Below are 57671 nucleotides of genomic sequence, written 5' to 3' on the forward strand. Positions count from 1 at the left end.
ATGTCACTCACACAATCAAGTGTGCTTGGACTTTGTCTTATTGAATCAATAACGACAAAGYTTCTATTTGAGTCCGGCAAAAACAAAACCTTAGTTGTTTTCATGCAAGACCTTTTGGGGTTGTATGGTTAAGTGACTAAGCGTAGACGGTGGATGCCTTGGCAGTCAGAGGCGATGAAGGACGTATTAACTTGCGAAAAGCCCAGATAAGGCAGTAAAAGCCATTTGAATCTGGGATATCCGAATGGGGAAACCCACCTGCATAAGCAGGTATCTTAGCGTGAAYACATAGCGCTAAGAGGCGAACTCGGGGAACTGAAACATCTAAGTACCCGAAGGAAAAGAAATCAATTGAGATTCCGGCAGTAGCGGCGAGCGACCCCGGATTAGCCCTTAAGCAGACTTGGCGTTAGGTGAACAGGTTGGAAAACCTGGCAATAAAGGGTGATAGCCCCGTAACCGACGGCGCCATATTTGTGAAAACGAGTARGACGGGACACGTGATATCTTGTCTGAACATGGGGGGACCATCCTCCAAGGCTAAATACTCCTGACTGACCGATAGTGAACCAGTACCGTGAGGGAAAGGCGAAAAGAACCCCTGTGAGGGGAGTGAAATAGAACCTGAAACCGTCTACGTACAAGCAGTGGGAGCCTCCTTTGTGGGGTGACCGCGTACCTTTTGTATAATGGGTCAGCGACTTAATGTTAGTAGCAAGGTTAACCGCATAGGGGAGCCGTAGGGAAACCGAGTCTTAACTGGGCGYGTAGTTGCTAGCATTAGACCCGAAACCGAGTGATCTAGCCATGGGCAGGTTGAAGGTTGAGTAACATCAACTGGAGGACCGAACTCACTAACGTTGAAAAGTTAGGAGATGACCTGTGGCTAGGGGTGAAAGGCCAATCAAACTCGGAGATAGCTGGTTCTCCCCGAAAGCTATTTAGGTAGCGCCTCGGACGAACACTACTGGGGGTAGAGCACTGTTAAGGCTAGGGGGTCATCCCGACTTACCAACCCTTTGCAAACTCCGAATACCAGTAAGTGCTATCCGGGAGACACACGGCGGGTGCTAACGTCCGTCGTGGAGAGGGAAACAACCCAGACCGCCAGCTAAGGTCCCAAAGTTATCGCTAAGTGGGAAACGATGTGGGAAGGCTCAGACAGCCAGGATGTTGGCTTAGAAGCAGCCATCATTTAAAGAAAGCGTAATAGCTCACTGGTCGAGTCGGCCTGCGCGGAAGATGTAACGGGGCTAAGCGATACACCGAAGCTGCGGCAATGCGATTTATCGTATTGGGTAGGGGAGCGTTGTGTAAGCCGTTGAAGGTGTGCTGAGAGGCATGCTGGAGGTATCACAAGTGCGAATGCTGACATGAGTAACGATAAWGGGGGTGAAAAACCTCCWCGCCGGAAGACCAAGGGTTCCTGTCCAACGTTAATCGGGGCAGGGTAAGTCGGCCCCTAAGGCGAGGCCGAAAGGCGTAGTCGATGGGAAACGGGTTAATATTCCCGTACTGCTRCTTACTGCGATGGGGGGACGGAGAAGGCTAGGTGGGCCTGGCGAYGGTTGTCCAGGTTCAAGGGTGTAGGCTGTAATCTTAGGCAAATCCGGGATTACGYACGGTCGAGACCCGATGTCGAGCCACCAAGGTGGTGAAGTCATTGATGCCATGCTTCCGGGAAAAGCCTCTAAGCTTCAGGTAAGTAGGAACCGTACTCCAAACCGACACAGGTGGTCGGGTAGAGAATACCAAGGCGCTTGAGAGAACTCGGGTGAAGGAACTAGGCAAAATGGTACCGTAACTTCGGGAGAAGGTACGCTGCCCAMGGTGAAGTCCCTYGCGGATGGAGCTATGGGCAGTCGCAGATACCAGGTGGCTGCAACTGTTTATTAAAAACACAGCACTGTGCAAAATCGAAAGATGACGTATACGGTGTGACGCCTGCCCGGTGCCGGAAGGTTAATTGATGTGGTTATCGCAAGAGAAGCCATTGATCGAAGCCCCGGTAAACGGCGGCCGTAACTATAACGGTCCTAAGGTAGCGAAATTCCTTGTCGGGTAAGTTCCGACCTGCACGAATGGCGTAATGATGGCCACGCTGTCTCCACCCGAGACTCAGTGAAATTGAAATCGCAGTGAAGATGCTGTGTACCCGCGGCTAGACGGAAAGACCCCGTGAACCTTTACTACAGCTTGGCACTGAACATTGAGCCTACATGTGTAGGATAGGTGGGAGGCTTTGAAACGGCGACGCCAGTTGTCGTGGAGCCATCCTTGAAATACCACCCTTGTATGTTTGATGTTCTAACTTAGCCCCCTAATCGGGGGTGAGGACAGTGCCTGGTGGGTAGTTTGACTGGGGCGGTCTCCTCCCAAAGCGTAACGGAGGAGCACGAAGGTGGGCTAATCACGGTCGGACATCGTGAGGTTAGTGCAATGGCATAAGCCCGCTTAACTGCGAGAGTGACGGCTCGAGCAGGTACGAAAGTAGGTCATAGTGATCCGGTGGTTCTGAATGGAAGGGCCATCGCTCAACGGATAAAAGGTACTCCGGGGATAACAGGCTGATACCGCCCAAGAGTTCATATCGACGGCGGTGTTTGGCACCTCGATGTCGGCTCATCACATCCTGGGGCTGAAGTCGGTCCCAAGGGTATGGCTGTTCGCCATTTAAAGTGGTACGCGAGCTGGGTTTAGAACGTCGTGAGACAGTTCGGTCCCTATCTGCCGTGGGCGTTGGATGATTGAGGGGAGCTGCTCCTAGTACGAGAGGACCGGAGTGGACGAACCGCTGGTGTTCGGGTTGTGTCGCCAGACGCATTGCCCGGTAGCTAAGTTCGGCACAGATAAGCGCTGAAAGCATCTAAGCGCGAAGCTGGCCCCGAGATGAGTCATCCCTAGAGCTTCGAGCTCTCTAAAGGGTTGTCGTAGACTACGACGTTGATAGGCAGGGTGTGTAAGCGCTGTGAGGCGTTGAGCTAACCTGTACTAATTGCCCGTGCGGCTTAACCATACAACACCCAAGAGGTTTTGGGTTGGACTCGAAATAAGCCAGTTGATTGTGGCGAGAACGAAGAAGCAGCGCCGATGGTAGTGTGGGGTCTCCCCATGTGAGAGTAGGACATCGCCAGGCTCTCATTATCTAATTAGCGCTTAGTATTAGGCTTTAGTTAGAAAAAATTTAAGCATCAAAGCAATTAAGTGTAAGACTTTGATGACAAAACACCGAGTAAAACGTTGATAACGATTTTGCTGATATAGCTCAGTTGGTAGAGCGCACCCTTGGTAAGGGTGAGGTCGGCAGTTCAAATCTGCCTATCAGCACCAGAATTTTCTTGGCGGCCATAGCGTAACGGCACCACCTGAACCCATGCCGAACTCAGAAGTGAAACGTTGCTGCGCCGATGGTAGTGTGGGGTCTCCCCATGTGAGAGTAGGTCACTGCCAAGAGCTTATTTTAAGCCCTCCGCATTCGCGGAGGGCTTTTTCGTTTATAGTGTTTTTTAAAATACCTCATTCCTTTCTTATATCCCCGACTGCCCCATTGTTATCTCACCTTTTTGTTTGGTGTTGTTACCCTTTCACTATTCTTACTTATTCGGGTATCTCTGGGCGTTGATTATTGCTTGAGCTTCATGGGTCACTGGGGTATGTTATTAGATATCTGGACGTCTAAACATCTTAAATCTCAGGAGGCAGTGATGCCGATAAAAATTCCGGATCAGCTCCCCGCCACCAATATTTTGCGTCGAGAAAACATTTTCGTTATGTCGCAGACGCGTGCGGTGAGCCAAAACATTCGCCCATTGAAGGTGTTGTTACTCAACTTAATGCCCAAAAAAATTGAGACCGAGACGCAATTTATGCGCTTGCTCTCTAATAGCCCTTTACAGGTTGATGTCGAGCTTTTACGTATTGATAACCGACCCAGTAAAAACACGCCAACGGAACACTTAGACACCTTCTATCGCCAGTTTGAAGCCGTGCGTGAACGCAACTTTGATGGTCTTATCGTCACCGGGGCACCATTGGGCTTGGTGCAGTTTGAAGATGTGATTTACTGGGAGCATTTGCAAGATGTGATGAATTGGGCGCATCAGCATGTTACATCTACCCTTTACGTTTGCTGGGCGGCTCAAGCGGGTTTAAAGCTTCTTTACGATTTACCCAAAAAAACGCGCAAAGAGAAGTTATCTGGCGTCTATCAGCACCAGGTAAATGAAGCACTGGCTACGCATCCTTTATTGCGGGGGTTTGATGATAGCTTTCTCGCCCCTCACTCGCGGTACGCTGACTTTTCGCCAAGCTTTCTGGACGAACACACGGATCTCGATATTCTCGCCACCTCAGCACAAGCGGGCACTTACTTGGCGGCGACCAAGGATAAACGTAATGTGTTTGTGACAGGTCATCCCGAATATGACTCACATACGCTGCATCATGAATACCATCGCGATCTTGAAGAAGGGATGGAGCCTGTCGTCCCGATTAATTATTATCCTAATGATGATCCGTCTCAACCCCCCTATGTGAGTTGGCGGAGTCATGGGCACTTACTCTTTGCCAATTGGTTGAACTATTGTGTCTATCAGCTGACGCCGTTTAATCTGGCTGAATTTTCACAATCTAACTTTACGCTCGACGAATAGCAAAAAGGCGCCTATTGGCGCCTTGTTGAGAAAGAGTGTTTATACACGGGGATTGTCGATTTTCTCTTGAGCGGCATTGGCTTTATCAACCATTCCTGTCATGGTCGATCCTTGTACGAGAATAGAGAAAACCACCACCGCATAAGTCATGATTAAAATCAGTTCACGGACGTCGATATTCTTCTCAGGGACGACCATCACACCAGCCGGCACTGCCATGGCCATGGCAAGGGCTAAGCCACCTCTTAGGCCTCCCCAACTCAAAATACGAACGGCCCAAGGGTTGTATTGACGAAATCGATTGAAGCCGAAATAGCAGGCTTTCACACTGAGATAACGAGCGAACAGCACAACGGGTACAACTGCGGCCATAATGATCCAGTCTTCCTTATGGAAGCTAATCTGTAATAGGCTGACCCCGATCAACAAGAACAGTAAACTATTCAAAAACTCATCGATCAATTCCCAAAAATGGTCAAGATGATCCTCACTCTCTTTGGAGAAGCCAATAAAGCGAGTCCAGTTACCGATCATAATGCCAGATACCACCATCGCCAGTGGCCCGGAAACATGCAACATATCGGCGAGCACATACCCCGCGCTAGGAATAGCCAATGTCAGTAGCAGTTCCATGGAATGGTCATTGGTCGCGCAGATCAAACGGTGAAACAGGTAACCCAATATCAGACCGTATAAAATCCCACCGATAGCTTCTTGTAAGAACAATGCGATCGTACCACCGAGTGTCGGCTCGCTGTCGCCAAACGCCAAGGTAAAAAGCGTCACGAAAATAACAATCCCGACCCCGTCGTTAAACAGTGACTCTCCCTCGATTTGGGTGGTGATCCGCCTAGGTGCCTGTAGCCGCTTAACAATGGCTAACACCGCGATAGGATCGGTTGGAGAAATCAGCGCCCCAAACAATAAACAATAGATAAAATCAAAAGGAATGCCGATCAGTTGGAAGACGCCCCAAATACCGGCACCAACCAGCGAGACAGAGACCAACAGGCCGCCGAGAACGAGGGTGGTGATTTCCCATTTTTGATCAGAGAAATGGGGAAGCTTGACACCAATACCGCCCGCAAATAAAAGGAAACCGAGTACGCCTTTGAGTAAAAAGGCATCAAAGTGGATATCGGTCAATATTTGCTCTGCCATCGCCTTTAACGGAATGGCTTGGTATTGACCGGCGATCACGATCAAAAGAGAAAGGAGTAGAGAGCTTGCAGTGATCGCGATAGTCGTTTGTACTCGGCTGATTTTACTATTAATAAAGGCGATGAAGATGGCAGCAGCAGCCATGAAACTGAGGATTGCGTAGGTAGACATGCAGCTTCCTAGTACGACGAGGAATGAAAGAGTTACAAAATATTAATAGAAATTACGCTCAAAACGAACAGCTGAATTGAAATAGATCAAAATTAATCGATATTTATAGACGTCTAGATTTCCAAAATGGCTGTGGTAGGATAAAACTATCGCAATCAGGATGGTGATATCACGGGGTAAGAATGGATCGATTAACACAGCGTCTCTCTAAGTGTATTTTGGTGATCGATGGCGGTATGGGCACCATGATCCAAGGCTTAGGACTCGGCGAAGCCGATTACCGCGGCGCACGCTTTAAAGACTGGCATTGTGATGTGAAAGGTAACAATGACCTTTTGGTACTGACGCAGCCTGAAAAAATAGCAGCGTTACACAGCGACTATCTGGCCGCGGGCGCGGACATCATAGAAACCAATACGTTCAACGCGACCCAGATAGCCATGGCCGATTACGACATGCAGGCCATCAGTGCGGAGATAAATTTAGCTGCTGCGCGTCTTGCTCGCGACGTGGCTGACCACTGGACGGCGAAAACCCCAGAAAAACCACGCTTTGTTGCTGGGGTTCTCGGACCCACGAATCGCACTTGCTCTCTCTCTCCAGATGTGAACGATCCTGGCTTTCGCAATGTCACCTTTGATCAATTGGTTGAGGGGTATGCGGAGTCCACTGAGGCGTTGATGGATGGTGGTGTTGATCTCATCATGTTGGAAACCATCTTTGATACCTTGAACGCGAAAGCCTGTGCCTTTGCTGTTGAAAAAGTCTTTGATGCCCGAGGTGTGCGCTTACCCATTATGATCTCTGGCACCATCACCGATGCGTCTGGTCGTACGCTCTCTGGGCAAACCACCGCGGCGTTTTATCACTCTTTACGCCACGTCGAACCGCTTTCTTTTGGTTTGAACTGTGCGCTGGGGCCAGCCGAATTGCGTCAGTACGTCAAAGAGCTCAGTGAGATCTGCGAAGGATTTGTTTCGGTTCATCCCAATGCCGGTTTACCCAATGCGTTTGGCGAATACGATCTCTCGTCTGAAGACATGGCAAAACATATCGACGAATGGGCCGCTTCTGGCTTTATTAACTTGGTGGGTGGGTGCTGTGGTACCACGCCCGAGCATATTCAAGCGATCAGCGAAGTGGTGGCGAAACATGCCCCCCGTGCGCGCCCCTCTCAGTCTGTGGCATGTCGACTATCAGGGCTAGAACCGCTGACTATTAATGCTGAAAGCCTGTTCGTGAACGTGGGGGAGCGCACCAATGTCACTGGGTCGGCGCGTTTTAAGCGTTTAATCGTCGAAGAACAATACGACGAAGCGCTTGAGGTGGCGTTACAGCAAGTGGAAAACGGGGCGCAAATCATCGATATCAATATGGATGAGGGCATGTTGGATGCACAGCAAGCCATGGTACGTTTTCTCAATCTGTGTGCGGCTGAGCCCGATATTGCTCGGGTACCGGTGATGATTGACTCCTCAAAGTGGGAGATCATTGAAGCCGGACTGAAGTGTATCCAAGGTAAAGGGATTGTGAACTCAATTTCTCTTAAAGAGGGGGAAGCCGCGTTTATTCAACAAGCCCACTTAGTCCGTCGATACGGTGCCGCTGTGATTGTGATGGCGTTTGATGAGCAAGGCCAGGCTGATACACGTGAACGTAAAGTCGAGATTTGCACGCGCGCGTATCATCTGCTGGTTGATCAAGTCGGCTTCCCGCCGGAAGACATTATCTTTGATCCTAATATATTTGCGGTGGCCACCGGCATTGATGAGCATAATAACTACGCGGTCGACTTCATCAACGCGGTCGCAGATATCAAACAAACCCTGCCGCATGCCATGATTTCAGGTGGCGTGTCTAACGTGTCTTTTTCGTTTCGCGGAAACAACCCAGTGCGTGAGGCGATCCATGCGGTGTTTCTCTACCATTGCATTAAAAACGGTATGGACATGGGCATCGTCAATGCCGGCCAGTTAGCCATTTATGATGATTTGCCTGAATCGCTGCGTCTGGCGGTGGAAGATGTGGTGCTTAACAAAGACGATGGTGCCACGGAACGTTTACTGGCGTTGGCGGACAGCTACCGCGACCGCGGTGAAAACGAAGTGGCAGAAACCGCGGAGTGGCGCAGTTGGCCAGTGGATAAACGGCTTGAACATGCACTGGTTAAAGGCATTACCGAATTTATTGTTGAAGATACTGAGCTAGCTCGAGCGGCGGCGAGTAAACCCTTGGAAGTGATAGAAGGCCCACTGATGGCGGGCATGAATGTGGTGGGAGACTTATTTGGTGAAGGTAAGATGTTCCTGCCGCAAGTGGTAAAGTCGGCGCGGGTGATGAAACAAGCCGTGGCCTATCTTGAACCTTACATCAACGCTGAAAAGCAACAAGGGCAGACCAATGGCAAGATCTTACTTGCCACGGTAAAAGGCGACGTGCATGACATTGGCAAAAACATTGTCGGCGTAGTGCTGCAATGCAATAACTTCGAGATTATTGATCTCGGTGTGATGGTGCCGACCGATAAAATCCTGTCAGTGGCGCGCGAGGAGCAAGTCGACATTATTGGTTTGTCAGGCCTTATCACGCCGTCGTTGGATGAAATGGTGAATGTCGCCAAAGAAATGGAAAGACAAGGGTTTGATATTCCGCTATTGATTGGGGGGGCGACCACATCCAAAGCGCATACCGCGGTGAAAATAGAGCAGCACTACCAGGCTCCTGTGGTGTATGTGTCGAATGCGTCACGTGCCGTTGGCGTTTGTGCATCGCTATTATCGCCGGCTCAATATCCGGACTTTGTGGCGCGCTTACAAAAAGAGTATCTGTCAGTACGAGAGCAGCACCAACGCAAGACACCCCGCACTCCGCCTGTCACCCTGGACGCGGCAAGGGCAAACAAATGGCAAACCGATTGGGCCAATTACACGCCGCCCCAGCCGGCGAGGCCGGGCGTCCATGTTTACGATGATGTCTCGATAGCGACATTACGTCAGTATATCGATTGGACCCCTTTCTTTATGACCTGGTCCCTGAGCGGCAAATTCCCAGCGATTTTAGACCACGAGCTGGTGGGTGAAGAAGCACGCCGTTTGTATGAAGACGCTAATGCTTGGCTCGACCGGTTTGAGCACGAAGGATTGATCGCCGCAAAAGGGGTGTGTGGTGTCTTTCCTGCCAACAGCCTAGAGGACGATATCGAGGTGTATACTGACGCATCACGGCAAACGGTAGGCACGGTACTAAACCATTTACGTCAGCAAACCCAAAAGCCACGCGGCGCCAATTATTGCTTGTCGGACTTTATCGCGCCGAAAACCAGTGGTCAGCCTGATTGGATTGGTGCGTTTGCGGTGACAGGCGGCATTGGCGAGTATGCCTTGGCGGAAGGTTATAAAGTTGTAGGGGATGATTACAACGCGATCATGATCCAAGCGGTCGCCGATCGATTAGCAGAAGCCTTTGCAGAATACCTGCACCAGCAAATTCGGATCTCATTGTGGGGCTATGCGCCCAATGAGACGCTCGATAACGACGCCTTGATCCGGGAGCAATACCAAGGGATCCGGCCGGCTCCGGGTTATGCTGCCTGCCCTGAGCACAGCGAGAAAGGCAAAATTTGGCAGTTGCTCTCGGTAGAAGCGCATACGGGCATGACGCTCACCGAAAGCTATGCCATGTGGCCAGGCGCATCTGTGTCGGGGTGGTACTTCTCACATCCTGAATCACGCTACTTTGCGGTGGCGAAGATTCAAAATGATCAACGTGACAGTTATGCGGCGCGCAAAGGGTGGAGCAGCAAAGACGCGGAAAAATGGCTCGGGCCAAACTTAAACGCCTAATGAAAAAAGACCAGCACATCACATGTGCTGGCCTTTTTTTACTCAAATAAGTCAGCGTGTAATCGCTGTACGACATGGGTCGCGTCATGATCGTCGACCACCACACAGACATTGTGATTGCTGGCACCATAGCAAATCATGCGCAGTTTATATTGGGCTAGCGCACTAAATACCGGCGCTGTCGCGCCCGGTGTGTGATTCATCTCGTTACCGATCAGCGCAACAACCGCTAGATTCGCACAGATCTCTACCTGACATAACTGCGTGAGCGCGGCGATGGCAGCCTCCGGCAGCTGCGGTGCGTCACCCTGGGTATGGGTTTGATCCAGCGTCAGAGAGACACTGACCTCCGAGGTCGTGATTAAATCGACTGAGATTTCAAAGCGCGCCAAGATCTCAAACACCTTGGCCAAAAAACCACAAGCATGAAACATGTTTAAGCTGGTCAGTGTCACCATGGTCTGGTTGCGCCTGAGGGCTACGGCACGAAACAGCGGCGCTGAGTGTGCTTGCTCACGGATCCAGGTACCGCCTTGTTCGGGGGCTCTCGCCGCGCCGACAAATACCGGGATATGCTGGCGTACCGCGGGCACTAACGTCGATGGATGGAGGATCTTGGCACCAAAGGTAGCCATTTCCGAGGCTTCGCTAAAGCTAATTTCACTGATAGGACGAGCACGATCAGTCACCCGTGGATCGGTGGTATAAATCCCGGGGACATCGGTCCAGATGGCCAAGCTTTCTGCTCCGATCGCCTCGGCGAATAGCGCGGCACTGTAGTCACTGCCGCCGCGGCCTAAGGTAGTGGTGTGCCCGTTCGCATCAGCACCGATAAACCCTTGCGTGACCACTAAATGCGTTGCTAAGCGGGGGAGTAATTGGTTCTGGCACTGAATCTTGGTTTGTTGTCGATCCGGTTGGGCACAGCCGAAGTGACTATCGGTGCGCAATAACGCTCGCGCATCGGCCCTCACCGTGGCCATGCCTCGGCTATTGAGCAAGTGAGTAAAAATATAGGTTGAGATGAGCTCACCACAAGCGACTAACGCATCCGTTAACGCTGTACTGGGAGCAGATGCTGCGGTATTTGCATAGTCGGCAATCGTTTGGTGCCAGTCATCGACTGCTGTTTGCGTGTCCTGGCAAGCGGGAAGCGCGTTTAATATCGCTTGATGGATAGCGGTGATGGCAACCAGTTTGTCTTGACGTACTTGCGGGTCGTTGATCCCTTGTGCCAGTGCAACCAAGTGATTGGTGACGCCTGCGCACGCACTGATCACCACAAAGCGGGTATGTGGGTTTTGCTCGATCACATCAGCGCTTTGTTGCATGGCATCGATAGTGCCAACGCTCGTCCCGCCAAACTTAGCGACCGAAATCGGTGGTAATGGGTTCACGTCCTTTTCCCCTCTCATCATACAAATGGGTCTTAATCAATTCATTATGGGGAACATCAGAAGTCACATCGTGACCGCGGTAGGGACCGCAAAAAAGAAGGAAGAGCAAACGGCAGGCATGGACTGCCAGAAGCGCTCCACCTGTCTTCCTGTAGGGATGACAAGTGACAGCCTGAAGGATTCAGCCTCCTAGGCCGGCAGCGTTTCGCCCCCAAGCTTACGCCACCTCGGCATTGTCTCCCCTGATTATCATACCTTGGAGTGGGGCTCCGCATGATAACTGCCTGAGAAATGCACCTCTTCTGCATGTTCAGTCCCGGGTTGGTTACCCCATGAACAGCATTTACATTACGGGCGAGATGACAGGGTGTCAACTGCCTTTTGGTCACGATCAGTGCCTTGGCAAAATTGTCCAGCGATCACACAGTTCACGTGCCAGCCAATAGGGATATGGCGAAAAAATATGCTATAACGGTCATCTGTGTGTACCAACAACAAGGAAAGGTTATGGCACGTTCAATTTCCGAGATTCAATCTTTTCAGCCCGTGGCTCGCACGTTAATGGGCCCGGGCCCCTCTGATATTTATCCTGCAGTGCTACAGGCACTCAGCCGTCCGACTGTCGGACATCTTGACCCTTTGTTTATCGCGATGATGGATGAAGTCAAACAACTGCTTCAATATGCGTTTCAAACCGACAACCCTTTTACCCTGGCGATTTCGGCACCAGGCAGTGCCGGGATGGAAGCTTGCTTTGTCAACTTAGTTGAACCGGGTGAAAAAGTGATTGTCTGTCGCAATGGTGTGTTTGGCGATCGTATGCGGGAAAATGTCGAGCGTTGCGGCGCGACAGCAGTGATGGTCGACGATGCCTGGGGTGCGCCTGTTAGTCCAGAAAAAGTTGAGGCTGCGTTAAAAGCCCATCCGGATGCCAGCACGCTTGCGTTTGTCCATGCTGAAACCTCAACCGGCGCTTGTTCTGATGCGCAAACACTGGCGAGATTGGCGCGGGAGCACGGTTGCTTAACCATTGTCGACGCCGTGACTTCACTCGGTGGCGTGCCATTGAAAGTCGATGAGTGGCAGCTCGATGCCGTGTATTCCGGTAGCCAAAAATGTTTGTCATGTGTCCCTGGCTTATCGCCTGTCACCTTCTCACCGCGTGCTGTGGCTAAAATGCAATCGCGAACCCACAAGGTACAAAGTTGGTTTCTCGATCAAAGCCTGGTGCTTGGTTATTGGAGCGGAGAAGGGAAACGCAGCTATCACCATACCGCGCCGGTCAATAGTTTGTATGCCTTGCATGAGTCGTTATTGCGGCTCTATCAAGAAGGGCTTGAGCACGCATGGCAACGTCATCAAGACATGCATCAACACCTCAAAGCAGGGCTGGATGAGCTCGGTATCACTTTTGTGGTTGATCAGCCTTACCGTTTGCCGCAGCTTAACGCGGTCACTATTCCGGATGGCGTGGACGATGCGGCAGTACGTCAGCACCTGCTCACGACCTATAACCTCGAAATTGGTGCCGGCTTAGGCGATCTCGCCGGTAAAGCGTGGCGCATTGGCTTAATGGGCTACGGGGCACGGCATGAGAATGTGGCGCTGTGTCTGAAAGCGTTAGAAAACGCGTTACGTTAAGGCGTTAAGGTATCGGGCAAGGTATGGCGAGTGGTCCATACTTTGCTTGCTTGCGGGTATAAATAGCGCGCTTCTTGTTGAATATCGCGTGCGCGTTGGTGATCACCAATTTGTAACGCAACCTGATACGCATGCTGATAGCCCGAAAAGCGTGGGCGTTGCGCGACTTGACGTAGTAAATCATCCAAATGCTGGTGGCGTGCTACGTCAGATAAGTGCGCCAAATTCGCTTGAAAGTGACGGTCTTGTTGCGCGCGGTGCAGTTGTTGCTGCCACCATGGGTGTTGCTGATACAAGGTAAAACGCTGCGAACTTAATAAGGAATCACGCAGATAGCGATTGGCGAGGTAAACGGATGACAAGCTCAGTAAGGTGACGAGCACCAGCGCCATGATCACACTGCGGCTCGCGACACGCTGACTATAACGGTGTGAAAACACGGGATAACGACGATATCGACTGGTTAAGTTGTCTAACCAATACAACCAAATCAATAACAATACCCCGTTAAACCACTGTGTGCCACTGGCTGGATAAATCATCAGGCCGGTCAGTGGTGGCAATACTAAGGCGATCAATATTCTACGTGTCCCTGACGGTGCACGTAGAATACGAAGTGTTAGCGCGGCCAACACCACAAGATAGCCGCAGGCGACAACGAGCCCCCCTTCAAGGAGCCACAGGATTAAAGCACTGGGTAACGTCACCGGGCCGGAATGATTCGGTTGTGAGGCAGACAGTAATAGCAACGTTGACTGACCATTGCCCATGCCCACTCCAAAAAATGGCGTCATTTGCCATTGCTGCCACGCCAGCATCAGTGCGCGCTGATCGTCGGCGGTGAGCCAGTGCCAGTTGTCTTGACCACTGAGACCAAATACCGCCAAAAATGCCCCTGCCGAGATAGCGATCATCCACATACGATGCTGGCGTCGCGAGGCAAACCGGGCTAAATACACTTGTTGTAAGCCAATCGCACACAGGGCGAATAGCAACAGTAAGGGTTGCTCTTGCATCGCCAATATCGGAATCAACACAAGCGGTGTTAACGCGAGTAAGCCTTGGCTAACCGGGTGGCGATATCGACCACTGGGCTCTCTGGCCAAAATGTAGGCGGCGAGCGTGACTCCGGTTAACAATAAGGTGTGAGTCACGGCTGGAGGGAGGTGAGGGACCCATTGATCAAACATAAAGGGTGCCATGCCCGGCGGAGGCTGGTTCCCTAATACCGACAATACCGCTAACCAGGAGGCCAACAATAAGACGGCCAGTAGTTTTTGTCGTTGGGCGTGATTAAAAATAAACTGCTGTAGGGCTGAGAAAAAGCCAAAGCTTAGCGCTAAAACGATGAGCGCATAGCCACTATTGTGGCCCAGTGCCTGCGGATAAAAATAGGGCATCATCGCCAAGCCGGTCGCAAGTGCCAATGTGCCGGTCAGCCGAGTGGCTCGCCATGTGTGTTGACGGATAACCTCCAAACTGGCGAACCCAAGCGCAAATGCCAAGGTGAGTAATGATAGCGCCGCCGCCGGGTGACGTATGCCTACCAGCGGCAGAGCAACCGAGTAAAGAGGCAGACAAATCAGCCACAATACCGTTAAGGTCACCAAAAAGTGCACCGTCAACGGCTTGCGTATGACACGACTAGGCGGCAGCACTAACGTCATTATCGCTCCAACATTGGCTTGAGGAAGTGGGCCGTGTGGCTGCCGATCACATCGACAATCGATTCCGGTGTGCCTTGGGCGATAATTTCACCCCCGCCATTGCCGCCCTCAGGCCCCAGATCGATGATCCAGTCGGCCGTCTTGATCACATCTAAATTATGTTCAATAACCACAATAGTATTCCCTTGCTCACGTAGGCGGTGGAGAACATTGAGCAGTTGTTGAATATCATGAAAGTGTAACCCTGTGGTTGGCTCATCAAGAATATATAAGGTTTTACCGGTATCGCGTTTGGACAGCTCTCGGGCTAACTTCACCCGTTGCGCTTCACCACCAGACAAGGTCGTCGCCGCTTGGCCTAGGCGCACATAGCTCAAGCCAACATCCATCAAGGTTTGCAGCTTACGCTTAATGGCTGGCACTGCATCAAAGAATTCACGCGCGTCTTCCACTGTCATTGCCAGGACTTCATCGATGGTTTTGCCTTTATAGCGTACTTCAAGTGTCTCGCGGTTGTAGCGTTTGCCCTTACACACATCACAAGGGACATACACATCCGGCAAAAAGTGCATTTCTACTTTGATGACCCCATCGCCTTGACAGGCCTCACAGCGGCCACCGCGTACGTTAAAACTAAAGCGACCCACCTTGTAGCCTCGTGCCCGTGCTTCTTGTGTGCCGGCAAACAGTTCACGAATCGGGGTAAAGATCCCAGTGTAAGTGGCGGGATTTGAGCGCGGCGTACGGCCAATGGGGCTTTGATCGATGTCGATAACCTTATCAAAGTGTCCTAGGCCATCAATCTCGGCATACGGCGCAGGATCCGCGGTCGTGGCACCGTTTAATTGCTGGTGGGCGACTTTAAAGAAGGTATCGTTGATGAGGGTTGATTTTCCAGATCCCGACACGCCCGTGACACAAGTGAGTAAGCCGACAGGTAAGTGCAGGTCCACATTTTTGAGGTTGTTTCCGGTTGCACCTTTGAGCGTCAACATCTTGTTGGGATCGCGCGGTATCCGTTGTGCTGGCACCGCAATCGCTTGTTTGCCAGAAAGATACTGCCCGGTAAGTGAATGCTCACTGGCAAGAATATCGTCAAGGCTGCCTTCTGCCACGATCTCGCCCCCGTGCGCGCCCGCGCCTGGGCCTATATCGATAATGTAATCCGCGGCACGAATAGCGTCTTCATCATGTTCAACCACCATCACGGTATTGCCCAGATCGCGCAAGTGCTCCAAGGTATCCAGTAAGCGCGCGTTATCTCGTTGATGCAAGCCAATCGATGGTTCATCCAATACGTACATCACACCGACAAGGCCAGCACCAATTTGACTGGCGAGTCGAATGCGTTGGGCTTCTCCCCCGGATAAGGTATCGGCGCTACGTGACAAGTTAAGGTAATTGAGCCCGACATTGACCAAAAAGCGTAACCTGTCATGGATTTCTTTCATCACCTTTTCGGCGATTTTTGCACGTTGGCCGCTAAGCGACAGTTGTTCAAAGAAATCGAGCGCCTGCTGAATGCTGAGCTCACAAATTTCTGGCAGGTTACGGTTATCGATAAAAACATGTCGAGCTTCTTGACGTAAACGCGAGCCACCGCAGCTGGCGCAGGGCTTAGTGGCAATATATTTGGCGAGTTCGTCGCGCACCGCATTAGACTCGGTATCGCGATAACGGCGCTCCATGTTATTGAGGATCCCCTCAAACGGATGCTTACGTACGCGAATATCGCCACGATCGTTGACGTATTTAAACTCGATCTCTTTCGGCCCCGACCCATATAAAAGTATATCTTGCATGGTGCCGGAGAGATCTTGCCAGGGCGTTTCCAGATCAAAACCGTAATGCTCAGACAGTGAACGCAGCATTTGGAAGTAATAAAAGTTACGACGATCCCAGCCTCGGATCGCACCACCTGCGAGACTGACCGCAGGGTTTTGAATCACGCGTTTGCGATCAAAGTACTGCTGAACGCCTAACCCGTCACAGGTGCCACACGCACCGGCGGGATTATTAAATGAGAACAAGCGAGGCTCTAGCTCTTGCATGCTGTAACCACAATGGGGGCAGGCAAAGTTAGCAGAAAAAATGATTTCTTCACCGTCGCCGTCCATCCAGCTGATGACCGCACTGCCACCCGTGAGTTCGAGCGCGGTTTCAAAGGATTCAGCTAAACGTTGTTGTTGATCGTCGCGTACTTTAAATCGGTCAACCACCACTTCGATGGTGTGTTTTTTTTGCAGCTCCAGCGTGGGTGGATCGGACAGATCACACACCTCGCCATTGATCCGCGCACGAATAAACCCTTGAGCAGCGAGGTTTTCAAGTGTTTTTACATGCTCACCTTTTCGGTTTTTGATAATCGGTGCCAGCAGCATTAACTTACTGCCTTCAGGCAGGGCCAACACTTTATCCACCATTTGGCTAATGGTTTGTGCCGCTAGGGTGACATCATGGGTGGGGCAGCGTGGCTCTCCCACTCGGGCGTACAGCAAACGCAGATAGTCATAGACTTCAGTGATGGTGCCAACGGTGGAGCGGGGGTTATGTGATGTCGACTTTTGCTCAATCGAGATGGCGGGTGACAGCCCTTCGATATGGTCAACATCGGGTTTTTCCATCAAGGATAAAAATTGACGCGCATACGATGATAAAGACTCAACATAGCGACGTTGACCTTCGGCATACAAGGTATCGAAAGCGAGTGATGACTTCCCTGAGCCAGACAGGCCGGTGATGACAATTAACTTATCACGGGGGATGGTCACGTTAATATTTTTGAGGTTGTGCGTACGCGCGCCTCTGACGTCGATATTGTCCATTATTATCCTACTACTCAATCAGCTCACTGGTTGGTCGTTGAGTATCGCACAGACACGACCATGACCAAACAAAAAGGCTGTATATTTACACAGCCTTTGCTCGTATCGAAAAAACCACTCGCGCCAGTGCACCTGAGGCGACTACGGATTTTTGACGGTTGCCTCATCTTTGTTACTGCTACCGAGGTAGTGATGCTGATAGCAGTGATTTGTGGCCTCAATAAAGCCCTCAACACTGCCACAATCAAAGCGCTCGCCTTTAAATTTATAGGCAAGCACACAGCCTGACTGCGCTTGTTTTAGCAAGGCATCGGTGATCTGCACCTCACCATTTTTACCTGGTGGGGTGTTTTCTAACAGATCAAAGATATCGGGCGTGAGAATATAACGGCCAATAATCGCAAGATTGCTCGGTGCATTACCGGGATCGGGTTTTTCTACCATATTGTCTACGCGGAAAAGGTCATCTTTGATCTCTTGGCCCGCAATCACCCCATATTTATGGGTTTCATCTTCTGGCACTTCTTCGACGGCGACAATGGAGCAGCGGAACTGATTGTAGAGCGCGACCATCTGGTTAAGCACGCCGTTGCCTGGATGAATGCAAAGATCATCAGCAAGGACGACCGCAAAGGCCTCATCGCCAACTAAATCGCGTCCTGTCAGGATCGCGTGTCCTAACCCGCGCATYTCATGTTGGCGAATGTAAGTGAAKGAGGCTTTTTCTATYGTATTACGAATATCGTCCAGCAGTGCTTCTTTATTGGTGCCACTGATTTGATGYTCGAGCTCATAGTTTTTATCAAAATGGTCCATRATGGCATGTTTGCCGCGCCCTGTGACGATACACATACCATTGATGCCCGCTTCCAACGCTTCATCTACGCCATATTCAATCAGGGGTTTATTGACCACCGGCATCATTTCTTTCGGCATCGATTTGGTCGCCGGTAAAAAGCGGGTGCCATAGCCAGCCGCTGGGAACAGACATTTTTTAATCATCGTGGATCCTTTGTTTTATCGAGTCGCCATCAGCACGTTAGGCTGTATGTACGCCACTTACCGGCTTGCGAATAAGTGGCCACTCAGCRTATATCTTATGAGGCAAAACGTTTTTTATAGAGCAACAGTTTGTTATGGAGCAACAGTTTGTTATAAAGCAATAGTTTGTTATCGAGCAATAGTTTGCTGGGTTACAGGCAGCGACGCAAGTCGTAAGCATWCTCAGGGCGTGATAGCGTGACGGCTTCGGTATTGCTGATCCCGCTATGGCGAAAAATGTGCCATAAACGCGGCGGTAAATGCCGATAAGGCGGTGGCAGGCAAGGCATTGATGCCCGCCGCGGCAGCCCGACCGCCACCGGTAGCAAATTGCTCTGCTAACTGTACCGCGCCAGAGGGACGATTTAACGGCGCGCGGATACTGACCATCCAATCACCGCTCGGCATCGGCGTCAGTACAGCATGCGCACTGTCGGGCGCYTGATTTGCCAGCTGATTGCCTAACATACCACTGATGCGACGCGCCCAAGCAGCATCCGGTAACAGATAAATTTTACCCCCATCTCCAGTGGTTTCAGGCGCTAGCGCTTTCGCGTTATCACGGTCGCTTTGGTAGGCCTCTGCCAAGGTCGTTACAATGTCCGGATAAGCGCGCATAAAGGCATCGGGGGTATCAAAGCCACACAGATGCCGATRTAAGATGGCAGGAGGCATGATGAGATCATCYAGGCTGGCGCCATAGCTATTGTAATTAAGATAGTGGCCAAGCTGTTCAAGCCGATCACGTTGGCTGGCTGCTATTTGTGACTGGTGGGCGAGGGCGTTAGCGGTACGATGGAGATTATCGCCATAGGCACCAACCAGCGCCCATTCTCGATATTGACCGTGCAAAAGTTTATCAATAATTAAGGCGGTGCAGGTGTTCGCGCTGGTATGAATGTGGGCGTGAAGCAAAGGCGATTGAGGCACGGTGCCGCTTTGGTGGTGATCGGCATAAAAAACCTGGGTGCCGGAGGCGAGCAAAGCGTCTAGAGCGGCTTGATTTTTGGCCATGGAGAGATCCATCACTGTGACCTGCTCAGTGGCCAGGGGAACCTGCTTTAACAGTGCAATATCACGTTTTACCCCGGTGATCAGCGTATTGGCTTCAGGGTAGGCAAGACGCCATTGCACCAAAGCCGCTAGGCCGTCTGCATCGCCATTAAATACATCGAAAGCCATCCTACAACGTCCTTTTTGGCTAAGAATTACACCATGGTAACGCGGGGACAGCTGGGGTCCAAGTTATCCATTGACCTCGTCATTATCGACTGGACCTTCTTGTCCGGTAAAGCCAATTAATGAGGCGTTATTTTTCGCCCAGAACACCGCTTGTACACGGTTTTTGACGTTGATTTTCTTAAACACGTTATACAGGTGCGATTTGACTGTGTGCTCACTCACCGCTAAGGCATTGGCGATATCTTGATTTGAGGCACCTGTGACCAAATGATGCAAAATCTGCTGTTCACGGTTAGTCAACACAACCGCCTGTTCGTCAATGGTTTGCTGGTGATGCTGTTGGTAATAATGGATTAAGGCAGCCATTTTATGGCGGGGCAACCAATACTCACCGGAAAACATCTTTTCAACGCCGTGACAAAGGTGATGCACTTCATCCTCTTTTTTAAATACCCCTTTGATAAAAGGCCAGCTCGCCAGCTCTTTGGCACTCAAATCATGAGCATTGAGTAAGGCGAATACGTGTTGCTCGGCAAAGGGTGCTAACGTTTGTTTGAGTTGGTCGGTAGCGGTGTCATCAAAGGCATTGAGATCAATGAGCACCAGTCCAGATCGCGCAGTCAGTTTGGCTGCAATCTCGTGGGGAGGTACGAGTTCAACGGCACAATGTGTTTCTTTTTCTAAACACGTCATTAACGCCGAAACAGACATGCTAGGCTGGGAAATAAGAAGAAGGGTGTAATGGTCTGAAGTGGTTTCTGCTTGGTTCATAAGCATCCTACTGATGATCACTTAACAGGCGTCGCTGCGTGAGAGCTGGGCACTGTCCGTTCACAAACGCCAAGGCGAGGCAAGATTTGTATCAGTTTAAACTATTTTCATTGCTTAGGTATATCCACTTTGTGGTAACGCATTGTTACGCCATTGCAAGCGCAGAATCTGGAACCTGATCGCGTTGAAAAGCTTCGAACCTCGAGGGGGCTCGTGCTAGACTTCATGCTTATTTATCCAGTGAGCGAAATCATTTCGCGCGTAACAGCAACAATGGGAGTCACCTATGGCCAGCCGTGGCATAAATAAAGTCATCTTGATTGGTAATTTGGGCAATGATCCGGAAATCCGTTACCTTCCCAACGGCGGTGCGGTGGCGAACCTAAGCCTCGCGACCTCGGAGTCATGGCGTGATAAAAACACCGGTGAGATGCGAGAGAAAACAGAATGGCATCGTGTTGTGTTATTTGGTAAAACCGCAGAAGTCGCCGGTGAGTATTTGCGTAAAGGCTCGCAAGTGTATATTGAAGGCCAACTACAAACGCGTAAATGGCAAGACCAAAGCGGTCAAGATCGCTACACCACGGAAGTGGCGGTACAGCCGTTTAGCGGTAGCATGCAAATGCTGGGTGGTCGCGGCGGCCAAAACCAAGGCCAGCCAATGCAGCAGCCATCGCAGCAGCAAGGTGGATGGGGTCAACCTCAGCAGCCTCAGCAAAACATGAATCAACAACCACCTCAGCAGCAAGCGGCCCCGCAGCCACAATCTCAGCCTCAGCAGCAGTATAATGATCTGCCTGACTTTGACGACGATATTCCGTTCTAGGCTAGCGTTTTTAACCAACGGCTATCTGAGCGCCATATCGTTATCGACAAAGCTTGATCGACAAAGCGCCCCGTGATTGGGGCGCTTTGTTTTTATGATGTCGTATTGATTCACGGCATGAGATTAGGCAACGCCAGGTCCAGCTTTTAAAAAGTAAGGCAGTTGGGTTGGCGTGGGGCATTTTAATTGGCCCATCACCTGAGTCATTTGTTGAGTGAGCATTTCAATGGCATGCTCACCACCGTGTTGACCCACGGCGCCACAAGCATAAACAAAGGTTCGGCCCAGCAAGGTAAAGTCAGCACCCATTGCCATGGCCTGCGCTACGTTGCCACCGCTTTGTACGCCGCTGTCCATTAACAGTTTAATTTTATCGCCGTATTGATGCTTAATGGTTTGAATCGTGTCTAACGGGGATTCGCCCACATCTAACTGGCGGCCGCCATGATTGGATAGCACCACACCATCTGCGCCCAGCGCAACTGCTTGTGCGACATCCTCAGGGTTTACCAGCCCTTTAAGCACTAATGGCCCATCCCAGTTATCCCGGATCACTTTTAGGCTCTCAAAGTCGACCGCGCCCATCACGGTATTATTCATAAAGTTAGCCAGCTCGCTGGTGGGCATATTCTTGGGCATGTAAGGTTTCAAGGTCTGCATTTCAGGAACACCGGCAAGGAGTGTATGCCAGCTCCAGCTCGGACATTGCATCATTTGCGCGATATTACGAAGGTTCATTTTGGGCGGCATGGCCAAGCCATTTTTGATATCGCGAGGACGATAACCAAAGGTGGGGACATCCACCGTCACCACCAGCACTTTATACCCTGCTCGTTTGATGCGTCCCATCAGATCGTCACGGATCTTGGCATCTGTCGGATTATACAGCTGGTACCACGCCGTGCCCTCAGAGATCTCGGCAATGGTTTCAAGACTCGCTGAGGATACGGTGCTGAGTACATAAGGAAGGTTCGATTTGTAAGCCGCTTTCGCGAGAATTTCTGGCGCTTTTGGCCACATCAGCCCTTGTAATCCGACGGGCGCGACACCGAATGGGGCGGCGTAGTGTTTGCCAAAGAGTTCGACCGATAAGTCAATGTCAGGGGTCGGGGCGAGTAAATCAGATTGCAGCTTTACTTGAGTGAAGGAGCTTGCATTGTGCGCCACCCCAATTTCGTCGTGACAACCGCCACAAAGATAATCAAACGCGAAGGCAGGAATACGCTTTTTAGCTGCTTTTTTAAGCGCAGGCGTATCAGGGTATTGAGGATGATAGTAAGACATAAATATCGTATCGCTGTGAGGTGAGTGTTTAGCCCTACCCTAGCGCAGCAATTGTTAGTGATATATAGACAAAAAATAAAATACTTTTTCCAAAATCGCCTAACCCCTGATAGAACCTAGTCTCCCATAAAAGGGTGGCGCGTGCTAAATGTACAACTGTTTAACTTTTTGTTTAATAAAATCGATAAATAGCTTGGTCTTCGTGTGGTTGTATTCCAACTTGGGGTAATACGCATAAGCCGATGAGCGTGGCTGCTTGAGTGCAGGCAATACGGGAACCAATAAGCCCTGATCAATTTCTTTTTGCACGGTGCCAGCCCCTCCTAAAATAATGCCCATGCCAATGACCGCGGCGCTCACTAAGGCTTCAGGGTTAGGCGAGACAAAGTTCCCCGATAACTGCAAACGTGTGCCATCTTCGAAGACCCGCTCTTGAGGCTGATGGGAGTGACCATAGAGCAAAATATTATGTTGGCTTAGTTGGTCAGGGTGGGTTATCGGCGCGTGCCGAGCAAGATAGGTGGGTGAGGCAAAAAAGCCAGGCTGAAAATCAAACAGCTTTGCCGCAATATAGCTGGCAGAGTTGAAGTACTCGAGCTCGCGGCTGATCACCACATCAAGATTAAGATCAGGGAGCTGTCCTGGGGTCAAGGTGGTGAGCTCAACCTTGATTTTCGGATAAATCTCAAGAAACTCAGCAATAAAGTTGACCAGAAAACGGTTCCCTGTCACCAATGGCGCACCAATACGTAATATGCCGCTGACTTCCCCAAAGGTAGACGTGGTTTCACTGACTAATTGTTGCCAATCGTCGACCCAGGTTTTTGCTCGGTGATAAAAAAGATCACCGGCATCGGTCATCGACAAGCTTCGGGTGGTGCGTTTTAACAGTTGCACGCCAAGCTGGCGCTCAAGCCAACTCAGGCGTTTGGATAAGGCTGAGCTTGAGGTATGTAGTTGCGTGGCAGCTTGTGCTAACGAGCCCTGATCGACCACACAAATAAAGCTTTTGGTACAGGTAATCCAGTCCATGAGTCCTCTTGGGGAAGAAAAGGTAGCCACGGATGGTGGCTAGGCATTCACATTATGATCACTAAGCCTGATAATAGCGGCTACGAGCCCCAAAAGGCGACCTCAGTCAGCAGAGAATCATGGATAGAACAGCTAATGCGATTAAAGTCAGCGGAATGAAGCTGACCAACCGACTCGTTGCATTTGTCACCTTAATCGTGGTGTGCGCCATTTTCGTCTTATTTATTGGTGGCGCTATCAGTTTTCGCCAGCTGGGGATCGACTTTATCTCGCATTACGTCGATGGCATGGTCGAGGTGATTGATCAAGAGATGGCGAGCGAGCAACGAGACAATCAGTATTTTTCACGCTGGTTGCCCAAAATGCTCAAAGCCAGTGACGTGACCTCTTTGACCATCTATTCAGAAACCGGGATCTTGTATCAATACGAACAAATCCAATATCAAACGATCGCCACACAACAAGTTATCACGCGAGATATTCCGCTCGACAGTCATCCTGGTTATGCCGTGAAACTCACATTTGTCCCGCCTTATGCCGAGTTTGCGTATTCGATTGGCCCCCTCTTTTCGTTGTCGGCGGCGATTTTGGTGATTGTCCTTGGTTTAGCGTGGGGGATCGGATGGTTGCGGCGGCAACTGTATGGCAGTGAAGTCTTGGAGCAGCGTGGCCGATTAGTTTTGGCGGGCCGCCTGGATGAGGCACAGCAAGGCGACCCTCGAGAATGGCCTATTCCCGCGAGTGCTGCGTTGAGTCAGCTCATTGAGGAGCTTAAAGAGGCTCGGCAGGAGCGGAGTCGTTTTGACACCTTTATCCGCACAAATACCTTTCTCGATCAGCTAACGGGAGCCGCGAACCGCGTGATGTTTGATAACCGGCTGCATACACTGGCGACCGATGATGCGAGTCAAGGCAGTGTTATTTTAGTCCGTGTTGCCGACTGGGATGAGTTGGTCGCGCAACATGGTCAAGAGGCCGCGGATCACTTGATTCAAGCTATCGGTAACGTGCTCTCTAATGCGACTCAGCGTTTTCCCGATGCCGTGCTTGCGCGTTACTTTGCGTCTGATTTTGCCATCCTATTGGTCAACCAGGCAGGGGATGAAGTGCATCCTTTCTTGGCGCAAATCACCAACGCTTTAGATAAACTGACGCCGTCAGAGGCGTTGGATAAAGATAACTGGTTTCATTTGGGCATGACTTCTTTTGGCGCGGGGGAGCGGCGTGGCCGATTAATGGATGAAGCTGAGCGAGCGCTAAAAGCGGCGGAGCTAACAGGACAAAATGGCTGGTCACAGTTTGATAAACAACTCAGCCGTTTGGATAAACGCGGCAGTGTACGTTGGCGAACCTTACTCGAGTCGGTAATGGCGGGTGAAGGCCCCATGCTCTACCGCCAACCCGTGTTTGCACGAGATGGCAAAACCCGTCTCCATTATGAACTTTTGGGCCGAATTAAAGACGAAAAAGGTAAAGTGTTAAAAGCATCGCGCTTTTGGCCCGGGGTCGAGTGGGTCGGCATGGATGTTACTTTCGACAAGGCTACCGTAGGACGTGCGTTATGGTGGCTAAAAACGCGTGATTATATTGATAACTATGCGGTGAATGTTAGTGCATACTCACTATGTCAGCGCGAATTTGTGATTTGGCTGCGTGATGCCTTGCTACAAACTCCACGCAGTACATTAAATCGACTGCTGGTGGAAGTCTCGGAGGGCGCTTTAGTCTCGCACTTTGATGCCGCGCGACCTTGCTTACGAATGATTGCCGCGTTAGGGTGCCGACTTGTCGTTGACCAAGCAGGCAGAACGATAGTGAGCACTCACTACGTAAAAGATATTCAACCGGCTTATATCAAGCTGCATCGTAGCCTGGTCCGCAATATTCACCAACGCCCTGAAAACCAGCTGTATTTGCGCAGTGTGTTGGGCGCTTGTGAAGCAACCAGCACGGAAGTGCTGGCCGTCGGTGTGGAAACGAATGAGGAGTGGTCCGTGGTGAAAGATCTTGGTGTGGCAGGTGGGCAAGGGCGTTTGCTGGGTGCCGAAATGTCACCGCATCCTGCCCAGAAAAAGCGACGCCGCTGGGGGAAACGATGACGCTTAGGGAAAAAAAAGCACTTCAACAGGGACGTGGATGGTTAGAAGCCGTATTATTAGTCAGTATTTTGTCAGTTCTTGTCGTCATTGCGGTACCTAAGTTCTATGATTATGAAGCCGATGCGAATGTGTCAGCGTTGAAAGGGTTAAAAAGTGGTATTGATAGTGCCTCGACACGGACGTATGCCTTGGCGAAAGCCGAGAAAATCACCGATCAGCCTGCTCAATCACTGACCGTCGACGGTATCGACATAGGCGTAACATATGGCTATCCCCAAATCAGTGCGCTGCCTAAGTTAGTGAGCGCGCTGCAGGACACCACACGTTGGCAGATACGACGATACCCTGAACAAAACCGCGTTGACTTTATTTGGTTGTTCCATGAGCAGCCAGCGCCCGCGTGTTATTTGATGTATCAGGAGGCAACGGCTTCACAACAAGCGTCCACGACGTTGGTGATCGGTGAATCATGCCAGTCACCCGCGGCAGAAAAACAAAGGGAATGATGCGTTTTTGATGGAAAAATCATCAAAATGACAGCGCATTGAAAAAAAACACAGATCTCATTCAGGTTTAAAGCACCGTATCTTGCTGCTTACCGTGCGCGTTGATACATTTAGCTCAATTTGTCTGATTTCACAGCTTGCAGGATTAACTGACCATCATGTTTAAGAAACTTCGCGGGATGTTTTCCAACGATCTATCGATTGATTTGGGAACCGCCAATACACTGATTTATGTAAAAGAACAGGGCATTGTTCTGGATGAGCCGTCTGTTGTCGCTATTCGTCAAGACCGCGCGGGTTCTGCTAAGAGTGTGGCTGCTGTGGGTCATGATGCGAAGCAAATGCTGGGTAGAACGCCAGGTAATATTGCCGCGATCCGCCCGATGAAAGACGGCGTCATTGCTGACTTTTATGTCACCGAAAAARTGTTACAACACTTTATTAAGTCTGTGCATGATCATAGCTACATGCGTCCGAGCCCACGAGTGCTAGTGGCGGTGCCTTGTGGTTCTACCCAAGTTGAACGCCGTGCCATTCGCGAATCAGCCGTGGGCGCGGGTGCGCGTGAAGTTTATCTGATTGACGAACCGATGGCCGCGGCGATTGGCGCTGGCCTGCCGGTTTCCGAGGCGACCGGTTCGATGGTGATTGATATCGGTGGTGGTACCACCGAAGTGGCGGTCATCTCGCTTAATGGTGTGGTTTATTCCTCATCAGTGCGTATTGGTGGTGACCGTTTTGACGAGTCCATTATCAATTATGTTCGCCGTAACTATGGCAGCTTGATTGGTGAAGCGACGGCAGAGCGCATTAAGCACGAGATTGGTTCAGCCTATCCGGGCGATGAAGTGCGCGAAATTGAAGTTCGCGGTCGTAACCTTGCTGAAGGTGTGCCACGTAGCTTTACGCTAAACTCCAACGAAATCTTGGAAGCGCTACAAGAGCCGCTGAGCGGTATCGTTTCGGCAGTGATGGTGGCGTTAGAGCAGTGCCCACCAGAGCTTGCGTCCGATATCTCCGAGCGCGGCATGGTGATTACCGGCGGCGGCGCTCTTCTGCGCGATCTCGATCGTTTACTGACCGAAGAAACGGGGATTCCGGTGGTTGTGGCGGAAGATCCACTGACCTGTGTTGCACGGGGTGGGGGTAAAGCGCTTGAGATGATCGATATGCATGGCGGCGATCTTTTTAGCGAAGATTAACGTGACGTTGCCAACAAACAGGTTGTTTTCATTATGAAACCTATGTTTGGCAGAGGACCGTCTCTGCAATTACGCCTGTTTTTCGCGCTTCTACTATCAGTCAGCCTTATGCTGGCTGATAGTCGTCTTGATGCTTTTGCTGGGGTCCGCTATTTCCTCAACACCTTGGTTGCACCGCTTCAGTATGCATCGAATGTGCCTCGTGACACCCTTGATGAATTAGTGATGCAGTTTCGCGCTCATCAACGTGTAGTGGCTGAAAATCGCGCTTTACGCAAACAAGTGTTGCAGCTCGAAAGTGATCAGCTTCTATTGGCACAGACAGAGCGCGAAAATCAACGCTTACGTGAGCTACTCGGATCGTCGTTTATTCGTGATGAACGAAAAATGGTCGCTGAAGTGATGGCGGTCGATTCTGATCCCTATAAACACCAAGTGATGCTCGATAAAGGACGCACCAATGGCGTGTATGAAGGGCAGCCAGTGATCAATGAACACGGGGTCGTCGGACAGGTTGCTTATGTCGGTGCGCATAATAGCCGTGTCTTGTTACTCACTGATCCTACTCATGCGGTGCCAGTTCAAGTGATGCGCAATGATATTCGCGTGATAGCGTCTGGCCGTGGGACCACCGCCTATATCGGTTTGGATAATATTCCGAGTAGCACGGATATTAAAGTGGGTGATAAATTAGTGACATCCGGGCTTGGCGGCGTCTTTCCTGAAGGCTATCCGGTGGGCACGGTGACAGAATTCTCGTTTGATAATAAACGTCCCTTTGCGCAAGTCACCGCGACAACCGCAGTAAAATTCGATCGGTTACGTTATCTTCTTTTAGTCTGGCCAACCCCAGAAAAAGCCGATAATGCGCCCTCCGATCGGCCTATGAGTCAATCGTCATCTGAGCAAGAAAACCCGTCATCTGACTCTACGCCGTCGTCAGGTAGCGAGGGAGAATCACCATAATGGCAAATGTGACATTTCGTGGCCAATTGGTTATTTGGCTCTCCTTCATGGTTGCGTTGATTTTGCAGGCCGCTCCTTGGCCCGGTGAACTGGCGCCTTTTCGTCCTTCTTGGGTCTTGCTCGTCGCATTTTACTGGGTTCTGGCGTTACCACATCGAGTGAATGTGGGGACAGCGTTAGTAGTCGGGCTGTTATGGGATCTGATGTTGGGCTCCACCTTGGGCGTTCGGGGGATGACCATGGCCATTTTGATATATATTGTCGCGCTTAATTTTCAATTACTGCGCAATATGTCCTATTGGCACCAAGCGCTTTTACTGTCTTTACTGACCTTGGCTGGAAAATTGATCGAGTTCTGGGCGGAGTATTTAGTCTCTAACGTACAGTTTAATCCTGAACAGCTTTGGGCGGGTGTGCTTAACTTTATACTGTGGCCCTGGGTGTTCTTACTATTGCGCCGGTTACGCCGTCGGTTTGCCATTCGTTAGCGAGGGACTATGCATTGTGATTTATACCTGGCCTCGGGATCGCCTCGACGCCATGAACTGCTCACCGAAATGGGCGTCAACTTTTCCCGTGTCGTCATCGATGTAGAGGAAAAACAAAACGCGAGCGAATCGCCCTATGCCTATGTCTCACGCTTGTCGCAAGATAAAGCGCGAGCCGGCGTGATACAAACGGGTGGGCACATCCCGGTACTTGGCGCGGATACCATTGTGGTTGATGGTGACCAAGTACTGGAAAAGCCGATAGATCAAGCCGATGCAACCCGGATGCTTAAACAGCTGTCTGGGCGAGAGCATCAAGTGATGACGGCCGTGACAGTGGCAAATGCCATCAAGCAAGTCACCACCGTTGTCACCACCAAAGTCTGGTTTTGTTCACTGACGGATAAGATGATTGATGCTTATTGGCAGTCGGGGGAGCCCGCGGATAAAGCCGGTGCATACGCGATTCAAGGATTGGGCGGTAAGTTTGTGACCCGTATCGATGGAAGCTACCACGCCGTCGTTGGTTTGCCACTGTATGAAACCGAGCAACTGCTCAAACAATTTTCGGTCTGAGCGCACCAACGAGTGGCGCTAGGCCCCACTTTTGAGACATCGGGGAAACCATGAGTGCGGAACTGTTAATAAACGTCACACCCAGTGAAACGAGGGTGGCGATGGTAGAGGGGGGCAACCTCCAAGAAATTCACATAGAACGTGAAGCGAAACGCGGAATTGTAGGCAATATCTACAAAGGTAAGGTCAGTCGTGTTTTGCCTGGAATGCAGGCAGCCTTTGTCGATATTGGCTTAGAGAAGGCCGCGTTTTTACACGCCTCTGATATTGTTCCTCATACCGAATGCGTATCAGAAAACGAGAAACAGCAATTTCAAGTTCGCGATATCTCCGAACTTGTCCGTCAAGGGCAAGATATTGTGGTGCAGGTGGTGAAAGATCCGCTAGGCACAAAAGGCGCGCGTTTAACCACTGACATTACCTTGCCCTCGCGCTATCTGGTTTTCATGCCTGGCGCTGCCCATGTGGGCGTATCGCAACGGATCGAGAGCGAATATGAGCGCAAACGCCTAAAAAGCATCGTCAGTGAGTATTGTGACGAGCTGGGTGGCTTTATTATTCGCACGGCCGCTGAGGGCGCAACAGATAATGAAATGGCGCAAGATGCCGCCTTTTTAAAGCGATTATGGAACAAGGTATTAGAGCGACGCGCCCGATATAAAACCAAGTCCATGCTGTATGGCGAGCTTGCGTTGGCGCAGCGCATTGTCCGTGACTTTGTCGGCACTGAGTTAGACTTGATTCGGGTCGATTCCAAACAGGCCTATGAAAAGCTACAAGAGTTTACCTCCGAATTTGTGCCTGAATTAGCCGATAAGTTGGCGTATTACGACGGACAAGCGCCCATCTTTGATATGTATGACACGGAAAACGAAATTCAACGATCGTTAGAGCGTAAAGTACAGCTAAAATCGGGCGGCTACCTGATCATCGACCAGACGGAAGCGATGACCACCATCGACATTAATACCGGCGCCTTTGTTGGACGCCGCAACCTCGATGAAACCATTTTTAATACCAACATTGAAGCCACTCGCGCTATTGCACGTCAGCTTCGGATGAGAAATCTGGGCGGGATCATCATTATCGACTTTATCGATATGAGCACGGATGAGCATCGCCGTCGTGTGCTGCACTCGCTTGAGCAGGCATTGAGCCAAGACAGAGTAAAAACCAACATTAATGGCTTTACCCAGTTAGGCTTGGTCGAAATGACCCGTAAGCGGACACGAGAAAGCATCGAACACGTGCTGTGTGGCGGGTGTCCGACGTGTGACGGGCGTGGCTCGGTCAAAACCGTGGAAACCGTCTGTTATGAGGTGCTGCGAGAAATTACTCGGGTCAATCGTACCTATGATGCGGATAAGTTTGTTGTCTATGCCGCGCCGGCAGTCATTGAAGCCCTTGCCGGCGAAGACTCTCACCTTGTGGCTGAATTGGAAATATTTATTAGTAAGCAAGTCAAAGTGAAGTCAGAGCCTTTGTATACACAAGAACAGTTTGACGTAGTAATGATGTAAGCCATGGCTTGGGTGAGAAAAAGTGTCAGCTGGTTAATAACCAGCGTGATCAGCATGATAGTCATCACCGCCTTATTGATAGGCGGTTTGCGCTTTCTATTGCCCAATGTTGAGCTTTTGCAAGCGCCGTTACGGCAATGGGTGTCTGAGCAGACGGGGTTCAGTGCGCAACTTGAGGGCATTGCCGGGCAGTGGCGTAATTTGACCCCTTCACTGACATTAAAAAATGTCTCTCTAGCGACGAGCGATAATGGATCGGCGCTTTTGATGGCTCAGCATATTGATTTACAGCTTGATGTCTCCGCGACACTGATGCGTTGGCAACCGGTTTTTTCTCATGTAACACTCGATGGCCTGGTGCTGGATACCGGTCAATTGCCAGAAAAAGACACGGGTACCAATGTGCGTGCCCGGCTTGAAGATCTCTTCCTTGCCCGTTTGGGCCAATTCTCGATACCGAACGCCAAAGTCATCCTGGTGACCCCATCGCTTGAAACAGAAGTATTAACTATCAAGGATCTCTTTTGGCGTAATCAAGCAGGACAACATCAGGTACAAGCGCGAATTGGGGTGAAAGGAACCCAGTTAGAAGCCGTACGTGTTAAAGCCGCTTTCACTGAAACCCACGGCGTCGACACCCTGACTGGCGATTTTTATCTTGCCAGTGAAGCGATGGATCTCGCGCCGTGGCTCACGCAAACATTGACGCCCTCAGTGACCATTGATGCGGCGCGTTTAGATGCCCAAGCCTGGGTGCGCGTGGAACGCGGCCAACTCCGTGATGCGTTGTTATCGATTGATGATCTCGCGCTTAAATGGCATGACAGTGCGGAAGAGGCAAAAACCTGGGCGGTGAAAGATAGCCAGGTCCAACTGACCGCAGAAGGCAAACGCGCGTGGCGCGTGGATACGGACGGCATATGGGTGAAGCAAAATGCCACCACAGCCCCTGCGATTTCTCGGCTGTCATGGCAAGGAACGAACGAGCGTTGGCGTCTCAATGCGGCCGACTTGGATATTGCCTTATTACAGCCTTTACTCGGCTTGGTCAGTCAGTCGGAACAACAGCACCGTATAGCGGCGACGCTGGCACCGGCGGGCCAGGTTAAATCCCTCGCATTGAGCAAACAACCGACAATGCCGCTACGCTATCAAGCGACACTGACCGAGGTGTCGGCCGAACGCTGGGGGTATTTTCCGGCGTTTCATGGCTTAAATGCTACCCTATCTGGCGAGGAAGGACGTGGTCAGGCACAGCTTGAACTTGGCGCGCAGTCGCTGCCATACGGCGACTTTTTTCAAGCACCTTTGCCACTTGAACAAGGTCAGCTCACCCTCAATTGGCAACAGACGAACCAAGGCGTATCGATTTGGAGCGAAAAGGCAGCGGTCACCAGTGCAGATGTTCACGGAACCGGCGCCTTTCGTCTCGATATTCCCAAGCAGGGAGCGCCATTTCTTGCGCTTTACGCCCATGCCGATGTGACCGATGCCGGACAAACGTGGCGTTATTTGCCAACGCGCGCCCTGCCTGAATCACTGACCGGATATTTATCACGTGCCATTCAAGGAGGCCAAGCCGAGGGCAGTGAAATCCTTTGGTTTGGTGCCCTAGATAGTTTTCCATACCGTGAGCATGATGGTATTTTTCAAGCCAAAGTGCCGCTGCGCAATGGGGCATTTAGCTTTGATACCGCCTGGCCGACGCTGACAGAGCTTGATGCGACACTCTTATTCGACAACGCAGGCCTGACGATTGAGGGTGATCATGTTCGCTTAAACGATGCCGTCAGTCGTCAGGTTCAGGCAAACATTGTGGACATGACCGAGGCAGACAGTCGCCTTGAACTCAAGGCCTCGCTCTCGGCGACAGGAGACGCGGTGCACCGCTATATGCTGGCCACCCCATTAGTGGATACGGTCGGTGCCGCCTTAACTCATATCAACGTCGACGGATTAGTCAATGCGCAGTTAGGTTTATCGATCCCGCTTGATGGTGAGCAACCTCATGCAACCGGCAAAGTGGACTTTGCGGGCAACCAAGTCAGGATTCAAACGCCTGCTATGGCCTTGGACAATGTCTCGGGGGCACTGGCGTTTGACGACGATGGCATCACGGCCCAATCGATGAGTGCTCAGTGGCTGGGGCAAGCTATCAACTTAGATCTTACGGGCGAAGCTGCCTCTGCCGGCTATCAGTTGGATGTAGGTATCGAGGCGGATTGGGACATAGTGCCATTGCTGAACCAGTTATCGCTGCCGCTCAAGCCTTACCTTTCTGGTGGCGCACGTTGGCAGGCTGGGCTCGATCTTACCCTTCATGATACGGGGTTTGACTACCAGCTCGGCATTGATGTCGATACGACACCACTGCAATCAACGCTGCCTGCGCCGCTTCACAAACCGCGCTGGCAAAAAGGGCAGGCGCATATAGAAGCAAGCGGTAACCGTGAAGGGTTAACGGGGCGCGTACAGTTGCCAAATGTGAATTATCAAGCACGAATTAATACCCAAGGTGCGACCCCAGAATTTGTGTCCAGTCAGTGGCAAGTTGGCGATAAACAACCCACACTCCTCGCCACTCGCGGTCACCGCTTTGATCTGGCACTTGCACGCTTGGATGTAGACGCATGGCACGCAGTGTGGAAACACGTGCGGCAAGCATGGCCGGATCGGCAACATCAATACCCTGGCTTACCGATACCGCAACGTGTGAATGTCAAAGTCGATCAACTTTCGGCCGGGAAGCTCGCTTTTCATGACTTATCAGTGGCCGCGCGTCAAAAAGCGAAGGGATGGCATGTGCTGGTCGGCAGTCAGGAGCTAAGCGGACAAGCAAACTGGCCAATAGAAGGTCGTTTAGCTGTCGATATTGATCACTGGCATATCAATCGACAGCCGTCCGACCAGACCCAACCTACCGACGCACCACTCTTTCAGCCTGTGGATCCCCAAGCCACGGCTGTAGACAAAGCCTTACTGGCCGCCATTCCACCATCACGCCTTACGATTGATGATCTTTGGTTAGAAGGGTATCGACTGGGACGTGTCGAGGCCGTTGTCAATAAACACGATCAGCAGCTAACACTGTCGTCACTGACGGTAAAAAGCGGCAATAATCATGCAGCGGCCAATGGGCATTGGCGGATAGATAAACAAGGGCGTCATCAAACCGCATTGACGTTAGCACTGGGTGGCGAAAGTACCTCGGATCTCATGGGACGATTTGGCGTCAGTGGTGGGATCCAAGATGCAAGCTTTACCACCCAAGCCGCACTGAATTATGCCGGTTTACCTTGGCAAGCTGATATATCCAGCCTCAATGGCGAGGTAAGTGCGGATATCCAAGACGGTTATATCAGTGGTGTTGGTGGCGCGGGCAAACTGTTAGGGTTATTTAGCTTAGATTCTATTTTGCGTAAAATTCAGCTCGATTTCTCGGGCGTGTTTAACGATGGGCTGGCGTTTGATGACATCACGGGGCGGGCCGTAATCACAAATGGCGTCTTGGTCACCGATAATATCCGCATGGATGGCATTGCCGGTGATATGGTTATCAAAGGTATTGCCAATTTAGTGGAAAACCAAGTCAATGCGGATGTGCGTTTTACGCCGGATATTACCTCAGGGATCCCGGTATTAAGTGCCTTTGCGGTTACGCCGCAAACCGCGCTGTATGTACTCGCGGTGACGACAGCAATTTCTCCGGTGATGGATGTGTTTACCCAAGTACGCTACCAGGTGACAGGTTCTATTGGCACACCAGATATTCGGGAAGTGTCGCGTAACCAAGAAGCGTTAGCCCTTCCCCCCGAAGCGACTGAACGATTGCGCGAGCAGGCAGAAAAAGCCAAGGAGTGAGCATGATGAAAGCCGGTGTTATCCAAATGACATCCAGTGCCGATCCCGCCCATAACATGAAGACACTGCAAGCCAGTTTGCACCGACTCAGTGATCAAGGCGTGAAACTGGTGCTGACCCCAGAAAATGCGTTAGTGTTTGGCGGGAAACGTGATTATCAACGTCATGCTGAACGATTGGGCCATGGCCCGTTACAGCAACAGCTTGCCGAGTTGGCGCACCAGTACGACCTTTGGTTAGTAGTGGGCGCTTTTCCCATCCAAAATGACAACGGGCTGCTGAGCAGTACCAGTTTAGTGTTCGATAATGCCGGGCATCTTCGGGGCAGCTACGATAAATTACATTTGTTTGATGTCGAGGTGGCTGATGCGCATGGCCGGTATCGAGAATCAGATTACTTTGCCGCGGGCGACCAACTGTCGACGGTGAATACGCCCTTCGGTTGCCTAGGGTTGAGCATTTGTTACGATCTACGGTTCGCGCCTTTGTACCAAGCGCTACGCGCGCAAGGGGCCGACGTCATCACCGTGCCGGCAGCTTTTACCCGCGTGACCGGTCAAGCGCATTGGGAGCCCCTGCTACGCGCTCGGGCAATTGAAACCCAGTGTTGGATTATTGCCGCAGGCCAGTGTGGCGAGCACAGTAAAGGCCGGCAAACCTGGGGGCACTCGATGATTATTGATCCCTGGGGGCAAGTGGTCACATCCCTGGGGCGTGAACCCGGGGTGACGTGGGCAGAGCTTGATTTTAGTGTCAGTGAATCCATTCGGGGCAAGATGCCCGTACTGTCTCATACCCGGTTGCAAAGCCAACTGAAATAGCGCACCCTCGGCGCGTTATCTTTTTCTTTCGGCTGCCAGCTCGGCGGCCACAACCAAGAGTAAGCGAATGAGTCTGGAACAGGTCGAAGAAACCTTACTGCGCCCGGCGGGCGTGAGTGAGTCGCAGCTTCATGCGACGCTGGCGCACTTAAGCGGTCGCCAGATTGACTATGGCGATATTTTCTTCCAATCCACTTGGCATGAATCGTTAGCGCTGGAAGACAGCATTATTAAAGACGGCTCCTTTAATATCGACCGTGGTGTTGGTGTCAGAGCAATTAGCGGAGAAAAAACCGGCTTCGCCTATTCGGATCAACTTACCATTGATGCGCTGATGCAAAGTGCGACTGCGGCGCGGGGCATTGCACCTGTGGGTGGACACGGTAAGGTCAGCGCCTTTCGTGCCGTCCAAGCGACCCCTTACTATGGGCCCATTGATCCGCTGGGAAGCCTGACGCGTGAGCAGAAAATTGATTTATTAAAAGAAATCGATAGCTATATTCGTGCTAAAGAGCCACGCGTCAAAGAAGTGAATGTCAGTTTAAACGGCTTGTATGAGCAAGTGCTGATTGCAGCGACGGACGGTACCTATGGTGCCGACATTCGTCCTTTGGTGCGCTTATCGGTCTCAGTGTTAGTTGAGCAAGATGGTCGTCGTGAGCGCGGCAGTGCTGGTGGCGGTGGCCGCTATGGTTACGAGGTCTTTTTGCACGAGCAGGCGGGTAAGTCGCGCGCGTTGCAATTTGCTGATGAAGCTATCCGTCTCGCGCTGGTCAACCTTCGTGCAGACGCGGCACCAGCAGGGACGATGCCCGTGGTGTTGGGCGCAGGTTGGCCGGGCGTGTTGCTGCATGAAGCGGTCGGTCACGGGTTAGAAGGAGACTTTAACCGCAAAGAGTCATCGGTATTTACCGGTAGCCTTGGTGAGCAAGTAACCTCTCCTCTGTGTACCATCGTTGATGACGGCACCATGAATGATCGTCGCGGCTCGCTGAGCATCGATGATGAAGGGGTGCCAGGCCAGTACAATGTATTGGTCGAAAATGGCGTACTCAAAGGCTATATGCAAGATAAGCATAATGCCAAACTCATGGGTGTGGCGCCCACCGGGAATGGTCGTCGCGAGTCTTATGCACACTTGCCGATGCCACGCATGACCAATACCTATATGTTAGGTGGAGACAGTACCCCTGAATCGATCATTGCCAGTGTTGAGCGAGGCTTATATGCGCCGAACTTTGGCGGCGGGCAGGTCGATATCACCTCGGGGAAATTTGTATTCTCCACGTCAGAAGCTTATCTGATTGAAAAGGGTGAAATCACTACTCCGGTGAAAGGCGCGACCTTAATTGGCAGTGGTGTTGAAGCCATGCAGCAGGTATCGATGGTGGGCAATGATCTGGCGATTGATCCTGGCGTTGGAGTTTGCGGGAAAGCCGGGCAAAGCGTGCCTGTTGGTGTTGGGCAACCGACATTGAAATTAGATGCGATGACCGTCGGTGGTACCGAATCTTAACCAATCTACGCCAGTGCGAGGCACTGGCGTATTGTTTTATAGGCTTTGGTCGTAAAAGCCTTTGAGATATTGGAAGATCTCGCGATAGGCCTTGGGCGGCTTATTTTGCTGTTGCTCTTTTTGAGCCTGACGTGCCAACTGGCGTAAACGCTGACGGTCAGCATCAGGATACTGTAAGAGCGCATCACTAATCGCACTATCGCCCTGATCGATAATACGATCGCGTAGCTGCTCAATTTTTTGTAGCGCCATGCTATGTTGAGCATGTTTGTTCTGCAACTTATCGAGCGCTGCTTGTATCGGTTCAGGGTCGCGCGATCGCATCAATTTGCCCACGTACTGGAGCTGGCGTCGACGGGCTTCGTTTTTTAAACGTTGTGCGTCGAGAATCGCAGAGAGCAAGTTGTCATCAAGCGGGAATTTTTCTAATACCGCGGGTTTGAGTTTAACCAGCGCTTCGCCGAGCGATTGTAAAGCAAGCATATCGCGCTTCATCTCGGACTTGCTAACCCAGATGATTTCTTCCTCTTCCTCCCAGGGAGCGGGTTTATTTTTACGGCCCATGTTCAACCTCAGTGAGAATGTGCAATGACACGTATGTTAACAAGAAACGCGCCCAAACGCGGGCTTTTTTATCATAGCCTCGCTGAGCTCACGATGTCGAACTCGAATGCGAATCAAAAAGGTCAACTATGAGTGTGAAACAACAGGTCGCTGAACAAGAGCAGCAGCTTCGCCAAGCGGTAAGTCGTGCGCTAGATATGGCGTCGGCGCGAAGTGAACAAGCCGAAGTCGCTATCACCAAAAGTACCGGCATCAGTGTAAGCTCGCGAATGGGCGAAGTCGAAAACGTTGAATTTAATCAAGATGGTGCGCTCGGCATCACCGTGTATCGCGATCAGCGTAAAGGCAGCGCCTCCACCACCGATTTATCTGAAAAAGCGATAGCTAAAACGGTCGAAGCCGCGTTAGAAATCGCGAGCTATACCTCGCCCGATCCCTTTGGTGGTCCGGCGCCGAAAGACTTGATGGCGTTCGACTACCCGGATTTGGACTTGTTTTATCCGGATGAGCCCGAACCGGATACCGCCGCGGCATTGGCGATTGAAGCTGAGCAAGCAGCTCTGAATCATGACAGCCGAATCAAGTTCAGTGATGGTGCCAGCTATGACAGTCACTATGGGATCCGAGTATATGGCAATAGCCACGGTATGCTCGGGAGCTATCCGTCAAGTCAACAGGCGCTAAGCTGCTCGGTGATTGCGCAAAGCGAGGGCGGTATGGAGCGTGACATGAGCTACACAGTGGCGCGTGACAAAGCTGATTTATGGACCCCTGCATTTGTCGGGGTTGAAGCGGCCAAACATGCGGTTGCCCGTTTGAACCCGCGCAGTGTCTCGACATGCCAAGTGCCCGTGATGTTCGATCGTAGTGTCGCAACGGGGTTGTTTGGTCATTTGGTCATGGCGATTAGCGGATCGGCACTGTACCGCAAATCCTCGTTCTTATTAGACAAAAAGGACGAGCAGATATTTCCGCATTGGCTCACTATTAATGAATTGCCCCATGTGCGTAAAGGGGCCGCCAGTGCGCCGTTTGATAGCGAAGGGGTGATCACACAAGACAGACGCATTATTGAGCAAGGGATCTTGAAAACCTACCTAGCGACCAGTTATGCCGCCCGTAAGCTAGATATGGCACCCACAGGTCATGCCGGCGGGATTCATAACTGGTACGTGAGCCACACAGGCCAAGATACGGATGCCATGCTTAAAACATTAGGAACCGGATTGCTGGTTACCGAACTGATGGGGCAAGGTGTTAACCCAGTCACCGGCGATTACTCACGCGGTGCCGCTGGTTTTTGGGTGGAAAAGGGCGAAATACAGTACCCAGTCAGTGGGATCACCATTGCGGGTAACTTGAATGACATGTTTGCCAATATCGTCGCCATCGGCACTGACATTGAAACCCGTAGTCAGATTCAAACCGGGTCGATCATTATTGATTCAATGAAGGTGGCTGGCGAGTAAGGTGTTTTAGCCACTCGACCACGACCCTCTGCAATCAGGACGTAGCGCTGCAATTAGGACGAGGTAAAAAAGCCGAGGCAAAAAAATAAACCAAGCACGAGCGCTCTCGTGCTTGGTTTTTTTACTCGGCAGTGCCGCCTATTTTACTCAGCGGTGCCTGTTTTATCCGGCGATAAAAGCGATTAAGACCGCGCCGAGTACCAAACGATAGATAACAAAAGGGAGCATTCCCACGCGCGTGACCAATTTCAAAAACGCGTGGATACAGGCATATGCACTGACAAACGAAACCAACACGCCCACACCGATTGGCTCTAACGCAACCGGCTCAGGACTCGTTGCCAGTTGCAAACCGAGGTAGGAACCCGCCAGAGTGATGATTGGAATCGACATCAAAAACGAGAATCGTGCCGCGGCTTCGCGTGTGTAGCCCAGCATTAAGGCGGCGGTGATGGTCGCGCCAGAGCGAGATGTCCCTGGGATTAATGCCAGCGCTTGTGCGATACCAATCAACCATGCCCGCGACTGGGTGGTTTGGTATTCGTCATTGGCAAGCCGCGCGTGACGATCGGCCCACCACAATAGGGCGCCAAATATCAAGGTAGTGGCTGCGATCACCCATACCGAGCGTAAGTACAACTCTATCAAGTCTTTTAGGAACAGCCCGGCAAGACAAGCGGGGATAGTCGCTAAGACGATCATCCAAGCTAATTGACTATCGCGGCTGTGTTTTCCTGCTAAGGATGCGAAAAACGCGCCGAGTAAATTCCGGACTTCATGGCGAAAATAGCCGATGACTGCCGCCAACGTGCCCACATGCACAGCCACATCAAACGCTAACCCTTGATCGGCCCAACCAAATAACTGGGAAGGAAGGATCAGGTGCGCGGAGCTGGAAATGGGAAGAAACTCAGTCAGTCCCTGAATCAAGGCTAAAAAGAAGGCTTCGAATAGGCTCATGATGATGATTGATCCTTCAAATAGGCCGGCGTATCAATAGGCCATAGTGGTTGGTGCTGGTCAAATGCCTGCCAAAGTTGAGCGAAGGTACGACCATCTCCCGGCACCGCTTGTGTTGGACACAGTTCGGCGAGCGGCCAAAGGGTAAAAGCAAATTTATAGATATCGTTGCGGGGTAAGGTAGGGCCACTGGGTTGACAGTGATCACCAAAGGTGAGTAAGTCGATATCCAAGGTACGATCGCGATACTTAATGTCATCACGCTGACGGCCATGCTGCCGTTCGATATCGCGGATGGCCTGCCAAAAGGTCTCTAATGGCTGGGCGGTATGAAGTTCGGCAATGAGATTATAAAAGTTAGGGCCTTTAAACCCGACCGGCTCGGCTTCAAAAATGCGAGAAAACCGACACTGTGGATCGAGTTGACGCAGAGCGTGAACGGCCGCTTCAATATGAAAATCGCGCTCAATGTTCGAGCCGATACTGACTAATGCTTGTGTCACCGTGTGCCTCGCTCTATAACAACGCCTACAGACTGTGCGGGCGCCACAGCGCCGGGTTTGGCGACGCGGATTTTCACCCAAGGCACGCCAAATTGAGATTGGATCAGGCTCGCAACCTCTTCGGCGACGCGCTCGATGAGTGCGCAGCGGCTGGCTTGAACGTGGGCAATAACGGCGTCACTGACGCTAGCATAATCAAGCGCAAGGGTGACGTCATCCTGTTGGGCCGCAGGGCGATTGTCGTGCGCCATTTCAATATCGAACACCAACTTTTGCTGGATGGTTTGTTCCCAATCGTAAACACCGATAGTGGTGTACACGTCGAGTTGTTCTATGAATACGGAATCCATGTTTTTTCACACTCCGTGACAGGTCGGATACCACTGTGGTAAGAAAGTTCGTATCATTGGATGTGTCCATTGACAGATGGATACGTGATACGTTCCGATCCATGATAGGTTTATCGATGAACGTGGGCGCACTATAGCAACGAATGCGGCACAAACTCTAGGGATTTCACATGACTGCACTGGCCATTGCCATCATCATCGCTGCCTACTTACTCGGCTCTGTTTCCAGTGCCGTCCTGGTTTGTCGTGCCTTTGGCTTACCCGATCCCAGAGATCAGGGGTCTAAAAATCCAGGCGCGACCAATGTTTATCGGCTCGGTGGACGGTTTGCGGCGGCACTGGTGCTGTTATGCGACATGCTCAAAGGCACGATCCCGGTGTGGCTTAGTTACTTAATCGGGATCAATCCTTTTTTATTGGGGCTAATCGCGATTGCTGCATGCCTTGGTCATATTTATCCGGTGTTTTTTCATTTTCGAGGCGGGAAAGGGGTTGCTACCGCGCTCGGCGCAATGGCACCGATCGGGTTAAGTCTCACTGGATTGCTGGTCGCCACTTGGGGGCTAGTCTTGGTCTTAACCGGCTATTCGTCATTAAGCGCGATCGTCACCGCGATTGTCGCCCCGCTGTTTACCTGGTGGATTAAGCCGCAATTTACCATGCCGGTGGCCATGCTTTCTTGCCTGATTTTATTTCGCCATTACGACAATATCCGACGGTTATTGGATGGAGAAGAAAAGCCTGTTTTACTTCGTTGGTGGCGGCGAGAGCGATAGAGCGCGATACGCAGAGCGCGATACCACCGTGCCTAAATCAAAAAAGACAGCCGATGGCTGCCTTTTGGGGGTGATTGCACTATTTTTCGCGATGGTGCGACTTATTAGGGTGCGACGTATTGATGCACCACGGGTTTATCGCGTTATGTCATGAGTCTGTCTGTTCACTATCAACAGCCGCGAGTGTGTCTAGTGGCCAACGAGGCTGAGCTTTAACCCCGAGTCCCATATGCTCACCGTTTTTAAGTCGCTGCATGCCCGCGTAGGCGATCATCGCGCCATTATCGGTGCAAAATTCAGGGCGAGGATAGAATACATCGCCGCCACGTTTTTTGGTCAGCACATCGAGCTTTTCACGTAGATAACGATTAGCACTGACTCCACCGGCAACCACCAAACGATTCAGGCCACATTGGTCTAAGGCGCGTTTACACTTAATCGCCAGCGTATCGACGACTGCATCTTGGAATGCATAGGCAATGTCTGCTCGTGTTTGATCATCGGTGTCGTTGGCGGCAATGGTGTTCGCCGCGAAGGTCTTGAGGCCGGAAAAGCTGAAATCTAACCCTGGGCGGTCAGTCATCGGACGCGGAAAGGTAAAGCGGCCATGGGTGCCTTTTTCGGCGAGTTTAGACAGTAATGGGCCACCCGGGTAATCGAGATTCATCAGTTTCGCGGTTTTATCAAACGCCTCACCGGCAGCATCATCAATCGATTCACCTAAAATACGGTATTGGCCAATGCCTTTCACCTCTACTAATAAGGTGTGGCCGCCTGACACCAGCAAGGCGACAAAAGGAAAAGCGGGCGGATTGTCTTCAAGCATGGGCGCGAGTAAATGACCTTCCATATGGTGGACACCCACAGCGGGCACTTGCCATGCATACGCAAGACTGCGGCCAATGGTGGATCCTACCAGTAACGCACCCACTAAACCTGGGCCGGCAGTATAGGCGATGCCATCGAGTTGGTCGGGCGTAAGGTTCGCTTGCGCCATGGCCGCTTTAATTAAGGGCAAGGTCTTTTTGACATGATCGCGTGAGGCCAGCTCGGGAACAACGCCGCCATAATCGGCATGCAGTTTTACCTGACTGTAAAGTTGGTGTGACAAAAGCCCTGCCTGATCGTCGTAGATCGCAACGCCGGTTTCGTCACAAGATGTCTCTATGCCTAAAATGCGCATCATAACCTCAGGTTAACAGCCGATAGATTGTGTATTTAAGATCATTGCCCACATGATATAATGTGATGATCGAAGCGGAGAAGAGAGGGTCAGAATAGACTGACCGTGCGCGCAATCTTACATGGCTTAGAAGTAATTCGCTAGATGCGCTTTACATTCACCCCTTCTTCGGATTAGAATTTCGCACCATTTTTAATCAAGGCTGGCCAATTGTTCGCCAGCAGTAACTGACAACCCCCGAGGTGAAAGGCACATGCCAGTAGTTAAAGTACGTGAAAACGAACCATTTGACGTAGCACTGCGTCGCTTTAAGCGCTCTTGTGAAAAAGCAGGTATTCTTTCTGAAGTTCGCCGTCGTGAGAACTATGAAAAGCCAACTACCGTTCGCAAACGCGCTAAAGCCGCTGCTCAAAAGCGTCACCTGAAAAAGTTGGCACGCGAAAACCAACGCCGCGTACGTATGTACTAATAACGATAGATTCAGGAAAATGCTATGGAATTGCTTGAACGTCTAAAAGACGCGCAAAAAACGGCGATGAAACAAAAAGACAAAGCGCGCCTCGGTACGCTTCGTCTGGTAATGGCAGCAATCAAGCAGCAAGAAGTGGATACGCGTCAATCGCTAAGCGATGATGAAATCCTGGCTGTGTTGACCAAAAATGTAAAGCAGCGCCGTGATTCCGTAGCCCAGTACCAAGCAGCCGGTCGTGACGACCTTGCCGATGTAGAGCTTGCTGAGATCGCGGTGATAGAAGAATTTCTACCCCAGCCTCTGAGCGATGACGACGTCGACGCATTGGTGAAAGCAGCCGTTGAAACAACGGGTGCCTCGTCAATGCAAGACATGGGCAACGTCATGGGGGTATTAAAACCCCAAGTACAGGGCCGTGCTGATATGGGGAAAGTAAGCCAGCGTGTCAAAGCGCACCTAGGCTAGATATTCCTCACTTTATAACAAGCCGTGCTTTCCATTATGGACGGCGCGGCTTGTTTGCTTCTCTCCTTATAAATTTCAGGTTATGGCAGGCAGAATCCCGCGCGCATTCATTGATGACTTGCTTTCACGTCTCGACATCGTTGAGATCATAGATGCACGGGTCAAGCTCAAGAAAAAAGGCAAAAACTATAGTGCCTGTTGCCCGTTCCATAACGAGAAAACCCCCTCATTCAGTGTGAGCCAGGATAAGCAGTTTTATCACTGCTTCGGATGTGGTGTGCACGGCAATGCGATTGACTTTATGATGGAATTCGAACGGCTCGAATTTCCGGAAGCGATCGAAGAGCTAGCCAGTGGTCTGGGTTTAGAGGTACCTCGCGAGCAGTCGTCGGGGGGTTCCGCACGGCCCAGCATGCCAAGTGATGATAAGCGCCAAATCTACGAGATGATGGAAGCCATTGCGCGTACCTACAGCGGTGAATTACGCACCGATGCTGGGCAAGTGGCCATCGATTATCTCAAACAGCGCGGATTATCCGGAGAAGTGGTAAAACAGTTTGGTGTCGGGTTCGTTCCTGACCAATGGGATACGATTAAGCGACGTTTTGGGCGCAGCCAAGCCGATCAGCAGCAACTGTTAACGGCAGGGATGCTGATTGAAAATGACAATGGCCATACTTATGACCGTTTTCGTGGCCGCATTATGTTCCCGATTCGCGATCGACGTGGTCGTGTGATTGGTTTTGGTGGCCGGGTATTGGGAGATGGCACGCCTAAATACCTTAACTCACCTGAAACCCCGATCTTTCATAAAGGTCGTGAGTTGTATGGTTTGTATGAGGTGATGCAGTCTTATCGCCATCCCGAACGTATTTTGGTGGTTGAAGGCTACATGGATGTGGTGGCGTTGGCGCAATTTGGCATTGACTATGCGGTTGCCTCATTGGGGACCTCCACCACAGGTGAACATATTCAAACCCTGTTCCGGCAAACCAGTACTATACTGTGTTGCTACGATGGTGATCGTGCCGGTCGTGATGCGGCATGGCGTGCGATGGAGCAAGCCCTGCCTTATATTCATGATGGTCGGCAGCTGAAGTTTATGTTTTTGCCCGATGGCGATGATCCTGACTCCATGATTCGCCAAGAAGGGAAAGAAGGTTTTGAGCAGCGCTTAAGCGAGTCGCAAAGCTTATCGACCTTTATGTTTAATACCTTGCTCAAGCAGGTGGATACCAGTAGCCGAGAGGGCAAAGCCAAGCTAGCTAACTTGGCCGTGCCACTGATTGAGAAAGTGCCGGGTGATACGTTACGTCTTTATTTACGTAATACGTTGGGGCAAAAGCTCGGTATTATGGATGATCACCAGTTGGATACGCTAATCAGCCGGCAAGGACAACCTGTTAAGGTCCATGGTCAGCCTGACATTAAGCGTACACCCATGCGTGAGGTGATTGCCTTATTGGTGCAGTACCCCATGCTTGGTCAAGAAGTGCCGCCGTTACCCTCGGCAGACACCATTGATTTACCCGGGTTAGCGTTGTTAAACCCGATCCTTGAGATCTGTCGACAGCGCCCCCATATCACCACCGGCCAGTTGCTAGAGCACTGGCGGGGAACCAAACAAGAAGCCTTGTTAGCCCGTTTGGCTGGCTGGGACCTACATGTTGACGATGAAAATGCGTCAGAACTTTTTTGCGATTCACTGGATAGAATACTCGCCCAGTGTGTCGAACAACAAATAGCCAAGTTGCAAGCGAAGTCAAATACCGTCGGCTTATCAGTCGAAGAGAAGCGGGAACTGATGCTACTTATACAGAGCCAGTCCGTTTAGAAAGTAGCCAGCAAAGGTGACATTTGTTAAAATTGGCGGTTTGCGTTTCCGCATACTAAATTCTTCACTCAGACCCGAAGTTGGATATCGTCTATGGATCAAAATCCGCAGTCACAGCTAAAGTTGCTTGTCGCAAAAGGCAAGGAGCAAGGCTATCTGACCTATGCCGAAGTTAATGACCACCTCCCGGAAGACATTGTCGATTCCGACCAAATAGAAGACATCATTCAGATGATTAATGACATGGGCATTCAAGTGGTGGAAGCCGCGCCAGATGCCGATGAGTTAATGATGTCAGAAACCGTGGCCGACGAAGATGCAGCAGAAGCTGCGGCGGCAGCTCTATCGAGTGTGGAGAGCGAGATTGGCCGCACCACGGATCCCGTTCGCATGTATATGCGTGAAATGGGGACGGTCGAGCTGTTGACCCGTGAGGGCGAGATCGATATTGCCAAGCGTATCGAAGATGGCATCAATCAGGTGCAGTGTTCGGTGGCGGAATATCCGGCCTCGATTGCTTCACTGCTTGATCAATTCGACAAAGTTGAAGCCGAAGAGCTTCGCTTAACCGACATCATTTCGGGGTTTATCGATCCCGAACAAGACAATATCGCCCCGACCGCGACCCATATCGGCTCCGAGCTCAGTGAAAAAGAGCTGGATGACGAAGATGAAGACGACGACAAAGACGATAGCGACGAAGACGATGAGAGTGAGGAAGATGTCGGTATCGATCCTGAACTCGCACGTGAGAAGTTCAGCGAATTGCGTCGTACTTATTCGGCAATGGAAACTGCGATTCAGAAGTACGGGCGTTATGATGACCGCACTAAATCATCGATCGAAGAATTGTCTGAGACATTTAAACAGTTTCGTCTGATCCCCAAACAGTTTGATCGTTTGGTAAAAGACATGCGTCAGACCATGGACAAGGTTCGCACCCAAGAGCGTTTGGTGATGCGTCTTTGTGTCGATCAGGCGAAAATGCCGAAGAAAACCTTTGTTCAACTGTTTGGCGGTAACGAGTCGTCGGATGCATGGATTGACCAAGCACTTAATTCAGGCAAGCCTTACGCAGAGCGTGTCGCACGTTACGAAGAAGACCTACGCCGTTGTGTGCAGAAGCTAAAAATTATCGAAGACGAAACCGGCCTGTCGGTCGACCGTATCAAAGATATTAGCCGTCGCATGTCCATTGGTGAAGCGAAAGCACGCCGTGCCAAGAAAGAAATGGTTGAGGCGAACTTGCGTTTGGTGATTTCGATTGCGAAAAAATACACCAACCGTGGCTTACAATTCTTGGATCTGATTCAAGAAGGTAACATTGGCTTGATGAAAGCGGTGGATAAGTTCGAATACCGCCGTGGTTATAAATTCTCAACCTATGCGACTTGGTGGATTCGTCAGGCGATCACACGCTCGATTGCAGACCAAGCACGGACCATTCGTATTCCGGTGCATATGATTGAGACCATCAACAAGCTCAACCGTATTTCGCGCCAAATGCTGCAGGAAATGGGCCGCGAGCCGTTACCGGAAGAATTAGCAGAGCGGATGCTGATGCCAGAAGATAAAATCCGCAAAGTGCTGAAAATTGCCAAAGAGCCGATCTCGATGGAAACACCGATTGGTGATGATGAAGATTCACACTTAGGTGATTTTATCGAAGATACCACGTTGGAACTGCCTATGGATTCGGCGACGTCGCACAACCTTAAGATGGCAACCAATGATGTCTTAGCCGGTCTTACGCCACGCGAAGCGAAAGTACTGCGTATGCGCTTTGGTATTGAAATGAATACTGACCATACGCTGGAAGAAGTGGGTAAACAGTTTGATGTGACTCGTGAGCGTATTCGTCAGATTGAGGCGAAAGCGCTCCGTAAACTTCGTCATCCAAGCCGCTCAGAAACACTGCGCAGCTTCTTGGACGAATAAGGTGATACCTGTTTAGCGGACAGCGGTTAAGTGTAACAGCTGTTTGGCACAGCAGCGGTTTAGTGTAATAACAAAAAGGCGAGCCAGTGGCTCGCCTTTTTTTGGGTTTATTGTCGTGATTTTTCTCGTGGGCCAACCCCACACATCGTGGCCGATTAACCTTATCTGCTCGTTAAGTAATAAACAGCGTCGCCAAGCCTAAAAAGGCAAGCAAGCCGACCACATCGGTGATGGTGGTGAGCGCCATGCCGCCCGCTAACGCCGGATCGATATTGTATTTTTTCAGCAATGTCGGTATTGCGACCCCAGCAATGCCCGCGATAAATAGGTTGACCAGCATTGCACCGGAAATAATTAACCCTAACTCAATACTGCCTTTCCAAACCACCACAATGCCACCAATAATAGCGGACCAAATCAGCCCGTTCATCAACCCCACGGTGGCTTCTTTGGCCAGTAACCAGCGGGTGTTGGAATCACCGATATGGCCGACGGCAAGCCCTCGGATCACCAGTGCGACCGTTTGGTTACCCGCTACACCACCCATAGAAGGGACGATGGTCATTAAAACAGCGATTGCCGCCATTTTATCCAGGGTGCCTTCAAACATATTAGAGACGGACGCCGCGGTTAGGGCGGCGAGCACATTGATCCCAAGCCAAATGCTACGACGACGTGCACTTTTAAACGCGGGGGCAAAGGTGTCTTCTTCGTCATCCAAGCCTGCCATACTCATCATCGAATGCTCGGCATCTTCACGAATAATATCGACGACATCATCAATGGTAATCCGACCGACGAGGTGATTACGCTCGTCGACAACAGGGGCGGAAACCCAGTTACGACGCTCAAACAAATGGGCGACATCGCCATCATCCATGGTGACGCTGATCGCTTCATCAGGATCCTCCATGATGTCAGCAATGGCGACATCCGGCTGATTCACCAAGAGGGCACTGATAGGCAAATTACCGATTAATCGGCCATTGGGATCAATCACGTACAAGGTATCGGTGGTATCGGGTAACTCACCGCGCATGCGCAAATAGCGTAAGACCACGTCCACGGTGACATCATCACGAATGGTGACGACGTCGGTGTTCATGATCCCGCCTGCAGACTCCTCAGGATAGGAAAGGGCTTGTTGCACCCGCGTCCTATCTTGGGCATCCATTTGCGCTAGCACATCTTGAGAAACGTCCTGAGGCAAGCTGCGCAGCAAGTAGGCGACATCATCGGTCTCCATGCCCTCGGTGGCTGCCGCAAGCTGATCGGGCGCCATCCGAACCATGATGCCATCTTTGACGTCCTCCGAGAGCTCATCAAGGATTTCCCCCTGATCCTCTGGATCGGTTAATTGCCACAGAACAAGACGCCCTTTTGGCGGCGATGCTTCTAGCAGGTGGGCGGTATCTTCCGGCTCCATGTCCTCAAGCATGCGACGTACGCGTACGAACATCCCTTGCTCAAGGAGTTGAGTGACTTCTTGGAGACGTTGGTGGGTTTGGTTACTTTGTTCTTGTTCTGTTGACTCTGCCATCGGTCACTCCCCCAAATGCAATGACTAAAATTCTAACCCAATCAGGGGGATCTGTCTCATGACAAATCGGTTGAAGGCGGGAGTTGTGGGTGATGAACGCACAGGCTTACGTCGTGGCGTGGGAGGTGACCGTGTCTTCGTCAAATCCCGCATCAAATAACGCTTTGACTGCATCTAGGGCTAACGCTGACTGGGGGCCATCGACCGACACTGTGATCGTTTCGCCTTGTGCTGATTCGAGCATCAGCATCGCCATCACACTGTCTGCATTGGCGGACTTAGTGTCGGTTTGTAGGGTGACTTGCGCATCATAGTCTTGCACTAACTCAACCAGCTTTATCGCGGCGCGGGCATGGAGGCCAAGGCGATTACGGACACAGACCTGTGCTGACAAGGTGGTCATCCTTGTTGCTCCAACGTGCGATGACGGATTTGCACCTGTTCGCCTAACTCATGAAAATAATCAGATAAGTACTGGGCAACATAGACAGAGCGATGTTTACCACCGGTACAGCCGATTGCTACGGTCACATAACTGCGGTTGTTATTTTTAAGCGCCGGGAGCCAAGACTCTAAAAAGCCCTTAATTTGCGCGATTACCATTGCGACATCTGGCTGAGCGGCAAGAAACATGCGGACGGGTTTTTCTAAGCCAGTATGGGGGCGTAACGTGGGCTCCCAATGCGGGTTGGGTAAAAAGCGAACATCAAACACATAATCGGCATCGGCGGGCAAGCCATGCTTGAAGCCGAACGATTCAAACACCATGACAAGATCGCTGCTGGTGCGGCCTAGCACCAATGCACGCACAGATTCACTCAAATCGTGGATAGAGAGCCCGGATGTGTTGATAACGCGATCGGCATGAGCTTTTATCGGTGCCATCTGTTGCTTTTCGGCTTGGATCGCTTGCTCAAGCGACAAATTATGTCGCGATAACGGATGCAAACGCCGTGTTTCACTGAATCGTTTGATCAGATCCTTGTCATCCGCATCCAAATAATAAAGTGTCACATCGCAGATTTGTCGTAATGCCTCTAAGGTATCCGCGATCGGCTCTTTCGCATTCGGAAGGTTACGGATATCTAAACTCACCGCGATTTTGGCGTCGGCGTCATCTTGTGACACGACAAAGTCACGCAGCAAGTTAACGGGTAAATTGTCGACGCAATAGTAGCCAAGATCCTCGAGTACCCTTAGCGCCACTGACTTGCCTGAGCCAGAGCGGCCACTGACAATTTTTAGCATCATAATGTTCCCCGTTAGCCTGATGGCTTATTGCGTAATAATGTTGTAGAGCTCTTGGTCTGAGTCAGCACTGCGAAGTTGACGACATAGCTGTTTATCGTTCAGCTTCTCCGCAATGCTCGAAAGGGTTTGTAAGTGCACCTTACATTGCTCATCGGGTACCAGTAACGCGAATAGTAAATCCACCGGACGTTTATCGACTGCATCAAACTCGATAGGTTCCGCACATTGCAACAACACCCCGATAGCCTGTTGGCTCTCAAGTGTTCGCCCATGTGGGATAGCAATCCCCGCGCCAATGCCTGTGGTGCCGAGTTTTTCACGGCTTAGCATGCATTCAAACAATTTTTGCGCGTTAGTGCCCAGTTTATCCGCAGCAACCTGACTAATAATTTCCAGGGCGCGTTTTTTGCTGGAGCAGTGGACAGCACTACGCGTGCAGTCCACTGAAAGTACATCTTTAAGTTCCATAGCCTAATGCTGTTTGAGCTTTTCTTTGTGTTTACTCAGTTGTTTAACCAGTTTATCGGTCAACCCGTCAATGGCCGCATACATGTCTTGCGACTGTGCTTTCGCATGGAGCTCGCCGTTATTTACATGGAGCGTTGCCTCTGCGATTTGGTCAAGCTTTTGAACATTCAGTACAACATGGACATTGTTAATGTGCTCGAAAAAGCGCTCGAGTTTAGCAAATTTGGTTTCCACATACTCGCGCAATGGTGGCGTGATGTCGACAGACTGTCCAGTCAGGTTGATTTGCATACACATTTTCCTTCTGTTGAGGCGTCTACAATAGACGCTTGCGCTGGTTTGACGGCGCAATGCCAAGTGACTCTCGGTACTTGGCAATGGTCCGTCTTGCAACTTTAATGCCTTGCTCGGCCAGCAATGCGGCAATCTTGCTATCACTGAGTGGCTTGTTTGCCGGCTCGTCAGCGACCAATTTTTTTATGAAGGCCCGAATCGCCGTCGATGAGCATTCACCGCCATTGTCGGTACTCACATGGCTAGAGAAAAAGTATTTCAGCTCGAAAATACCGCGAGGCGTATGCATATATTTTTGTGTGGTGACACGGGAAATGGTCGACTCGTGCATATCCACATCAAGGGCAATATCATTCAAGACCATGGGCTTCATGGCCTCCTCGCCGTATTCAAAAAAGTCATGTTGGTGCTCAACGATACAGCGCGTCACCTTAAGTAAGGTGTCATTGCGGCTTTCCAAGCTCTTAATCAGCCATTTTGCTTCTTGTAAGTGTGAACGAATAAATTGGCCATCAGATGCACTGCAGCCATTGCGTCCGTAAGCGGCATATTGCTCGTTCACTTTCAGTTTAGGCACACTATCTGGGTTAATTTGTACCACCCATTGGCCTTGGTGTTTAAACACGGATACATCAGGGACCACGTACTCAGCTTCGTTGGTGACAATTAAGTTACCCGGGCGAGGCTCTAAACTGTGGATGAGCTGCATCACCGCTTTAAGCTCCGGCTCTTTTAGACGGGTTTCTCGCATGAGTTGGCGATAATCGCGATTGGCCAGTAAGTCCATATGCTCGGTCAAGATCTTGCGCGCGTCTGCCAACCAGGGCGTATTGTCATCATAGGTGGCCAATTGCAGCATTAAACATTCTTGCAGTGAACGCGCTGCAATCCCCAGAGGATCAAAGTGCTGGACGCGTTTAAGCACCGCTTCAACTTCATCCAGTTCAATATCATCACTGCCGAGGCTATCTAAAATATCCTCGGTACTGACTGAGAGATAGCCTTGGTCATCCACCGCATCAATGATAGCCATGGCAATCACGTGATCGTTTTCGGAAAATGGCGTGAGCTCAAGCTGCCATTTTAAATAGTCATATAGCGTCTGCGTGGTTTCCCCTTGATAAACGGGCTGATCATCATATCCACCCACACCGGTATTGCCGGTGCCAGCAGAGTATAAGTGGTCCCATGTCGTATCAACTGGGAGATCATCCGGCATTTCGTTTTTTTCGAACGCATCGGATGTTTCCATGGTATCGGCACTGGCGGTTGCCGTTTCTTGTGAGGTCGCATGCTGATCGCGCTGACTATCACTTTGATCCGTGTCTTGCTCTTGGCCTTCGTCATGTTCCAATAGAGGGTTGGATTCCAACGCTTCTTGGATCTCTTGTTGCAAATCCAACGTCGACAGCTGCAACAGACGAATCGCCTGTTGCAGTTGCGGTGTCATTGCGAGTTGTTGTCCAAGCTTAAGCTGAAGCGTGGGTTTCATAGAGGCTTTACACCTTTCCTTTTTCAACGACCAAAGAGGTTAAAAACGCTTGCTCTGGTCGACAGAGCAAGCGCTTTATTTAACTATAGCCTTGATTGGCATTTTTTAGCGTGAGCCGATCCTACAATTTGAACTGATCGCCCAAGTAAACCCGTTTAACGTGATCATCATTGAGCACCTCATCAGGCGTGCCGTGTGCAATCAAGTGACCTTGGCTGACAATGTAAGCGTGCTCACAGACACTGAGCGTCTCGCGTACATTGTGATCAGTGATGAGCACACCGAGACCACGGTCACGTAAGTGTTCAATGATTTTTTTTATATCGATAACCGAAATCGGGTCAACCCCAGCGAAGGGCTCATCAAGCAAAATAAATTTAGGGTTCGCGGCGAGGGCGCGCGCAATTTCAACCCGTCGGCGTTCGCCCCCAGAAAGCGCCATGCCTAAGCTGTCACGAATATGTTGGATATTAAACTCGTCTAACAAGTCTTCGGCTTTGTCCTGACGCTCTTCTTTCGTCAAGGATTTACGCGTTTGTAGCACCGCCATGAGATTATCGTAGACGCTGAGTTTACGAAATATCGACGCTTCTTGCGGTAAGTAACCAATCCCCAAGCGAGAGCGATTGTGCATGGGTTGAATGCTGATGTCTTTATCATCGATATAAATCGCCCCCTCATCACGGGCCACTAAACCCACAATCATATAAAATGAGGTGGTTTTGCCTGCACCATTCGGGCCAAGCAGACCGACGATTTCACCGGATTTCACTTCCAAGCTTACATCGGCGACGACCTTTCGCCCTTTATAACTTTTTGCCAAGTTGGCCGCTGTCAGTGTTGCCATGTGGCCTCTTATTCCGCGTCTGACTCAGATGAATCGTTATTGGATGAATTTTTTTTACTTGTCGGCTGTAAAATCGTGGTGACCCGTTTGTTGCTATCACTCTCGGCAACCAATTGTTGTTTGTCGATTTCGTAGGTGATCACATTGCCCTCTACCTGGTTGCCACTTTGCTCGAGCATCGCATTGGTCGACATTTTGAGATATTCATTACCGACTTCATAACGCAGTTTGTTCGCTTCGCCATGAATCTGTTTGCCGTCATCCATGGTTTGCTCAAAGGTTGCCGGTTTACCATAGGCTTCGATGGTTTCGCTGCCATCCTTCCCCTCCGGGCGGATAACGATCAGTTTATCGGCCAAGATTTTAATACTGCCTTGGGTGAGCACGACATCTTGTGTGAAGGTCACCGTATTGGTGGCCATGTCCAAATGCTGACTTTCAGATTGAATGTGAATAGGTTGCTCGGTGTCGCTACTCAGCGCTAGTGAGTAGTGCGAAAATAGCAACATCGCACCTGCTAGTGCTTTAACGAGGGGTCGTTTCATATCGGCCTTTAACATCGTCTAACAATTCCATCTGGTGGCTACCGAAGTTGCCCTTCACGCGTTTTCCTGTGGTTTGAAAACGGGTGCCCGTGATGGTGGTAGGACTATCGGACCAAAAATCTCGTGTTGTGAGGTTTAAGGTCACAGAGTCGGTGGTTACCGAATCAATTTGTGCATTCGGCAGTAAATTAAAAATACGGACATTGCCCGTCATAGTGAGCAGGTGCTCGTCCGATAAAACGGCGTAGTTTGCGCTCACACGCCACTCTTCATCTTGGCCGTCTTTATAGGTCCAAAGTACAGGCTCATTAAAATGGGTCTCATCGATTTTGGCGTAGTGCTCAAGATGCTTGGCTTCAACGGTATAACTACGCACACCGTCAGCAGTATACTGCACCGTTTCAATGTCTTCGCCGGTAAACAAAGGCTTTTCTGCATCAGGGGTGACCTGTTGCACCTTTTGCCAACGGTGCTGGGCCAATAGGTAATAGCCGCTGAGTGCACAAAGCACGATCAGTAAAAGCAGGCCTAGCCGCCGAGTCATACACTCAAACCTTTGTGTTGATCGAGCTCGCCACGGGCTTCTAGCAGCAAATCACAGACCTCTCTCACCGCGCCAAACCCACCACGAATGTGGGTGACATGATCAGCACGCGATTTTAGCAGTGGGTGGCCATCTGCGACGCAACAAGACAGCCCCACTTTTTCCATCACTGGCCAGTCAATCAAATCGTCACCAATATAAGCTGTGTGTGCGGGAAGTACATCACAGTGCGAGCATAAATCTTGGTACGCGGCTAACTTGTCGCTTTGGCCTTGATACACATGTTTGACACCCAGTGCGCGCATTCGGTTCTCAACGATCTGAGATTGGCGGCCTGTAATGACAGCAACCTCAATCCCGGCGTTCATCAATGATTTTATGCCGTAGCCATCGCGGGTATGGAATGCTTTGAGCTCTTCGCCTTGATTGCCCATATAGACGCGACCATCAGAAAAAACCCCATCAATATCACAGATGAGTAATTGAATGGCAGCGGCACGCTGGAATACGTCGGCGGCGATAGGGCCGTACAGCGTTTCAATTACGGTAGAGGCCATTAGATCACTCCGGCTTTTAAAAGGTCATGCATGTTAAGGGCGCCAAGCAGCTGGCCGTCTTTGGCAACCAACAGCCCGTTAATTTTTCGCTCTTCCATGAGTTTAAGTCCTTCTGCCGCGAGCAACTCCGGCTCAATCGTCACCGGGCCTTTTGACATCACCGAGCCAATGGTGGTGGTATGCAAATCAATTCGCATATCTAACAAGCGGCGTAAGTCACCGTCGGTAAAAATGCCGGTCAGCTGTTGTTCAGCGTCGACGATAGCGGTCATTCCCAAGCCCTTTTCAGACACTTCTAATAAAGCATCGCGCACGGTGGCTGTTTCGGGTACCACGGGTAAACGCGCGCCTTGATGCATCAAATCACTGATGCGCAGTAACAGCTTGCGTCCTAATGCACCGCCCGGGTGCGAAAGCGCAAAGTCATTCGCGGTAAAGCCCCTTGCTTGCATCAAGGCCATGGCAAGGGCATCGCCCATTACTAAGGTGGCAGTGGTGCTCGAGGTAGGAGCTAATGCCAGTGGGCAGGCTTCTTGCGGGACATGAATGTTGAGATTCACTTTTGCTAACTGCCCCATGCTAGATTGCGCATTGCCCGTCATACAGACCAACGGAATGCCCAAGCGTTTAATCACGGGTAGCAAGGTTAATATCTCACCGGCCTCGCCGGAATTAGAGATCGCGAGCACCACATCGCCTTGGTTGATCATGCCTAAATCACCATGGCTTGCTTCGCCAGGATGGACAAAAAACGCAGGCGTTCCAGTGCTGGCGAGGGTGGCAGCAATTTTTTTGCCAATATGGCCTGACTTACCCATTCCCATCACCACCACTTTGCCGGTGGCGTTCAGCATCAGCTGGCAAGCCGCCTCAAAACGATCATCAATGGCGGCTTTTAATTGTGCAATCGCGTCTTGCTCAATGTTAAGGACATCCAGCCCGGCGCGGCGAAAGTCAAAACTGTATTCACTCATTGTATTGTGTCCGTTTAGGCGGCAGCGTTAATAAATAGGTAACTTTGGTAACCGATATAACAAAGTAAGAAAACGGCGCCTTCGATGCGATTAATACTGCGTGATTTGCCCAACGCAAACACCAGCAACATAATAGACAGCACCAGCATAATATAATAATCACGACTCATGGCATATTCGCTGATCGCTGAGGGGTTGATTAACCCAGGAATGGCCATGACCGCGAGAATATTAAACACATTCGAGCCGATGATATTACCCACCGCCAAATCATCTTCACCCTTCATGACGCCGGCAATCGAAGCGGCAAGCTCAGGAAGGCTGGTGCCAATGGCGATAATGGTCAAGCCAATCACCAGATCACTCATGCCAAAATACTGAGCGATGGTAACCGCGGAGTCGACCACTTGATCCGATGACAGCAACAGTAAAGGCAAGCCGATAATAATCCATATCGCCGCTTTCAGGTTGCTAACATTATTAGGAATGTCAGACTGCTGATCGGCCAATATTGGGTCGGAATCACCTGAATCTTTACCAATTTTAATCATCATTAAAATAAAGATCACAAACAGTGTGATCAGTCCCACCCCTTCGAAAAACCCTAGATGATTATTCCAAAGCAAGGCCCCCGCGAGGACGGTGACCCCAAGCATCAGTGGCAGTTCACGGCGAATAATAGTCGACCCAATCGACAGCGGCTTGATCAGCGCGGTAAAACCAATAATAAGCGCTATGTTGGCGATATTTGAGCCTAAAACGTTCCCCACTGCGGTATCGGTTTTATCGGCGAGGGCAGCGTTGGCAGATACCATCATTTCCGGTGCCGACGATCCCATGGCCAGAATCGTCATGCCGATGATTAAAGGCGAAACGCCGTAGTTTTTCGCGATTGCAGCCGCGCCAAAGACCAGTCGATCGGCACTCCATACCAGCACGATGAGTCCAACAATGAGTATGGCAACCGCTATAACCATGACACCTATCCTTTGCGTTGTGAATTTGGTTCAAATGAGGGGCAATTCTGACGGTTAAAGGGGGAAATGTGAAGCAAAAAGCCCCCATGTGAGTTATCAATCCCGGCATTTTCCATCCACTGACTTACGGATACGATAAAGATGGTTCACCACGAAGCGGGTTGCTGTGACAGGATCATCTTGATGTTGCCGCCATGGAACGGCTACCGATAAACGGCCGCCTGCTCGCGATTAACGATTGCGCCACGGTTAAGGTTTGTATCGCAGCTAAGGCTGGTATCGTCGCCAAGGCTTATATCGCGGCTAAGGCGCGTCACAGGGCAAGGGGCGCACATTGACCTCGTCTTGACATATAAACCGTTTCTTGGCTGCTATTATCACGGATGGGTCACGTCCTGCTTGGCCCGATACGCAAGCTGGCTTGTGTTAGGCGGGGTGACACCTTATTATCAGCCACTTCATTTTGTTCCTTTCCAACCATGAGATGCGGCCATGGCAGCAAAGAGCCTGATAGATATCAATGGGATGACATTCTCACGGGGTGACCGATGCATTTTTGATCATGTCGACTTACAGGTACCACGTGGGCAAATCACCGCCATTATGGGGCCCTCAGGTATC

The 57671-nt window shown here is 50.9% G+C and carries 47 protein-coding genes, 1 tRNA gene, 2 rRNA genes and 1 riboswitch (1 of these 51 running past the window's edge); of the genes, 24 read left to right on the forward strand and 26 right to left on the reverse strand.

Features of this window, described 5'->3' with window-relative positions; genetic code table 11:
• Positions 1 to 126 precede the first annotated feature (126 nt).
• The 4 genes from BZG77_RS00005 (at position 127) to metA (ending at position 4652) form a co-directional block, all read left to right on the forward strand.
• Positions 127 to 3016: ribosomal RNA gene (locus BZG77_RS00005) — 23S ribosomal RNA — on the forward strand.
• Between the two features lie 238 nt (positions 3017 to 3254).
• Positions 3255 to 3330, forward strand: a tRNA-Thr gene (locus BZG77_RS00010).
• A gap of 7 nt (positions 3331 to 3337) precedes the next feature.
• Positions 3338 to 3453, forward strand: a 5S ribosomal RNA gene (gene rrf, locus BZG77_RS00015).
• 251 nt (positions 3454 to 3704) lie between these two features.
• Positions 3705 to 4652, forward strand: coding sequence for a homoserine O-acetyltransferase MetA (metA, locus tag BZG77_RS00020; RefSeq protein ID WP_077645715.1), 948 nt, complete (start codon positions 3705 to 3707; stop codon positions 4650 to 4652).
• Positions 4653 to 4691: 39 nt separating this feature from the next.
• Here the strand turns inward: metA and BZG77_RS00025 are convergent, their stop codons facing one another.
• Positions 4692 to 5984, reverse strand: coding sequence for a cation:proton antiporter (locus BZG77_RS00025; RefSeq protein ID WP_077645716.1), 1293 nt, complete (start codon positions 5982 to 5984; stop codon positions 4692 to 4694).
• A gap of 182 nt (positions 5985 to 6166) precedes the next feature.
• Between BZG77_RS00025 and metH the strand changes: the two genes are divergently transcribed.
• Positions 6167 to 9826, forward strand: a complete 3660-nt coding sequence (gene metH / locus BZG77_RS00030; protein WP_077645717.1) for a methionine synthase — start codon at positions 6167 to 6169, stop codon at positions 9824 to 9826.
• A 38-nt stretch (positions 9827 to 9864) separates the two neighbouring features.
• Here metH and lysC read toward each other — a convergent pair whose 3' ends face one another.
• A complete protein-coding gene (gene lysC / locus BZG77_RS00035) occupies positions 9865 to 11241 on the reverse strand; it encodes a lysine-sensitive aspartokinase 3 (RefSeq protein WP_443216227.1) in 1377 nt (458 codons plus the stop codon).
• A gap of 104 nt (positions 11242 to 11345) precedes the next feature.
• A riboswitch (Lysine riboswitch) is annotated at positions 11346 to 11533 on the reverse strand.
• Positions 11534 to 11730: 197 nt separating this feature from the next.
• Here lysC and BZG77_RS00040 point away from each other — a divergent pair.
• Positions 11731 to 12864, forward strand: coding sequence for a pyridoxal-phosphate-dependent aminotransferase family protein (locus BZG77_RS00040; RefSeq protein ID WP_077577322.1), 1134 nt, complete (start codon positions 11731 to 11733; stop codon positions 12862 to 12864).
• Here the strand turns inward: BZG77_RS00040 and BZG77_RS00045 are convergent.
• The 5 genes from BZG77_RS00045 to BZG77_RS00065 form a co-directional block, all read right to left on the reverse strand.
• Positions 12861 to 14531, reverse strand: a complete 1671-nt coding sequence (locus tag BZG77_RS00045; protein ID WP_077645720.1) for a Wzy polymerase domain-containing protein — start codon at positions 14529 to 14531, stop codon at positions 12861 to 12863. The two genes, BZG77_RS00040 and BZG77_RS00045, sit on opposite strands and share 4 nt — an antisense overlap.
• On the reverse strand, positions 14531 to 17356 hold the full coding sequence (uvrA, locus tag BZG77_RS00050) for an excinuclease ABC subunit UvrA (RefSeq protein ID WP_077577324.1): 2826 nt from the start codon (positions 17354 to 17356) through the stop codon (positions 14531 to 14533). Before uvrA ends, BZG77_RS00045 begins: the two co-directional genes overlap by 1 nt.
• A 141-nt stretch (positions 17357 to 17497) precedes the next feature.
• Positions 17498 to 18358 (reverse strand): UTP--glucose-1-phosphate uridylyltransferase GalU, encoded by an 861-nt coding sequence (gene galU / locus BZG77_RS00055; RefSeq protein WP_077577325.1) that lies wholly within the window; start codon positions 18356 to 18358, stop codon positions 17498 to 17500.
• Between the two features lie 264 nt (positions 18359 to 18622).
• Positions 18623 to 19579, reverse strand: a complete 957-nt coding sequence (locus tag BZG77_RS00060) for an acetyltransferase (protein ID WP_077645721.1) — start codon at positions 19577 to 19579, stop codon at positions 18623 to 18625.
• 63 nt (positions 19580 to 19642) lie between these two features.
• Complete coding sequence (locus tag BZG77_RS00065) at positions 19643 to 20350, reverse strand: LuxR C-terminal-related transcriptional regulator (protein ID WP_077645722.1); 708 nt, start codon at positions 20348 to 20350, stop codon at positions 19643 to 19645.
• A gap of 286 nt (positions 20351 to 20636) precedes the next feature.
• On the opposite strand from BZG77_RS00065, the gene BZG77_RS00070 reads away from it, so the two are divergent.
• Positions 20637 to 21176 carry a single-stranded DNA-binding protein gene (locus tag BZG77_RS00070; RefSeq protein WP_077645723.1) on the forward strand — a complete coding sequence of 180 codons (540 nt, stop codon included), beginning with the start codon at positions 20637 to 20639 and terminating at the stop codon, positions 21174 to 21176.
• A 123-nt stretch (positions 21177 to 21299) separates the two neighbouring features.
• Here BZG77_RS00070 and BZG77_RS00075 read toward each other — a convergent pair whose 3' ends face one another.
• Both BZG77_RS00075 and BZG77_RS00080 read right to left on the reverse strand, forming a co-directional pair.
• Positions 21300 to 22460 carry an alpha-hydroxy acid oxidase gene (locus BZG77_RS00075; RefSeq protein ID WP_077645724.1) on the reverse strand — a complete coding sequence of 387 codons (1161 nt, stop codon included), beginning with the start codon at positions 22458 to 22460 and terminating at the stop codon, positions 21300 to 21302.
• A 144-nt stretch (positions 22461 to 22604) separates the two neighbouring features.
• A complete protein-coding gene (locus tag BZG77_RS00080) occupies positions 22605 to 23492 on the reverse strand; it encodes a LysR family transcriptional regulator (protein WP_077459909.1) in 888 nt (295 codons plus the stop codon).
• A 119-nt stretch (positions 23493 to 23611) separates the two neighbouring features.
• Between BZG77_RS00080 and csrD the strand changes: the two genes are divergently transcribed.
• The 10 genes from csrD to tldD all read left to right on the forward strand — a co-directional run bounded on the left by csrD (position 23612) and on the right by tldD (position 37047).
• Positions 23612 to 25591 (forward strand): RNase E specificity factor CsrD, encoded by a 1980-nt coding sequence (gene csrD / locus BZG77_RS00085; protein ID WP_021022702.1) that lies wholly within the window; start codon positions 23612 to 23614, stop codon positions 25589 to 25591.
• Positions 25588 to 26097 (forward strand): hypothetical protein, encoded by a 510-nt coding sequence (locus BZG77_RS00090; RefSeq protein WP_077645725.1) that lies wholly within the window; start codon positions 25588 to 25590, stop codon positions 26095 to 26097. The genes csrD and BZG77_RS00090 overlap by 4 nt, the downstream gene beginning before the upstream one ends.
• Before the next feature lie 158 nt (positions 26098 to 26255).
• On the forward strand, positions 26256 to 27299 hold the full coding sequence (locus BZG77_RS00095; protein WP_077645726.1) for a rod shape-determining protein: 1044 nt from the start codon (positions 26256 to 26258) through the stop codon (positions 27297 to 27299).
• Between the two features lie 33 nt (positions 27300 to 27332).
• On the forward strand, positions 27333 to 28265 hold the full coding sequence (gene mreC / locus BZG77_RS00100) for a rod shape-determining protein MreC (RefSeq protein WP_077645727.1): 933 nt from the start codon (positions 27333 to 27335) through the stop codon (positions 28263 to 28265).
• A complete protein-coding gene (gene mreD / locus BZG77_RS00105; protein ID WP_021022698.1) occupies positions 28265 to 28753 on the forward strand; it encodes a rod shape-determining protein MreD in 489 nt (162 codons plus the stop codon). Before mreC ends, mreD begins: the two co-directional genes overlap by 1 nt.
• 9 nt (positions 28754 to 28762) lie before the next feature.
• Positions 28763 to 29329, forward strand: a complete 567-nt coding sequence (locus BZG77_RS00110; RefSeq protein ID WP_021022697.1) for a Maf family protein — start codon at positions 28763 to 28765, stop codon at positions 29327 to 29329.
• A 50-nt stretch (positions 29330 to 29379) separates the two neighbouring features.
• Entirely contained in the window at positions 29380 to 30849 is a 1470-nt protein-coding gene (rng, locus tag BZG77_RS00115) for a ribonuclease G (RefSeq protein ID WP_021022696.1), read from the forward strand.
• Positions 30850 to 30852: 3 nt separating this feature from the next.
• Positions 30853 to 34710, forward strand: coding sequence for a YhdP family protein (locus BZG77_RS00120; RefSeq protein ID WP_077645728.1), 3858 nt, complete (start codon positions 30853 to 30855; stop codon positions 34708 to 34710).
• A gap of 2 nt (positions 34711 to 34712) precedes the next feature.
• Positions 34713 to 35531, forward strand: a complete 819-nt coding sequence (locus tag BZG77_RS00125) for a carbon-nitrogen hydrolase family protein (RefSeq protein ID WP_077459906.1) — start codon at positions 34713 to 34715, stop codon at positions 35529 to 35531.
• Between the two features lie 67 nt (positions 35532 to 35598).
• A complete protein-coding gene (gene tldD / locus BZG77_RS00130) occupies positions 35599 to 37047 on the forward strand; it encodes a metalloprotease TldD (protein WP_077645729.1) in 1449 nt (482 codons plus the stop codon).
• Positions 37048 to 37083: 36 nt separating this feature from the next.
• On the opposite strand, the gene yjgA is transcribed toward tldD, so the two are convergent.
• Entirely contained in the window at positions 37084 to 37611 is a 528-nt protein-coding gene (yjgA, locus tag BZG77_RS00135) for a ribosome biogenesis factor YjgA (protein ID WP_021022692.1), read from the reverse strand.
• A gap of 128 nt (positions 37612 to 37739) precedes the next feature.
• Between yjgA and pmbA the strand changes: the two genes are divergently transcribed.
• A complete protein-coding gene (gene pmbA / locus BZG77_RS00140) occupies positions 37740 to 39080 on the forward strand; it encodes a metalloprotease PmbA (protein WP_077645730.1) in 1341 nt (446 codons plus the stop codon).
• A gap of 162 nt (positions 39081 to 39242) precedes the next feature.
• On the opposite strand, the gene BZG77_RS00145 is transcribed toward pmbA, so the two are convergent.
• Genes BZG77_RS00145 through folB form a run of 3 tightly spaced genes read right to left on the reverse strand, consistent with a single transcriptional unit; the run spans position 39243 to position 40893 of the window.
• Positions 39243 to 40040: an undecaprenyl-diphosphate phosphatase gene (locus BZG77_RS00145; protein WP_077645731.1), complete on the reverse strand. Its 798-nt coding sequence runs from the start codon at positions 40038 to 40040 to the stop codon at positions 39243 to 39245.
• A complete protein-coding gene (folK, locus tag BZG77_RS00150; protein WP_077645732.1) occupies positions 40037 to 40543 on the reverse strand; it encodes a 2-amino-4-hydroxy-6-hydroxymethyldihydropteridine diphosphokinase in 507 nt (168 codons plus the stop codon). The genes BZG77_RS00145 and folK overlap by 4 nt, the downstream gene beginning before the upstream one ends.
• Positions 40540 to 40893 carry a dihydroneopterin aldolase gene (gene folB / locus BZG77_RS00155; protein WP_021022688.1) on the reverse strand — a complete coding sequence of 118 codons (354 nt, stop codon included), beginning with the start codon at positions 40891 to 40893 and terminating at the stop codon, positions 40540 to 40542. Before folB ends, folK begins: the two co-directional genes overlap by 4 nt.
• 170 nt (positions 40894 to 41063) lie before the next feature.
• Between folB and plsY the strand changes: the two genes are divergently transcribed.
• Positions 41064 to 41669, forward strand: a complete 606-nt coding sequence (gene plsY / locus BZG77_RS00160; RefSeq protein WP_021022687.1) for a glycerol-3-phosphate 1-O-acyltransferase PlsY — start codon at positions 41064 to 41066, stop codon at positions 41667 to 41669.
• A gap of 148 nt (positions 41670 to 41817) precedes the next feature.
• Here plsY and tsaD read toward each other — a convergent pair whose 3' ends face one another.
• Positions 41818 to 42852 carry a tRNA (adenosine(37)-N6)-threonylcarbamoyltransferase complex transferase subunit TsaD gene (gene tsaD / locus BZG77_RS00165; protein WP_021022686.1) on the reverse strand — a complete coding sequence of 345 codons (1035 nt, stop codon included), beginning with the start codon at positions 42850 to 42852 and terminating at the stop codon, positions 41818 to 41820.
• 253 nt (positions 42853 to 43105) lie between these two features.
• Here tsaD and rpsU point away from each other — a divergent pair, with 253 nt between their 5' ends.
• From rpsU to rpoD, 4 genes are all read left to right on the forward strand, one after another.
• Positions 43106 to 43321: a 30S ribosomal protein S21 gene (gene rpsU / locus BZG77_RS00170; RefSeq protein ID WP_021022685.1), complete on the forward strand. Its 216-nt coding sequence runs from the start codon at positions 43106 to 43108 to the stop codon at positions 43319 to 43321.
• Between the two features lie 24 nt (positions 43322 to 43345).
• On the forward strand, positions 43346 to 43789 hold the full coding sequence (locus BZG77_RS00175) for a GatB/YqeY domain-containing protein (protein ID WP_021022684.1): 444 nt from the start codon (positions 43346 to 43348) through the stop codon (positions 43787 to 43789).
• Positions 43790 to 43871: 82 nt separating this feature from the next.
• Positions 43872 to 45623 (forward strand): DNA primase, encoded by a 1752-nt coding sequence (gene dnaG, locus BZG77_RS00180; protein WP_077645733.1) that lies wholly within the window; start codon positions 43872 to 43874, stop codon positions 45621 to 45623.
• A 93-nt stretch (positions 45624 to 45716) separates the two neighbouring features.
• A complete protein-coding gene (gene rpoD, locus BZG77_RS00185; protein ID WP_077645734.1) occupies positions 45717 to 47561 on the forward strand; it encodes an RNA polymerase sigma factor RpoD in 1845 nt (614 codons plus the stop codon).
• Positions 47562 to 47733: 172 nt separating this feature from the next.
• On the opposite strand, the gene mgtE is transcribed toward rpoD, so the two are convergent.
• The 12 genes from mgtE to BZG77_RS00245 all read right to left on the reverse strand — a co-directional run bounded on the left by mgtE (position 47734) and on the right by BZG77_RS00245 (position 57050).
• The gene (gene mgtE, locus BZG77_RS00190) at positions 47734 to 49101 is read right to left on the reverse strand and encodes a magnesium transporter (RefSeq protein WP_021022681.1); all 1368 of its coding nucleotides are present in this window, start codon (positions 49099 to 49101) and stop codon (positions 47734 to 47736) included.
• 106 nt (positions 49102 to 49207) lie between these two features.
• Entirely contained in the window at positions 49208 to 49504 is a 297-nt protein-coding gene (locus tag BZG77_RS00195) for an HPr family phosphocarrier protein (RefSeq protein ID WP_077645735.1), read from the reverse strand.
• Positions 49501 to 50352: an RNase adapter RapZ gene (rapZ, locus tag BZG77_RS00200; protein WP_077645736.1), complete on the reverse strand. Its 852-nt coding sequence runs from the start codon at positions 50350 to 50352 to the stop codon at positions 49501 to 49503. The genes BZG77_RS00195 and rapZ overlap by 4 nt, the downstream gene beginning before the upstream one ends.
• A gap of 24 nt (positions 50353 to 50376) precedes the next feature.
• Positions 50377 to 50820, reverse strand: coding sequence for a PTS IIA-like nitrogen regulatory protein PtsN (gene ptsN / locus BZG77_RS00205; protein WP_077645737.1), 444 nt, complete (start codon positions 50818 to 50820; stop codon positions 50377 to 50379).
• Between the two features lie 3 nt (positions 50821 to 50823).
• Positions 50824 to 51111 (reverse strand): ribosome hibernation promoting factor, encoded by a 288-nt coding sequence (gene hpf / locus BZG77_RS00210; RefSeq protein WP_021022677.1) that lies wholly within the window; start codon positions 51109 to 51111, stop codon positions 50824 to 50826.
• 25 nt (positions 51112 to 51136) lie between these two features.
• Positions 51137 to 52606, reverse strand: coding sequence for an RNA polymerase factor sigma-54 (locus tag BZG77_RS00215; protein ID WP_077645738.1), 1470 nt, complete (start codon positions 52604 to 52606; stop codon positions 51137 to 51139).
• A 121-nt stretch (positions 52607 to 52727) separates the two neighbouring features.
• Complete coding sequence (gene lptB, locus BZG77_RS00220; RefSeq protein ID WP_021022675.1) at positions 52728 to 53453, reverse strand: LPS export ABC transporter ATP-binding protein; 726 nt, start codon at positions 53451 to 53453, stop codon at positions 52728 to 52730.
• Between the two features lie 8 nt (positions 53454 to 53461).
• Positions 53462 to 53998 (reverse strand): lipopolysaccharide transport periplasmic protein LptA, encoded by a 537-nt coding sequence (gene lptA, locus BZG77_RS00225; protein ID WP_077460037.1) that lies wholly within the window; start codon positions 53996 to 53998, stop codon positions 53462 to 53464.
• Positions 53979 to 54542: an LPS export ABC transporter periplasmic protein LptC gene (lptC, locus tag BZG77_RS00230; protein ID WP_077645739.1), complete on the reverse strand. Its 564-nt coding sequence runs from the start codon at positions 54540 to 54542 to the stop codon at positions 53979 to 53981. The genes lptA and lptC overlap by 20 nt, the downstream gene beginning before the upstream one ends.
• Positions 54539 to 55099 (reverse strand): 3-deoxy-manno-octulosonate-8-phosphatase KdsC, encoded by a 561-nt coding sequence (gene kdsC / locus BZG77_RS00235; protein ID WP_077645740.1) that lies wholly within the window; start codon positions 55097 to 55099, stop codon positions 54539 to 54541. Before kdsC ends, lptC begins: the two co-directional genes overlap by 4 nt.
• Positions 55099 to 56073, reverse strand: coding sequence for an arabinose-5-phosphate isomerase KdsD (kdsD, locus tag BZG77_RS00240; protein ID WP_077645741.1), 975 nt, complete (start codon positions 56071 to 56073; stop codon positions 55099 to 55101). The genes kdsC and kdsD overlap by 1 nt, the downstream gene beginning before the upstream one ends.
• Positions 56074 to 56087: 14 nt before the next feature.
• Positions 56088 to 57050: a calcium/sodium antiporter gene (locus BZG77_RS00245; RefSeq protein ID WP_077645742.1), complete on the reverse strand. Its 963-nt coding sequence runs from the start codon at positions 57048 to 57050 to the stop codon at positions 56088 to 56090.
• A gap of 492 nt (positions 57051 to 57542) precedes the next feature.
• Between BZG77_RS00245 and mlaF the strand changes: the two genes are divergently transcribed.
• Positions 57543 to 57671, forward strand: partial view of a phospholipid ABC transporter ATP-binding protein MlaF gene (gene mlaF / locus BZG77_RS00250; protein WP_021022669.1) — the 5' portion only. The gene runs 672 nt beyond the window's last position; the window shows 129 of its 801 coding nt (coding positions 1–129); its start codon is at positions 57543 to 57545; the stop codon falls past the right edge of the window.

Source organism: Salinivibrio sp. IB643, from assembly GCF_001996105.1.
GTDB classification, from domain to species: domain Bacteria; phylum Pseudomonadota; class Gammaproteobacteria; order Enterobacterales; family Vibrionaceae; genus Salinivibrio; species Salinivibrio costicola.

Excerpts from the sequence above, each read along its gene's own strand:
- metA (WP_077645715.1), top strand. The coding sequence starts at position 3,705 with ATGCCGATAAAAATTCCGGATCAGCTCCCCGCCACCAATATTTTGCGT.
- BZG77_RS00025 (WP_077645716.1), bottom strand. The coding sequence starts at position 5,984 with ATGTCTACCTACGCAATCCTCAGTTTCATGGCTGCTGCTGCCATCTTC.
- metH (WP_077645717.1), top strand. The coding sequence starts at position 6,167 with ATGGATCGATTAACACAGCGTCTCTCTAAGTGTATTTTGGTGATCGAT.
- lysC (WP_443216227.1), bottom strand. The coding sequence starts at position 11,241 with ATGAGAGGGGAAAAGGACGTGAACCCATTACCACCGATTTCGGTCGCT.
- BZG77_RS00040 (WP_077577322.1), top strand. The coding sequence starts at position 11,731 with ATGGCACGTTCAATTTCCGAGATTCAATCTTTTCAGCCCGTGGCTCGC.
- BZG77_RS00045 (WP_077645720.1), bottom strand. The coding sequence starts at position 14,531 with ATGACGTTAGTGCTGCCGCCTAGTCGTGTCATACGCAAGCCGTTGACG.
- uvrA (WP_077577324.1), bottom strand. The coding sequence starts at position 17,356 with ATGGACAATATCGACGTCAGAGGCGCGCGTACGCACAACCTCAAAAAT.
- BZG77_RS00065 (WP_077645722.1), bottom strand. The coding sequence starts at position 20,350 with ATGAACCAAGCAGAAACCACTTCAGACCATTACACCCTTCTTCTTATT.
- BZG77_RS00070 (WP_077645723.1), top strand. The coding sequence starts at position 20,637 with ATGGCCAGCCGTGGCATAAATAAAGTCATCTTGATTGGTAATTTGGGC.
- BZG77_RS00075 (WP_077645724.1), bottom strand. The coding sequence starts at position 22,460 with ATGTCTTACTATCATCCTCAATACCCTGATACGCCTGCGCTTAAAAAA.
- BZG77_RS00080 (WP_077459909.1), bottom strand. The coding sequence starts at position 23,492 with ATGGACTGGATTACCTGTACCAAAAGCTTTATTTGTGTGGTCGATCAG.
- csrD (WP_021022702.1), top strand. The coding sequence starts at position 23,612 with ATGGATAGAACAGCTAATGCGATTAAAGTCAGCGGAATGAAGCTGACC.
- BZG77_RS00090 (WP_077645725.1), top strand. The coding sequence starts at position 25,588 with ATGACGCTTAGGGAAAAAAAAGCACTTCAACAGGGACGTGGATGGTTA.
- mreC (WP_077645727.1), top strand. The coding sequence starts at position 27,333 with ATGAAACCTATGTTTGGCAGAGGACCGTCTCTGCAATTACGCCTGTTT.
- mreD (WP_021022698.1), top strand. The coding sequence starts at position 28,265 with ATGGCAAATGTGACATTTCGTGGCCAATTGGTTATTTGGCTCTCCTTC.
- BZG77_RS00110 (WP_021022697.1), top strand. The coding sequence starts at position 28,763 with ATGCATTGTGATTTATACCTGGCCTCGGGATCGCCTCGACGCCATGAA.
- rng (WP_021022696.1), top strand. The coding sequence starts at position 29,380 with ATGAGTGCGGAACTGTTAATAAACGTCACACCCAGTGAAACGAGGGTG.
- BZG77_RS00120 (WP_077645728.1), top strand. The coding sequence starts at position 30,853 with ATGGCTTGGGTGAGAAAAAGTGTCAGCTGGTTAATAACCAGCGTGATC.
- BZG77_RS00125 (WP_077459906.1), top strand. The coding sequence starts at position 34,713 with ATGATGAAAGCCGGTGTTATCCAAATGACATCCAGTGCCGATCCCGCC.
- tldD (WP_077645729.1), top strand. The coding sequence starts at position 35,599 with ATGAGTCTGGAACAGGTCGAAGAAACCTTACTGCGCCCGGCGGGCGTG.
- yjgA (WP_021022692.1), bottom strand. The coding sequence starts at position 37,611 with ATGGGCCGTAAAAATAAACCCGCTCCCTGGGAGGAAGAGGAAGAAATC.
- pmbA (WP_077645730.1), top strand. The coding sequence starts at position 37,740 with ATGAGTGTGAAACAACAGGTCGCTGAACAAGAGCAGCAGCTTCGCCAA.
- BZG77_RS00145 (WP_077645731.1), bottom strand. The coding sequence starts at position 40,040 with ATGAGCCTATTCGAAGCCTTCTTTTTAGCCTTGATTCAGGGACTGACT.
- folB (WP_021022688.1), bottom strand. The coding sequence starts at position 40,893 with ATGGATTCCGTATTCATAGAACAACTCGACGTGTACACCACTATCGGT.
- plsY (WP_021022687.1), top strand. The coding sequence starts at position 41,064 with ATGACTGCACTGGCCATTGCCATCATCATCGCTGCCTACTTACTCGGC.
- tsaD (WP_021022686.1), bottom strand. The coding sequence starts at position 42,852 with ATGCGCATTTTAGGCATAGAGACATCTTGTGACGAAACCGGCGTTGCG.
- rpsU (WP_021022685.1), top strand. The coding sequence starts at position 43,106 with ATGCCAGTAGTTAAAGTACGTGAAAACGAACCATTTGACGTAGCACTG.
- BZG77_RS00175 (WP_021022684.1), top strand. The coding sequence starts at position 43,346 with ATGGAATTGCTTGAACGTCTAAAAGACGCGCAAAAAACGGCGATGAAA.
- dnaG (WP_077645733.1), top strand. The coding sequence starts at position 43,872 with ATGGCAGGCAGAATCCCGCGCGCATTCATTGATGACTTGCTTTCACGT.
- rpoD (WP_077645734.1), top strand. The coding sequence starts at position 45,717 with ATGGATCAAAATCCGCAGTCACAGCTAAAGTTGCTTGTCGCAAAAGGC.
- mgtE (WP_021022681.1), bottom strand. The coding sequence starts at position 49,101 with ATGGCAGAGTCAACAGAACAAGAACAAAGTAACCAAACCCACCAACGT.
- BZG77_RS00195 (WP_077645735.1), bottom strand. The coding sequence starts at position 49,504 with ATGACCACCTTGTCAGCACAGGTCTGTGTCCGTAATCGCCTTGGCCTC.
- rapZ (WP_077645736.1), bottom strand. The coding sequence starts at position 50,352 with ATGATGCTAAAAATTGTCAGTGGCCGCTCTGGCTCAGGCAAGTCAGTG.
- ptsN (WP_077645737.1), bottom strand. The coding sequence starts at position 50,820 with ATGGAACTTAAAGATGTACTTTCAGTGGACTGCACGCGTAGTGCTGTC.
- hpf (WP_021022677.1), bottom strand. The coding sequence starts at position 51,111 with ATGCAAATCAACCTGACTGGACAGTCTGTCGACATCACGCCACCATTG.
- BZG77_RS00215 (WP_077645738.1), bottom strand. The coding sequence starts at position 52,606 with ATGAAACCCACGCTTCAGCTTAAGCTTGGACAACAACTCGCAATGACA.
- lptB (WP_021022675.1), bottom strand. The coding sequence starts at position 53,453 with ATGGCAACACTGACAGCGGCCAACTTGGCAAAAAGTTATAAAGGGCGA.
- lptA (WP_077460037.1), bottom strand. The coding sequence starts at position 53,998 with ATGAAACGACCCCTCGTTAAAGCACTAGCAGGTGCGATGTTGCTATTT.
- lptC (WP_077645739.1), bottom strand. The coding sequence starts at position 54,542 with ATGACTCGGCGGCTAGGCCTGCTTTTACTGATCGTGCTTTGTGCACTC.
- kdsC (WP_077645740.1), bottom strand. The coding sequence starts at position 55,099 with ATGGCCTCTACCGTAATTGAAACGCTGTACGGCCCTATCGCCGCCGAC.
- kdsD (WP_077645741.1), bottom strand. The coding sequence starts at position 56,073 with ATGAGTGAATACAGTTTTGACTTTCGCCGCGCCGGGCTGGATGTCCTT.
- BZG77_RS00245 (WP_077645742.1), bottom strand. The coding sequence starts at position 57,050 with ATGGTTATAGCGGTTGCCATACTCATTGTTGGACTCATCGTGCTGGTA.